Origin of the sequence: Acinetobacter sp. UBA3461, assembly GCF_002381195.1 — a bacterium.
GTDB lineage: Bacteria > Pseudomonadota > Gammaproteobacteria > Pseudomonadales > Moraxellaceae > Acinetobacter > Acinetobacter schindleri.
Map to the genome: position 1 here is coordinate 115343 of NZ_DFRO01000042.1, position 49461 is coordinate 164803.

The 49461-nt window shown below is 43.2% G+C and carries 39 protein-coding genes (1 of these 39 running past the window's edge); 17 read left to right on the plus strand and 22 right to left on the minus strand.

Features of this window, described 5'->3' with window-relative positions; genetic code table 11:
- Positions 1-1512, minus strand: the 5' portion of a protein-coding gene (locus B3D47_RS12095; RefSeq protein WP_004813196.1) for a fumarate hydratase. Its footprint begins 15 nt before the window's first position; 1512 of the gene's 1527 nt are visible here — the first part of the coding sequence; the start codon lies at positions 1510-1512; its stop codon lies beyond the left edge, outside the window.
- Positions 1513-2158: 646 nt separating this feature from the next.
- On the opposite strand from B3D47_RS12095, the gene B3D47_RS12100 reads away from it, so the two are divergent.
- Positions 2159-2398 (plus strand): DUF2171 domain-containing protein, encoded by a 240-nt coding sequence (locus B3D47_RS12100; RefSeq protein ID WP_004813194.1) that lies wholly within the window; start codon positions 2159-2161, stop codon positions 2396-2398.
- Between the two features lie 318 nt (positions 2399-2716).
- The gene (locus tag B3D47_RS12105; protein WP_103800308.1) at positions 2717-3469 is read left to right on the plus strand and encodes an IclR family transcriptional regulator; all 753 of its coding nucleotides are present in this window, start codon (positions 2717-2719) and stop codon (positions 3467-3469) included.
- Between the two features lie 53 nt (positions 3470-3522).
- Here the strand turns inward: B3D47_RS12105 and B3D47_RS12110 are convergent, their stop codons facing one another.
- The 6 genes from B3D47_RS12110 to B3D47_RS12135 form a co-directional block, all read right to left on the minus strand.
- On the minus strand, positions 3523-5019 hold the full coding sequence (locus tag B3D47_RS12110; RefSeq protein WP_163167200.1) for a CoA-acylating methylmalonate-semialdehyde dehydrogenase: 1497 nt from the start codon (positions 5017-5019) through the stop codon (positions 3523-3525).
- A 49-nt stretch (positions 5020-5068) separates the two neighbouring features.
- Positions 5069-6226, minus strand: a complete 1158-nt coding sequence (locus B3D47_RS12115; protein ID WP_004890145.1) for an iron-containing alcohol dehydrogenase — start codon at positions 6224-6226, stop codon at positions 5069-5071.
- A gap of 36 nt (positions 6227-6262) precedes the next feature.
- A complete protein-coding gene (locus B3D47_RS12120) occupies positions 6263-7651 on the minus strand; it encodes a GntP family permease (protein ID WP_103800311.1) in 1389 nt (462 codons plus the stop codon).
- Between the two features lie 248 nt (positions 7652-7899).
- Positions 7900-10038: a phosphate acetyltransferase gene (gene pta / locus B3D47_RS12125; RefSeq protein ID WP_286862220.1), complete on the minus strand. Its 2139-nt coding sequence runs from the start codon at positions 10036-10038 to the stop codon at positions 7900-7902.
- A 53-nt stretch (positions 10039-10091) separates the two neighbouring features.
- Positions 10092-11315, minus strand: coding sequence for an acetate/propionate family kinase (locus B3D47_RS12130; protein WP_004890138.1), 1224 nt, complete (start codon positions 11313-11315; stop codon positions 10092-10094).
- Positions 11316-11776: 461 nt separating this feature from the next.
- Positions 11777-13039, minus strand: a complete 1263-nt coding sequence (locus B3D47_RS12135; protein WP_004890133.1) for a glutamate-5-semialdehyde dehydrogenase — start codon at positions 13037-13039, stop codon at positions 11777-11779.
- A 325-nt stretch (positions 13040-13364) separates the two neighbouring features.
- On the opposite strand from B3D47_RS12135, the gene B3D47_RS12140 reads away from it, so the two are divergent.
- Positions 13365-14702: an alpha/beta fold hydrolase gene (locus B3D47_RS12140; protein WP_286862222.1), complete on the plus strand. Its 1338-nt coding sequence runs from the start codon at positions 13365-13367 to the stop codon at positions 14700-14702.
- 53 nt (positions 14703-14755) lie between these two features.
- Here the strand turns inward: B3D47_RS12140 and B3D47_RS12145 are convergent, their stop codons facing one another.
- Together B3D47_RS12145 and nagZ are read right to left on the minus strand one after the other, a co-directional pair.
- Positions 14756-15622, minus strand: a complete 867-nt coding sequence (locus tag B3D47_RS12145) for a class I SAM-dependent methyltransferase (protein ID WP_286862224.1) — start codon at positions 15620-15622, stop codon at positions 14756-14758.
- Positions 15623-15737: 115 nt separating this feature from the next.
- A complete protein-coding gene (gene nagZ, locus B3D47_RS12150; protein ID WP_004890126.1) occupies positions 15738-16763 on the minus strand; it encodes a beta-N-acetylhexosaminidase in 1026 nt (341 codons plus the stop codon).
- Between the two features lie 200 nt (positions 16764-16963).
- Between nagZ and B3D47_RS12155 the strand changes: the two genes are divergently transcribed.
- Entirely contained in the window at positions 16964-19153 is a 2190-nt protein-coding gene (locus B3D47_RS12155) for a carboxy terminal-processing peptidase (RefSeq protein ID WP_076753043.1), read from the plus strand.
- Between the two features lie 450 nt (positions 19154-19603).
- Positions 19604-21664 carry a bifunctional diguanylate cyclase/phosphodiesterase gene (locus B3D47_RS12160; protein ID WP_286862228.1) on the plus strand — a complete coding sequence of 687 codons (2061 nt, stop codon included), beginning with the start codon at positions 19604-19606 and terminating at the stop codon, positions 21662-21664.
- Between the two features lie 38 nt (positions 21665-21702).
- On the opposite strand, the gene B3D47_RS12165 is transcribed toward B3D47_RS12160, so the two are convergent.
- Positions 21703-22167, minus strand: coding sequence for a PaaI family thioesterase (locus tag B3D47_RS12165; protein WP_163172159.1), 465 nt, complete (start codon positions 22165-22167; stop codon positions 21703-21705).
- Positions 22168-22470: 303 nt separating this feature from the next.
- Here B3D47_RS12165 and B3D47_RS12170 point away from each other — a divergent pair, with 303 nt between their 5' ends.
- The 6 genes from B3D47_RS12170 (at position 22471) to B3D47_RS12195 (ending at position 28324) form a co-directional block, all read left to right on the plus strand.
- Positions 22471-24063: a peptide chain release factor 3 gene (locus tag B3D47_RS12170; RefSeq protein ID WP_180184574.1), complete on the plus strand. Its 1593-nt coding sequence runs from the start codon at positions 22471-22473 to the stop codon at positions 24061-24063.
- A 90-nt stretch (positions 24064-24153) separates the two neighbouring features.
- Complete coding sequence (locus tag B3D47_RS12175) at positions 24154-24990, plus strand: hypothetical protein (protein ID WP_286862231.1); 837 nt, start codon at positions 24154-24156, stop codon at positions 24988-24990.
- A 51-nt stretch (positions 24991-25041) separates the two neighbouring features.
- Complete coding sequence (locus B3D47_RS12180; RefSeq protein WP_286862233.1) at positions 25042-25995, plus strand: RsiV family protein; 954 nt, start codon at positions 25042-25044, stop codon at positions 25993-25995.
- On the plus strand, positions 25992-26813 hold the full coding sequence (locus B3D47_RS12185) for a TatD family hydrolase (protein WP_286862235.1): 822 nt from the start codon (positions 25992-25994) through the stop codon (positions 26811-26813). Before B3D47_RS12180 ends, B3D47_RS12185 begins: the two co-directional genes overlap by 4 nt.
- A 129-nt stretch (positions 26814-26942) precedes the next feature.
- A complete protein-coding gene (locus B3D47_RS12190; protein ID WP_163172153.1) occupies positions 26943-27749 on the plus strand; it encodes an enoyl-ACP reductase FabI in 807 nt (268 codons plus the stop codon).
- A gap of 179 nt (positions 27750-27928) precedes the next feature.
- Complete coding sequence (locus B3D47_RS12195) at positions 27929-28324, plus strand: cytochrome b562 (protein WP_004890041.1); 396 nt, start codon at positions 27929-27931, stop codon at positions 28322-28324.
- A gap of 60 nt (positions 28325-28384) precedes the next feature.
- Here the strand turns inward: B3D47_RS12195 and secB are convergent, their stop codons facing one another.
- From secB to rsgA, 4 genes are all read right to left on the minus strand, one after another.
- The gene (gene secB, locus B3D47_RS12200) at positions 28385-28843 is read right to left on the minus strand and encodes a protein-export chaperone SecB (protein WP_004813149.1); all 459 of its coding nucleotides are present in this window, start codon (positions 28841-28843) and stop codon (positions 28385-28387) included.
- 38 nt (positions 28844-28881) lie between these two features.
- Positions 28882-29136: a glutaredoxin 3 gene (gene grxC / locus B3D47_RS12205; RefSeq protein WP_004813145.1), complete on the minus strand. Its 255-nt coding sequence runs from the start codon at positions 29134-29136 to the stop codon at positions 28882-28884.
- A gap of 22 nt (positions 29137-29158) precedes the next feature.
- The gene (locus B3D47_RS12210; protein WP_004813143.1) at positions 29159-29566 is read right to left on the minus strand and encodes a rhodanese-like domain-containing protein; all 408 of its coding nucleotides are present in this window, start codon (positions 29564-29566) and stop codon (positions 29159-29161) included.
- 93 nt (positions 29567-29659) lie between these two features.
- A complete protein-coding gene (gene rsgA / locus B3D47_RS12215; protein ID WP_004813141.1) occupies positions 29660-30718 on the minus strand; it encodes a small ribosomal subunit biogenesis GTPase RsgA in 1059 nt (352 codons plus the stop codon).
- A gap of 124 nt (positions 30719-30842) precedes the next feature.
- Between rsgA and orn the strand changes: the two genes are divergently transcribed.
- Positions 30843-31397 (plus strand): oligoribonuclease, encoded by a 555-nt coding sequence (orn, locus tag B3D47_RS12220; RefSeq protein ID WP_004813140.1) that lies wholly within the window; start codon positions 30843-30845, stop codon positions 31395-31397.
- Between the two features lie 35 nt (positions 31398-31432).
- Here the strand turns inward: orn and B3D47_RS12225 are convergent, their stop codons facing one another.
- A complete protein-coding gene (locus B3D47_RS12225; protein WP_004813139.1) occupies positions 31433-31681 on the minus strand; it encodes a hypothetical protein in 249 nt (82 codons plus the stop codon).
- Between the two features lie 428 nt (positions 31682-32109).
- On the opposite strand from B3D47_RS12225, the gene B3D47_RS12230 reads away from it, so the two are divergent.
- Positions 32110-32880: a tRNA threonylcarbamoyladenosine dehydratase gene (locus B3D47_RS12230; RefSeq protein ID WP_286862238.1), complete on the plus strand. Its 771-nt coding sequence runs from the start codon at positions 32110-32112 to the stop codon at positions 32878-32880.
- Positions 32881-32979: 99 nt separating this feature from the next.
- A complete protein-coding gene (locus B3D47_RS12235; protein ID WP_286862240.1) occupies positions 32980-34812 on the plus strand; it encodes a tetratricopeptide repeat protein in 1833 nt (610 codons plus the stop codon).
- A 41-nt stretch (positions 34813-34853) separates the two neighbouring features.
- Here B3D47_RS12235 and B3D47_RS12240 read toward each other — a convergent pair whose 3' ends face one another.
- The 7 genes from B3D47_RS12240 to B3D47_RS12270 form a co-directional block, all read right to left on the minus strand.
- A complete protein-coding gene (locus B3D47_RS12240) occupies positions 34854-36272 on the minus strand; it encodes an efflux transporter outer membrane subunit (RefSeq protein ID WP_286862241.1) in 1419 nt (472 codons plus the stop codon).
- Positions 36273-36282: 10 nt separating this feature from the next.
- Positions 36283-38259 carry a MacB family efflux pump subunit gene (locus B3D47_RS12245; RefSeq protein ID WP_004813135.1) on the minus strand — a complete coding sequence of 659 codons (1977 nt, stop codon included), beginning with the start codon at positions 38257-38259 and terminating at the stop codon, positions 36283-36285.
- A 2-nt stretch (positions 38260-38261) separates the two neighbouring features.
- Positions 38262-39635, minus strand: a complete 1374-nt coding sequence (locus tag B3D47_RS12250; protein ID WP_286862244.1) for an efflux RND transporter periplasmic adaptor subunit — start codon at positions 39633-39635, stop codon at positions 38262-38264.
- A 118-nt stretch (positions 39636-39753) separates the two neighbouring features.
- Entirely contained in the window at positions 39754-40740 is a 987-nt protein-coding gene (gene holA, locus B3D47_RS12255; RefSeq protein WP_004813133.1) for a DNA polymerase III subunit delta, read from the minus strand.
- Between the two features lie 9 nt (positions 40741-40749).
- Positions 40750-41283, minus strand: a complete 534-nt coding sequence (locus B3D47_RS12260; RefSeq protein WP_286862246.1) for a hypothetical protein — start codon at positions 41281-41283, stop codon at positions 40750-40752.
- A gap of 308 nt (positions 41284-41591) precedes the next feature.
- Positions 41592-44213 carry a leucine--tRNA ligase gene (gene leuS, locus B3D47_RS12265; protein ID WP_286862248.1) on the minus strand — a complete coding sequence of 874 codons (2622 nt, stop codon included), beginning with the start codon at positions 44211-44213 and terminating at the stop codon, positions 41592-41594.
- 122 nt (positions 44214-44335) lie between these two features.
- Positions 44336-44662: a DUF4124 domain-containing protein gene (locus B3D47_RS12270; protein ID WP_227591025.1), complete on the minus strand. Its 327-nt coding sequence runs from the start codon at positions 44660-44662 to the stop codon at positions 44336-44338.
- A gap of 689 nt (positions 44663-45351) precedes the next feature.
- On the opposite strand from B3D47_RS12270, the gene B3D47_RS12275 reads away from it, so the two are divergent.
- The 3 genes from B3D47_RS12275 to ilvC all read left to right on the plus strand — a co-directional run bounded on the left by B3D47_RS12275 (position 45352) and on the right by ilvC (position 48689).
- Positions 45352-47079 (plus strand): acetolactate synthase 3 large subunit, encoded by a 1728-nt coding sequence (locus tag B3D47_RS12275; protein WP_004813127.1) that lies wholly within the window; start codon positions 45352-45354, stop codon positions 47077-47079.
- Positions 47076-47567, plus strand: coding sequence for an acetolactate synthase small subunit (gene ilvN, locus B3D47_RS12280; RefSeq protein ID WP_004813125.1), 492 nt, complete (start codon positions 47076-47078; stop codon positions 47565-47567). The genes B3D47_RS12275 and ilvN overlap by 4 nt, the downstream gene beginning before the upstream one ends.
- Positions 47568-47672: 105 nt before the next feature.
- On the plus strand, positions 47673-48689 hold the full coding sequence (gene ilvC, locus B3D47_RS12285; protein WP_004813124.1) for a ketol-acid reductoisomerase: 1017 nt from the start codon (positions 47673-47675) through the stop codon (positions 48687-48689).
- Positions 48690-49461 lie beyond the last annotated feature (772 nt).

Here is a 49461-nt window from a genome sequence, read left to right on the forward strand (position 1 = left end):
GTCAACTACTGGAATCTTGCCAATTTTAGCTTGCCAGATTTTTGGTGCAGTTGCGTGTACAGAAGTACCGTTTACGTCGACCGCAACAGATACAGGCATGTCTTTCACCACGAACTTGTAGATTGCTTCCATACCAAGGTCAGCAAATGCTACAACTTCAGCTTCACGAATGGCTTTAGATACCAAGTATGCAGCACCACCCACAGCCATGAGGTAAGTCGCTTTGTTGTCTTTGATGGCTTCAACAGCAGCAGGACCACGATCCGCTTTACCAATCATGCCAAACATGCCAGTTGCTTCAAGGACTTGACGTGTAAATTTATCCATACGTGTAGCCGTGGTTGGACCAGCAGGACCTACAACTTCGTCGCCTACTGGATCTACAGGACCTACGTAGTAGATGAACTTGCCTTTAAGATCGACAGGAAGCTCTTCACCGTTGTTCAACATGTCAACCATACGTTTGTGAGCCGCGTCGCGACCTGTATAGATTGTACCGTTAAGAAGTAGGGTATCGCCTGGTTTCCAAGCGTTCATTTCTTCTTGAGTAATCGTGTCTAGGTCAACACGTTTAGATGATGATGAATCCCAAGTTACTTCAGGATAGTCTTCAAGTTTCGGTGCAATAATGTTTGCAACACCTGAACCATCAAGCGTGAAGTGTGCATGACGCGTTGCAGCACAGTTCGGAATCATGCCGACTGGTTTGCCCGCAGCGTGACATGGGTAATCTTTGATTTTGATGTCGAGAACAGTGGTTAAACCGCCAAGACCTTGCGCACCGATACCCAGAGCGTTTACTTTTTCGAAGATTTCGATACGAAGTTCTTCAAGTTTATTTTGCGGACCACGACGAAGAAGTTCGTCCATGTTGATCTCTTCCATCAATGCTTCTTTTGCAAGCATCATAGCTTTTTCAGCAGTACCACCGATACCAATACCCAGCATACCTGGTGGACACCAGCCTGCACCCATTGTTGGAACAGTTTTCAGTACCCAATCCACGATTGAGTCAGATGGGTTAAGCATTGCCAGTTTAGATTTGTTTTCTGAACCGCCACCTTTCGCTGCAACAGTGATGTCAACTTTATTACCTGGAACAAGTTTGTGGTAGATCACAGCAGGGGTGTTGTCTTTCGTATTCTTACGACCGAATGCAGGGTCAGCAAGTACAGACGCACGCAAGACATTAGAATTTTCTAGGTAACCTTGACGTACACCTTCGTTGATCGCATCGTCCAAGCTCATCGTTAAATCGAATTTAACGTCCATGCCCACTTCAACGAATACGTTTACGATACCGGTATCCTGGCAGATTGGGCGGTGGCCTTCTGCACACATACGAGAGTTAATTAAGATTTGCGCGATCGCATCTTTAGCCGCTTTGTTTTCTTCACGGTCATACGCACGACTCATCGCCTGGATGAAATCTTGTGGATGGTAGTAAGAAATGAACTGAAGCGCATCTTTAACCGATGTGATCAAGTCATCTTGCTTGATAATAGTTGTCATACAAAAATCTCTTGAGCGGGCTGATAGCTAGCGGGCTAAATTATATGACAAAACATAAAAGTTGTGGGACGTTTTACAAGGCTTTTGGGCGAAAGTTTAATGCGCGCTTATCTGCTTAGAGATAAAGTCTATCGTGTCATAATTTAACTAAAAACTGCCATAATAACTGTCATATTTCATGTTACAAAACCCAAAAAATAGTATTTATTTTTTCAAATAATTGAAATTAATAATTATTTTAAAAATAAAATACTTTTTATATTGTCATATAACTGTCATAAAACTTTCGCATAATGCACACATCGAAACGAAGAGATCCTAAGACAATGGTTACAGGTATTTTGATGGCTAGCGGTTTTTGTGTATATATCGCGGCGACTTGGATGTACGGTCAAAAAGAAGATCAAGCCTAAGCTTAATCTTCTTTTTTTATGCTAAAAAAATTATTCCCATATTTCTTTAAACAGACAATCCCCTAAATCTTTCCATCAATTCGTTACGCTACTCACTTGTTGAAACACACTGTATTTTTATAATTACACTATTAACCCAGTAATACTTAAAGTCTGATAACCCTTACACACAGTCGAATTTTTATTGCCTAGACTGATTTCTCTCAACTTCTATTAATAATAGGGCAATTGTAATGACTACAGTAAATCCAAGTGACATCAAGGAACATGCATCAGTAATTGCTTCAGACGGAACACAAGTTGGAAAAGTGGACCATTTAGAAGGTCAAGATTCAATTAAATTAACAAGAAGTGATGACGAAAATAATGAGCATCATCTGATTCCGTTAAGTTGGGTCAGTGAAGTGAAAGGCGATCAGGTCATTTTGAATAAAGCGGCCGATGATGTCCGTAATGAATGGACCACGATGTAAGTCAAACTACTTTTCTTTAACTTATATCTCTTTGTATAAGTTGATAAGAAAAGCAAATGATTTATCAAAGAATGCCAGTCAAATCGACTGGCATTCTTATATATGCAATTTTTAAGAATTAAAAAAAACCATCCACTGCGTCCATTGAATGATGAAAGCACAGATAGAGAATGGGGTTGGCAGGTTAGTGAGTTGCTTTAATCATTAATATTTTATTAATAGATAGTAAATTCGATTTTCATAGATTAATTTAAAAGGTAACTCTAAAATAAAGAGCGCGAATGAAAATCATAAATTGTATAATCTTATGAGGGATGAATGAAAAAGGGATCATCGATTACACGAGTATTGGATATTGTAGAAGCAATTTCTACAGCAAAGCATCCTCCAACTCCCTTGGATTTGTCCATTCAACTTGATATCCCTAAGCCTAGTATTCATCGACTGTTGCAGACATTAGAACAGGAAGGTTTTGTTACCTATGATATGTATGGTGGTTATATTATTGCCGACCGTACCTATAAGATGCTGATATGCACATGGGAACAAGAGTCTCGAAAAGTTGAACGACTGGCGATTCTTCAGAAATTATCCAATCAGATTAATGAAACTTGTGGGATTGCTATTTTAAATAATAATCAGATGCTTTATACCGACCGTGTACAAACCAACTGGCCATTACAAATTTACTTACCTGTAGGCTCAGAAGTACCTTTATGGTGTACCTCGAGTGGAAAATTATTTTTAAGTTATCAGCCGAAAAATAAACGTAAAAATATTGTTGAGCATTTACCTATTACTCAACTTACTAAAAATACGATCACTAATCCTGAACTTTTAGAACAAAACTTGGAAGAAATTTTTAATAAAAAATTAGGAACAGATAATGAGGAGTTTGTTGCGGGTATGGTGGCTTGCTCTGTACCTATTCAAAAAAATGACAATATTGTAGCCTGCTTATACACTCATGCACCCACGATAAGAAAATCATTAGATGATTTGCTAGCATTTGAGCCATTATTAAGAAGTGCAGCACATGAACTGAGTAAACTTATTGAAGATAAAGAATAAAAATGAGCAAATCTTTAGAAGATTTGCTCATTCGTAGAGGTGAATAGTTGAAATTAATTTAAGGTTGGCATAGAGAATTGCGCACCTTCTCTAATATTGGCAGATGGCCAACGTTGCGTGATTGTCTTACGGCGGGTATAGAAACGAGCACCGTCCGGACCATAAGCGTGTAAATCACCAAATAATGATCTTTTCCATCCCCCGAAACTGTGTGATGCAACTGGTACTGGTAGTGGGATATTAATCCCTACCATCCCAACTTGAATGTGGTCTGAGAAATAACGTGCAGCTTCACCATCACGAGTATAGATACAGGTCCCATTCCCGTATTCATGTTGATCAATCAGGTCCATCGCTTCTTGCATGGTATTTACTCGCAAGATTTGTAACACGGGGCCAAAAATTTCTTCTTTATAGCTCACCATGTCTGAACGTACCTGATCAATGAGTGTAGGTCCTACATAGAAACCATTTTCATAGCCTTCAGGGGCTACCTGACGGCCATCTACTACAATAGTGGCACCTTGCTGTTCTGCACTATCGATATAGCCAATTACTTTAGCTTTATGTTGAGCGGTAATCACTGCACCAAAATCATTACTTTTGTCAGAAAAATGACCGAATTTTAATTTTTGAATCTCATTTTTTAATTTTTCAATAACTTGATCAGCAATTTCATCACCTACTGCGACAGCTACTGATAAAGCCATGCAGCGCTCACCAGATGAACCAAATGCAGCACCAAGCAAAGAGCTAACGACATTATCTATATCAGCATCAGGCATAATAATGGCATGATTTTTTGCTCCGCCTAGAGCCTGACAACGTTTGCCTTGTGAAGTAGCAGTTGTATAAATGTATTCAGCAATTGGGGTAGAACCTACAAAGCTGATCGCTTGTACACGAGGATCATATAATAAGGTATCTACCGCTTCTTTATCTCCATTTACAACATTTAATACGCCATCTGGTAAACCAGCCTCTTTTAAAAGTTGGGCAATAAATAGTGTAGAAGATGGATCTCGTTCTGAAGGTTTCAGTATAAAAGTGTTCCCACATACAATTGCCATTGGGAACATCCACAGTGGAACCATAACAGGGAAGTTAAATGGTGTAATGCCCGCAACCACACCCAAAGGCTGCATTTCACTCCAGGAATCAATATTAGGTCCTACGTTTTTACTGTATTCGCCTTTTAGGAATTCAGGAGCACCACATGCATATTCTACATTTTCAATACCACGTTGTAGTTCACCTGCTGCATCATGAACAATTTTACCGTGTTCACTACCGATCAGCTCGCAGATTTTATCTGCATTTTTCTCAAGTAATTCTTTAAATTTAAACATTACCCGAGCACGTTTGAGTACAGGTGTGTTACGCCATTCTGGAAAAGCGGCTTCTGCAGCGGCAATGGCCTGTTCGACTGTCTGCTTACTTGCAATCGCAACTTCATTTTCTGAAGTACCAGTTGATGGATTAAAAACTGGTTGAGTGCGATGAGCTTCTAAGCAAGTTTCACCATTAATAAAATGTCCGATAGTTGTCATAATCTAATTCCTTAAATAAATATGATTAGGTGATTTTTTGAATCCTGGATTACCAAAGCTTGTTATAAAGTTCGACCATTTCTGGAATAGAGGGTACACGTGGGTTATTACCTGGTGAGCCAGAAGCTAAAGCTTGTTCTGCCATAGTCTGAACGACTTCATCAAAATATGTCTTTTCAACTCCAAATTCCGCAAGAGTAGGAACTTGTAGTTCTTGATTGATTTGAATAAGTGCAGATACCAATTTCTGGTTGGCCACATCATCATGATCATCAATATGTGCGACCCCAATGGCACGGGCACAATTAGCATAGCGTTCAGATGCAGCTGCAATTGAATATTCAGTAATCATGGGTAATAACATGGCATTGGAAAGGCCATGGGGTACATGGAAAAAAGCACCTAATGGTCGACTCATACCGTGAACGAGAGCCACGGAGGCATTTGAAAAGGCGATACCGGCCAAGGTAGATCCAAGCATCATGCTTTCTCGCGCAAGTTCATTGCTTGGTTCCTGGTAGACACGTTGTAAGTTAGGACCGATCAAACGCATAGCAGCGATAGCCTGTGCATCACTATAAGGACTTGCTTTTTTACTCACATAAGCTTCTATGGCGTGGGTTAAAGCATCAATACCTGTGTCTGCTGTTGTCCGGGCAGGTAAAGACATAGTTAATTGATAGTCTACGATCGCAGCAATAGGGAGAAAGCCTATTCCTGCACAGAGCATTTTTTCACTTGTTGCATCATTGGTAATAATCGTAAAACGTGTACATTCAGAGCCGGTACCAGCTGTCGTTGGAATGGCAATAATAGGCAAACCTGTTTCATTGACCTGGCGAGGAAATTTATAGTCATGAATCTCACCACCGAACTTTCCCAAAATACTAATAGCTTTGGCACTATCAATTGGGCTACCACCGCCAACCGCGATAATTGAATCGTATTGACTTGATTTAATTTTGACTACACCTGCTTCAATAGAGCCCGATGTCGGTTCTGGTATAGTTTCATCAAAATATTCAGATGTGATATTTGCTTCATTGAGAATATTCTGGATTTCTGAAACATAACCCAGCGAGACCATCACTTTATCTGTGATAATAAGTGGCTTGCTGCATCCTATGGTTTTTAATATTTCTGGGAGTTTAAATCTTGAGTTTTTACCAATTTCCATAATTCTTGGCAAATTAATAGTATGGGTCATTCATATCTTCCTTTATTAATAACTTTCCAACTTGTTTTAGAAAGAACCAAACATTGTTCCAAGTGTAATAACACCAGTCAGTGCAATTAATGGAATAATGACTGCGACGACAAACATGTCGTAATAGGATTGTTTATGTGTCAGTCCACATAAAGTAATAATGGTAATCACCGCGCCGTTATGAGGAAGAGAGTCTAGTGCACCAGAAGCCATGGAGGCGACACGATGCATAAGTTCTGGATTGATTCCGAATTCAGTTGCCAAATTCATATAGGTTTCACCCATCGTATTTAAGGCAATACTCAAACCACCAGAAGCAGAACCTGTAATACCGGCTAAGACATTAATTACGATTGCTTCTGAGATTAGAGGGTTATGAGGTGCAAGCCCTACAAGGAAGTCTCTAAGAATGAGGAAGCCAGCTAAGGAAGCGATGACTGAGCCATAACCTACTTCTGATGCTGTGTTAAAAATAGGCAAGAAAGAAGAAGATACACCTTGTTGTAGTGACTCTTTAACATCAGCAATCCTGTTCCAGTTACAGAAAATAATAGTTAAACAGGCAAGTACTAAGGCGCAGATAATGGCCCATAAACCAACAACAGAGTTAAGAGAGGTATTACCGAATTTATCTGTGGCTAAATATGAAACGTCAAGCTGAGGTAAGATCAATTTAGTTAAAACAAGGTTTGCCACAATCACCACAATAATTGGGACAAATGCGATCATCAAGCTAGGACCTGCTTGGTGACGCGGGCCTTGATGATGTTCTATATGATTCCCATAGCCCTCATTATTTGCAGCAGCATGCGCAATTCTGCGATTAAGCCACCACATACCTGCAATTAGCATAAAGATTGAGGAAATTATTCCCAAACCAGGTGCTGCATAAAGATCTGTTCCAAAGAAAGGCATTGGAATAGCATTCTGAATCGCTGGTGTACCTGGTAATGCAGTCATTGTAAAGGTCAATGCACCTAACATGATTGCACCTGGAATCAACCGTTTAGGGATATTTAGTTCTCGAAATAATGCGGCTGCAATTGGAAATACGGCAAAACCAACAACAAACAGTGAAACCCCACCATATGTCAGTACTGCGCATGACAATACAATTGAAAGCATTGCACGGTGATGACCTAATTTATTTACAAAGAAGTTAGCAATAGTATTTGCTGAACCCGAGTCATCCATTAATTTCCCAAAAATGGCGCCAAGTAAAAATAACGGGAAATATTTGATGATGTAACCACCGAGGCCAGTCATAAAAACTTGCGAGTAAAACCCGAGTAATTCATGACTATACCCGCTCCAAAGCACGGCAAATAATGATAAAGCAGGTGCCAAAATAATTACGCTAAATCCTTTATATGCTAGATACATGAGCAATATTAAGGATAAGACAATTCCTATCAGTCCTATCATGGGCACACATCCTGTCTATTTTAAATATTCTTATAATTTCCATATAATGATACGATTCGTATCATTATTGATGTATATAATTTATGCAAAAGGAAGTCAAGCTCTTTTGGCAATGTATTTCTATTACTAAACAAAATTATTAATAGATGAATTTTTACATGAAAAATAAATATATGTTTTAAATATAAAATTATTTAAACAGAATAAAAAACCACCCTTATGGGTGGTTTTAAAAATTTAGAATATATCTATTGATCTTGCTGATCTGCCTGAATCGCAGTGAGTGCAATAGTAAATACGATATCATCCACCAAGGCACCACGTGACAAGTCATTTACTGGCTTATTCAGGCCTTGCAGCATTGGGCCAACACTCACCACATTTGCTGCACGTTGCACCGCTTTATAAGTAGTGTTACCCGTATTCAAATCCGGGAAGATAAAGACATTGGCACGACCAGCTACTTGGGAATCCGGTGCTTTTTGGCGCCCCACGCTTTCAACCGATGCAGCGTCATATTGCAATGGACCATCAATCAACAGGTCAGGGCGACGTTCCTTGGCAATACGGGTAGCTTCTGCCACTTTCTCTACATCAGCACCGGCACCAGAAGTTCCGGTAGAGTAAGAAATCATAGCAATACGTGGGTCAATACCAAAAGCTTTTGCCGAGTCAGCAGACTGGATGGCAATTTCTGCCAGTTGCGCAGCATCCGGATCCGGATTAATCGCGCAGTCACCATATACATATACTTCATCTGGTAACAGCATAAAGAACACCGAGGAAACCAGTGAATAATCTGGCGCAGTCTTAATCAGCTGGAAGGCTGGACGCACAGTATTTGCAGTAGTGTGAACTGCACCAGATACCAAGCCATCCACCTGATTAAGGGCTAGCATCATCGTGCCTAAAACAACAGTATCTTGCAGCTGCTCTTTGGCTTGCAGTTCATTCAGCTTGCCTTTACGCAGCGTTACCATTTTTTCGACATAGTTGTCTCGAATCAGGTCAGGATCGACAATTTCTAAACCTTCTGGCAATTCAATGCCACGTGCTTTGGCAACTTCCAGTACGGCTTCAGGTTTCGCCAGCAGAATACAATGCGCAATACCACGTGACTGACAGATAGCTGCGGCCTGAATGGTACGTGGCTCATCACCTTCAGGTAGCACAATGCGTTTTTTTGCTGCAATCGATTTTTGTACCAGCTCATGACGGAAAGCAGAAGGAGACAGGCGTGGCTTGTAGGTGCCATTTAGCATCTGAATCAGCCAGTCTGGATTGATATGGCTAGATACAAAACGGGTGACCTGATCAGCACGTTCTGTATCATCAACTGGAATTTCATTGCCAAGATTGGCCAGCTTCTGCGCAGTTTCGAATGTGCTTAATGGGGTATGTAAAATTGGCAGGCCATGTTTAATTGCAGACTGGCAGAAACCTAACACCTGTTCGTTTGGCTGATGTTGCTCAGTCAGGACTAACCCCGCCAATGGAATACCATTACAGCTCGCCAGGCTACTTGCCAGCAGCACATCGACCCGGTCAGAGGCAGTAATGATCAGTTCACCCGCGACAAATTTATGCAGTTCATGTTCAATGCTGGATGCAATCAGGCTGCTATGCTGAACACGGCGTTGAGCCGCTTCACCTTGATGGATCCATAGCGCAGAAATATGTACAGCCAGATCGGACATACGTGGCACGCTCAGGGTTTTACTAAACGGAACCAAGCCAATCACTGGTAGTTTGTCAGAGCCGATATATGGATGGGTTTTCTGAATAGCTTGTACAAACTGTTCAGTTTCAGCAGTCAGACGCAGTTCTGGATCAATGGTCACTGGAATCTGGGCAGATTCTTCAGGTAAGCCTTTGGTACGCATGAACAGGATACTAGACAGGCGTGTTGAGCTTGCACCACCAAAATTGCGAATCTGATTTTCAACTTTTTCTGCTGTTTGTACTGGATGACGGATATCGGCATTGCTGATAATAACGACTTTGGCATCGAGCGCCTGAGCCAGAGAAGCATTCAGTTCATCGACAAAGCTGTCACGACCATTTGGCACTACACCTTCTACAATAATCAGGTCGTGATTGCGGGCAATTTCACGATGCAGACGCACGGCATCCTCTAGAAGTTCATCCTGCTCGCCATGACTGAGACGTTGCATCATTGCGTTATAGCTGATGGGTTCCACAGTCTTTGCATTGGAGATATGACGATACAGGGCAGTGGTACGGTCTGCCGTATCCGTAATTTCCTGAGAAAATGGTTTGACAAAACCAGCCTTTACACCTTGGCATTCCAGTGCGTAAATCAGGCCTAAGCATGCTGACGTTAAACCAACGCCTTCCCCAGTCGGAACTAATAGAATGGTCTTCATAGCGTATTCAAATATCTAAAATCAAATAGAAGGTATAGGAATCCTACGCTTGCTTAAGCAAGCGTAGCCTCAGGTTCAGACTTTTTTGCAGTGGTGTTCTCCACTTCCTGCTCAACCACGCTGTGGGTTTCTTTGGCGATACGGCCTTCTTCATCGGTTGGTACGACCCAGATTTGTGGGCCTGTACCATTATCGATGCGACCTTCAGTACCACGCTTTAATACATTATTAGCATCTTTATCGAGGTTAAAGCCAAAATGTGGCAGGTAAGCCATGGTTTTTTCACGGATATAAGCGGAGTTTTCACCGATACCACCTGTGAAGAACAAACCATCAAGACGCGGTAGACCACAACTTAAAGCAGCCAGTGATTTCGCTAGACGGTAGCAGAATACTTCAATCGCAAGCGTTGCATCTTCATTGCCATTTTCTGAAGCTTCGATCAGCGTACGCATGTCATTAGACAGATTGTCTGATAAACCGAGCAAACCACTTTCTTTGTTTAGCATTCTGTCAATTTTATAGACGTCCCAGCCCAGATTCGCTGCCAGGAAGCTATGCAGACTTGGGTCAACATCACCACTACGGGTACCCATTACCAGACCTTCCAGTGGAGTCAGGCCCATAGAAGTATCGACACTTTGCCCATTCCATACGGCACAGGTCGAACTTCCATTACCCAGATGTGCTGTTAACCAGCCACCTTGTTTAAAGCTGCCAGCCAGTTCAGAACCGCGCTCAGATACATAAGCATGGCTGGTACCATGGAAACCGTAGCGACGAACGCCAAAGTCAGTGTAAAGGAATTTAGGTACGGCATAACGGTAAGCATGTGCTGGCATGGTTTGATGGAACGCGGTATCGAATACTGCAACCTGTGGCAGATCCGGGAACAGGCGTTGCGTTGCTTCAATTCCAATCAGGTGTGCTGGATTATGTAGCGGTGCAAGCGGGGTAGCTTCACGAATTTTTTCAATAATTTCATCATTGATCAGTTCGGCTTTAGTCAAGCTGCCGCCGTGTACCACACGGTGACCAATCGCATCTGGTTTATAATTGGCTAGACGCTCCAGACCAACTTCTAGTGCTTTTTTATGATCTGCAAATGGGATATGGATGTCTACCGGTTCATTACCTACAGTCACACCTTTAATACGGGCATTTTCTGTGCCTAAGTTCTCAGCTAAGCCGTGAATACGGAAATTCTGTTCTTCAAGTAATAAGGCAAACTTGATTGAAGAAGAGCCACAATTAATAACTAATACTGATTTAGACACGATTGTTTACCCGATTCTAATTAAAATTCTCATCCATTTGATTGATCTATTTTGTGCGCCTAGGCGATGCAATTTAGATCAGTGATGCAGTTGTAACATGCGATATTTTTCTGTCCTAGATAGACTTTAGGTGATTAGACTTAAGCACTATCGATCATTTTGTCAGTTATAATTAAAATTTATCAGTTCATCGTTTTCATTTATCAATGAAATAGTAGTAAAAGCAGACCTCATTCAAAATAGCGTTGAGCCAATAAACCTTATAAAGCATGCTAAACAGATTCACTTTTTATAGTTTATACATTGAATTGCTGGAAATTTAAACAAGCTACAAATTTCCAAAGATAATCTTCATAAAAGGTGACCTAAAGGTTCACTGAGCTGGATTTTTATTTTCTTCATTTAGTTCTATAAAAAATCAGCCCTGCGAACAGAGCTGAAAATGATTTTTTACCGCATTGTTATTGACGAATCTGACCGTCACCAAATACGATCCATTTCTGTGAAGTCAGACCTTCAAGACCAACCGGACCACGGGCATGAATCTTGTCAGTTGAAATACCGATTTCTGCACCGAGACCATATTCAAAGCCATCAGCAAAGCGGGTAGAGGCGTTAATCATTACCGAACTTGAATCCACACCAGCTAAAAATTCGCGCGCAATACTGTAGTTTTCAGTGATGATTGAATCGGTATGATGTGAGCCATATTTATTAATATGTTCAATCGCTTCCTCAACGCCAGAAACCACCTTGACTGCCAGGATCGGACCAAGATATTCCGTATACCAGTCTTCTTCTGAAGCAGGTACTGCATTTTCCAGAATACGGCGAGTTGCAGGACAACCACGCAGTTCTACCTGTTTTTCTTCATACAGTTCGGCAATACGTGGCAGGAACTCTTCCGCAACTTTTTCATCGACCAGCAAAGTTTCCATGGCATTACATACGCCGTAGCGATGAGTTTTAGCATTCAGGGCAATAGGTAAGGCTTTGAGCAAGTCTGCCTGTGCTTCTACATAAACATGACAATTACCGTCAAGATGCTTAATTACTGGTACACGCGCATCATTGGTAATGCGTTCAATCAGGCCCTTACCACCACGAGGCACAATCACATCGACATATTCAGACATGGTAATCAGCTGACCCACTGCTGCACGGTCTGTGGTATTGATCACTTGCACGGCTGCTTCTGGTAGGCCTGAAACCTGCAAGCCGTGCTGAATCGCTTTGGCAATGGCCTGGTTAGATTCAAGTGCTTCCGAACCGCCACGTAAAATAATGGCATTACCAGATTTCAGTGCTAAAGATGCTGCTTCTAGGGTCACGTTTGGACGTGATTCATAGATCATGCCGACTACGCCAAGAGGTACGCGCATTTTGCCCAGCTGAATACCAGATGGACGATAGGCCATATCGGTAATTTCACCAATCGGATCGACCAGGCTAATCACATCATTTAAGCCCTGTAGCATGCCTTTGAAGCGTGCGGGAGTCAGTTCTAAGCGATCGAGGAGAGCACTGTCCAGATTATTGCTATGAGCTTTAGTCATATCAATCTGATTGGCAGCCAAAATCGCAGCTTCACTGTTTTTTAAAGCAGTATAAATTGCTGACAATGCATCATTTTTTGTTTGGGTGGACGCACGCGCCAAGATGCGTGAAGCCTGACGAGCCTGCTGTCCTACCGTTTGCATATATTGTTCAATAGACTCTTGCATAGCGGTTCGATCACTTAGAAATATCCTTCTGATATTAACAGCCTGAGCCGATACAATGAAGTCTGCTGGCTAAATTTCATGTGCTTTTACAATCGTTAAACATTTTGAAATCGTTTTATCTTTAAAAGCAGACAAGCGGTTGCAAGATTAGTTGCTTGTAAAAAGAACCTCTGTATAGAATGAATGACAGCGACATTGATGTCGAATTCAATAATAAATAAAGAGTAGGACGCGTATTCAGGTCTTTCACATTTGATCTTGAAGCATGAAATCTCTCAATAATTGCTTGCACAATAAAAATAAGGCAAGGATGGAGGAAAGGAAGATGAATTTCATTATCCAGATGGACCACCACCGCATTGAGCAACACAGCCACTATGCGTTTTTTGATCTATACGATAAAAACAGTTTTAAACAGCCACCACGTACGACCTGGATGGATGGCTGGAAAATTGAATATATGGCAATCGCCCGCCCTGAAACCCTGCATATGACACCGATGGTTATTATTGGTGGGGCATTTCAGAACTTTAATTCCTATAAATACTGTGTAGAGCAGCTGTTCGCTGCAGGTCCAATCATCCTGATTGACTTGCCTTCAATGGGCGCTAACCAGCAGATCACCAATGTGGATACTGGCATCTCTGCTGGCTCTCTGGAATTGGAAGATCTGGCAGGCATGCTAGGGCGCTGGCTAGAGCAAATGTGTTTGCCTAAGGTTGCAGTGTTGGGCATGTCATTAGGGTCTGTCGTCGCTTCCTGTCTGGCGGATCAGCGTCCTGAGCTGGTGGATCGCATGATCCTGATGGGGGTGATGCAAAAAACCCGCAAGAGCTGGCGGATGTTGCTGGAAGAATCCCTGCACCTGATGAAAGAAGGGCGTATGGACGAGTTTGGTCAAGCTGTCATTTTGTATCTGGTCAATCATGCCCGTTTAAAAGAAACCCGCATGTCGCCGACGGCCAAACGTCTGTTCTTCAGACAGATGGCAGAGTTTACCGCAACTGAGCAGGATCGTTATGATGTTAACTGCAACCGTCTATTACGCCTGAAACATGTGCCCATTCCACAATGTAAAGTACTCGTTGCTTGCGGCCAATATGACAGTTTTACCCTGCCGCATGAAAATGCTGGCTTTGCCCTACAGTGCCCAGACATGCAGTATGTACAGATTGCCAGTGCCGACCATGTACCACAGCTGCAGCGCCGTAAAGAAACCATGCATCTGTTCGCCACTTTCCTGCGTAATGAACCTGTAGATCAGCTGGAAGGGATTATTCCCTTTACTCGGGAACAGATGCTGAAACTTGAACGTCGTGGTGAAGACCGTATTCCGGTACAAGAGCCAGAACGTTTCCTGAGTCATCGACACTCGGATCTGCGTTTGCCTATCACTATTGTGGATTTAAGTTTCTTTGGTGTCTTATTTGAAATGGAAGAAGCGCAGGTGCAGCAGGCCATCCAGTATCCAAGGGATTTGGCTTTGCATCTGGAAGATGAAGAAGGTGAGTTCAAAATTGAATGCCTGATTTTCCAGCATGATGAAACGCAGATTCGTGCCTTGTTTAAGCACGGTAGTTTTGAAGTGGCGGAACGTTTGCTAGGTTTTGTGCAGACTCAAAAAGCTCTACTTGAAGCACAAGTGCTGGATGCAGTCGTTTAGAATGCTCCCGACCTGAATTTGAAAGTTAAATAGATACTTTGAAAAAAACAGCGTTATTCAACGCTGTTTTTTTTGGTCGCATGAATCATCCAGACTAGATCACCTAAATGCTCATCTTGCTCAGATGCTGGATTGGACTGCTGAGGTTGGGCAAAATAGCGCTGCGGCTGTTTTACTTCTACCGCTATAAAACCGGTCTGCTGACAAAACTGCTGTAATTCTTGGGGGGACTTAAAGTGGAAAGTAAAAGCACTACGTGACATAAACTTCAGTAAACGGCTGCATGTCCAGATAAAGCTGGCTAATCGGTTCTTCACCGGTTCAGGGTAAATATCGCTGAGGTAATGAATTTCCGGAAAGCGTTGTCCATACTCGGTAATACCTTTTAATAAGGTGTGCAGCATGTCCTTGTCAAAGTAGTTGATCAGTCCTTCGCTAATGACCACTAGTGGTCGTTCAGAATCAAAAACCTGAAAAATATTGGCCAGCTCTGCACTAAAAATATCAGCAGTCAAGACTTCTGGTGCATCCTGATCCAGAATTTTCAGCGCCTGAGTTTTGATCTTGGCCATATCTGGCAGATCAAGTTCGCGGTAATTGATTTCAGGAAATTTTTGTCTGAAATTCCAGCTACGCGGAGATAGTCCGCAAGCAATTTCCAGTACTTGTAGCTGTGGGTGCTGAGTAATGAGCTGACAGAGATGTTCATCAATCATCTGGTGGCGCTGTTTCAAGGTAGTACGCATACTGCCGCCCACGTGCTTTTCAGCCCAGGTTTCCAAGGGATGGACCAATGCAGCGAGAAATTTACCTCGCCCAGTCGCAAACACTGGATGAGAAATTCCCATTTGGTACCAGATATAGCCGGTATAGTGCGCAGTAAAAGAGATATGTCGATGTTGCGAGAGTGGTTGTGTCATGTCTTCCTGACCTTATTGTTATTGTATAAGTTTTTGTATTTTTACATCATAAACAAAAAGGAACACTTGTGGTGTTCCTTTTATCGTATTCCTGAATCGTACTAGCTAAATATGCTTATGAAGCCACCTGATTTCTAAATCCTGTAATTTCATCACGAACCTGACGCCATTCTTCGCCAAGATCTAAAACGTCATCAATCTGAATCTGAGGAATACGACCGCGCATGCGTTGCAGACGTTCCTGATTCGGCAATGGTAAATCTACAATTCCCTCAAGGGCCAGGCATTGTGCTGCCCGGTCATTACAGACCAGCCCCATATCACAACCTGCCTTCAGCGCTGCCTGAATACGGGCATCAGCGCCACCTGCGACACAGGCAGCTTGCATACTCAAATCATCCGAGAACAATACACCGTTAAAACCAAGTTCCTGACGTAAGATTTTCTGAATCCAGAATTCTGAAAAACCGGCTGGATTGGGATCAACCTGACTGTAGATCACATGCGCTGGCATCAAGGCATCCAGTTGTGGCTGTAGCTGAATAAAGGTCTGCATGTCTTTTTGCTGGATTTCTTCATAGCTGCGTGGATCTACAGCCGCTGCCACATGAGAATCGGCTTTTACAGAACCATGACCCGGGAAGTGTTTACCGGTCGATGCCATGCCAGCACGTTTCATACCTTTCAGGAAAGCGCTTGCCAGTGGAATGATGTCCTGAATATTTGTGGCAAAACTACGGTCACCAATAACATCGCTGATATCATTCAGATCCAGCACAGGAGCAAAGCTAAAATCAATGCCGACTGCCAGCACTTCAATCGCCATTAACCAGCCACATTTCTCTGACAATTCTAACGCACGTTCAGGTTTACTTTGGTAAAGTTCTCCAAAATGACCCATGGCCGGGAGTAGAGTAAAGCCCTGTTTCAAGCGCTGAACGCGACCACCTTCCTGATCGACTGCAATCAGAATATCCGGGCGAATCTGACGCATATGATCTGTCAGGGCGCGAACCTGTGCAGGTGATTCAATATTACGGCCAAACAGAATGACCCCGCCAACCTGCGGAGCCTGTAGCAGTTCAATATCTTCCTGGGTAAGGTGAGTGCCAGCGATGTCGAGCATCAATGCGCCAATCATATGCGGTGTCCATATTAGAATTTTTCAGCGAAAACAATACCTGATTTCTGCAATCTTTTGCTACACTTTGACTGCACAGAATATGATAAAACTACACAACATAAACTTATTAAGTTGTTTAAGATCCCGGATACGTTTATTTCAGATCGGAAAACGACACGGTTAAATTGGTCAAAAGGCCAAGGAAGTACGAATTATTTATGAAACTTCAAACAGTAGCTTGCGCAGTTGCAGTTGCGACAGGCGGATTCTTTTTTACCCATGTGGTGAGCGACGCGATTGCTGCTGAAAAATCAGAAGTCGTAAGCAAAGCCCTTCAACCATCTCAAGAACAAGCGCTCGTATCTAGACAGCTGGCTACTTTAGTGGATCGTCAGCACTATTTGAATATGCGTCTGGATGCTCAAACCTCACAGCGCATTTTTGATTTTTATATTGATAGCCTGGATCCGGAGCATAGCCTGTTCCTGGCACCTGAAATTGATAACTATAAAAAACGTTATGGTGCCAATTTTGGTGCCAACTTGAAATCAGGCAATCTGGCTGGTCCATTTGAGATTCATGCACACTATAGTGAACGCCTCAAGCAGTTCTATACCTTTATGCTGGATGAACTGAAAAAGCCTCAAAACCTGAATCAAAGTAATGTTTATATTGAGACTGACCGTGAGAAAGCCCCATTCTTCAAGACACCTGAAGAACAACGCGCTTACTGGTCAAAAATGCTGGTTTCTCAGCTGATTAATCTGACCATCAGTAAAGAAGAAGAGCAGGCCAAACAAAAAGCATTAAAAGACAACCCAGAACTGGCCAATGGTCAGGATCTGAGTGGTCCAGAGGATTTGACACCGGCACAGACCTTAACCAAGCGTTATACCCGTCAGCTTGAACGTTTAAGTCGCATCAAGAGCGATGATGTGCTGGATAAAACGCTGAATGCCATGATGCTGACCTATGATCCACATAGCAATTATTTCCCGCCTGTGGATGCGATGGAGCTGAACCGCCAAACGACTTTACAGCTTGAAGGTGTGGGTGTTTCAATTCGCCCAGAACGTGGCAATGAAGACTACACCAAGATTGAAACTATTGTGGAAGGTGGTCCGGCGAGTAAATCAGGTCAGGTGAAATCCGGTGACCGTATTATTGGGGTCGCTCAGGATGGCGGACCAATGGTCGATGTAATTGGTTGGCCGAGTAATGAAATTGTCGGTCTGATTCGTGGTAAACGTGGTACTAAAGTTACTTTGAAATTGCTGGGCGCTGGTGCAACACTGGGACAAGCGCGTAATGTCACCATTACCCGTGATGTGATCCAGGAAGAAGATGCTGGCGTACGTACCCGTGTGGTCGAGATTCAACGAGATGGTAAAAAGTATCAATATGGTGTGATAGAAATTCCATCTTTCTACTTAAACTATCGTGCACGACGTGCGGGTACAGATTATCGTTCTGTATCTGAAGATACCAACAATGCCCTGAAAGAACTTTCAGCCAAGAATGTGGAAGGGATTATTGTTGATTTGCGCAATAATCCAGGTGGTTCATTAGAAGAAGTTGCACGTATGCTGGGGCAAGTGATCAAGTCTGGTCCAGTAGTACAGATTCGTGATGGCAATGGCAATGTCAGTGTCTTTGAAGATGATGATGGCGGTGCACAGACCTATGCTGGTCCACTGGCGGTCATGGTCAACCTCGCTTCTGCATCGGCAAGTGAAATCTACTCTGCTGCAATTCAGGATTATGAACGTGGTATTGTCATTGGTAGCACCACGACAGGTAAAGGTACTGCACAAGTACAGCTGGATACCTTGGCACATGGACAGGCTACACTGACGCAACGTAAGTTCTATCGTATCACTGGTGGTAGTACCCAGAACAAGGGTGTGGTCCCCGATATCAAACTGGTCGATATTTACAATGAAGAGTTTGGTGAGCGTAAGGCTAAAAATGCCTTGCAGTGGGATACCATTCCGACGGCACCCTTTAAACGTGAAGGTGAAGTACAGAAATATGTACCTGATCTGATCAAGAGCTCACAGGTTCGTGTCAATCTGGATCCACAATTCAAGTATCTTGAGCAACGTACAGCGATTGCCAAGAAAACTGACGAGAAAAAGCGTCTAGTATTGGATCTGAATCAGCGTAAAGCGGAATTGCTGGAACTTGAACGTAAGACCTTGGAATCTGAAAATGCACGTCGTGCAGCAACGGGTCAGAAACCTTATCCAAACTGGGAAAGCTATCAGGCCTCAATGGATGCATTGATTGAAGCACGTGCCAAGATGAAAGCTAAAGATCGTCCGCAGCTCCCTGAAGAGGAAGTATTTGTTGTAGAAGCTGCCAATGTTTTGCATGACTATGCCCGTTTACAAGGAAAAGCGAAATAGTTATTCAGAATTGAAGAATTTAATTTGACTAACAGCCTGCATATGCAGGCTGTTTTTCTATTTTTTGTTGAAAAATAGTAAACAAGATAAAAGTTGATAAGTGTTAAAAATGCTATCTGTTTTGTTGAAATTCATAATGTTGTGATCTAGATCTGCTAAATTCTAGTCAATGAATGAATTTAACCATTTGCTAAAACTTGAAACACTTTTAATATATGTCACATATTTCTTATTTTTGTCAGATTTGGATTTAAGTCAGTAAAATTATAGTTTTTGTTGTGCTTTAAATATTGCGGTTCAAGTATCGATAAATTAAAAAATTTTTATGGGTCAAATATGACCAAGGGTGTATGGGTTGAGCAATGTTCTTGGGTGCCCTCGAGTTAGGCAGGTAAAGATGCAATGTGGGCTTAAGCAGTTCGGGAAAGCAAGCTTCTACAGGACTCTTATATGATTCATGTTCATTATGACATTAATCTGGTTATAGGCTCGCTCATTGTAGCTTTGGTGGTTTGTTTTCTCGCCATTTCAATTGAACAGCTGTTATTTGATAAAGCTCCTCCCAAATATGAAAAGCTGATTCTGGTTACAAGTGGTGCGATTTTAGGATTCTCTATCTGGTGTATGCACTTTGTCGGCATGACCGCCAGTCATTTGCCAGACAATACCTATTTTGATTCCGGACTGACTGTTACCTCTTACATTATTGCTTTTATCGCCTCGACCTTTGCCATATGGCTGACGACACGACAAACCCTACCTTTTCCTCGTCTGGTACTCGGCGCGGTATTAATGGGGCTGGGAATTTCCGGCATGCACTACACCGGCATGATGAGTATGGTGGTGCAGGGTTATGTGATCCGCTATGATCCGGTACTGGTGATCTGTTCGGTACTCATTGCGATTAGCGGGGCTGGTTTAGGCTTCTGGATGCTGTTTAAGAATCGCAGTATTGCTCGCCGTAGCTTCTGGCTGAAAGCCGGTGTGGCATTGATGCTAACTTTCTCCATTGTTGGGATGCACTATACCGGGATGGCAGCGACCAGTTTTCATTCCATAGTGGGTGAAGGCTTGGCCGAAATGTCCACGCTTGAGCGCGAATTACTGATTACTGTAGTTTTCATTACCTGTCTGGTTCTTGTTGCCGGTTTCTGTGTAGCCATGCTGGAACAGCGTCTTGAGCATCGCAATCGTCAACTGGCTGAGGCCAATAAAGAGCTGGCCAATCTGGCTGTGCAGGATAATCTAACCAAGTTACCCAATCGTTTTTATCTGGCAGAGTATTCTCACTTTCTGTTTAATGATCATCATTACCGTAATGCACAGTTTGCCTTTCTGTATATTGATCTTGACCGCTTCAAAGCAGTAAATGATGTCTTTGGACATCATGTGGGGGACCAGCTCCTGATCCAGCTGGCTAACCGGATTCATAGTTTACTCAATGAGCACTCGAGATTGCTGCGAATTGGGGGTGACGAATTCTTGTTGATTCTAGAAAATGCAGAACCGCAACAGGCCGCTGAAGTCGCTGAAAAAATTTTAAGCATGATTCAGGAAAGCTTTACGATTGCTGGCAAGGTGATTAATGTTTCAGGGAGTATTGGTATTTCAATGTACCCGGAACATGGTCAAAATGTTCAGGATCTTCTGATCAATGCCGATTCAGCCATGCTGACTTCCAAAAATCAGGGGCGTAATACCTATTCATTGTTCAATTTCAGTAATGATGAAAAGGAATCCAGAAGTCAGAGCAAGCTGATTAATGACCTGTATAAAGCGGTCGAAGAACACCAGTTTGAGCTGTATTACCAGCCTAAATATCGTACCGAAGATTTGCAGATTTGTGGGGTTGAAGCCTTGATCCGCTGGCGGCACCCGGCACTGGGCTTGTTATCACCAGTAATGTTTATCCGGGGGGCGGAAAAAACCGGCCTGATTATTCAGATGGGGTATTGGGCACTGGAGCAGGCCTGTAAACAGATTCATCAATGGGAAACGGAAGGAACGAATTTCTTCCCGATTGCTGTTAATTTGTCTGCTGTGCAGTTTGAACATAAGAACCTATTTAAAAATCTGGAAGAGCTGTTAGCACGTTACCAGATTAATCCGAATCACTTGATGATTGAGATTACTGAATCTACAGCCATGCATCATATTGATAGCAGTGTGCGTACCCTGGAATGCTTGCGTGATATGGGGATTCAGCTAGCAATTGATGACTTTGGTACAGGACATTCCAGTTTCTTGTATCTGAAGAACCTGCCAGTGAATGAGCTGAAAATCGATAAAGAATTTATTGCAGACCTGACCGCAGGTTCCAAGGAAGAGATGATTCTGGAAAGTATTATCCATCTTGCAATTAAGCTGGGTTTGCAGGTTACTGCTGAAGGGGTAGAAACTCAGTTACAGGCAGACATCCTAACCCGTTTGGGTTGCCAGCAGTTACAAGGATTCCTATTCAGTAGACCAGTTAGTGTGAAGGATTTACCCGAAGCCGCTATCGTTTCTTAATCTGTTTAATTTTATCAATCAGCCCCTCAATTCAGGAGCTACTTAATTTGAATAGCGAGCATTTCAGCTTTTGCACATTCAATCTGATGGGCAGACAGAGAAAGTACAATCTGGATTTTTCGGCCTTCAATTTTCAGTAATCGACCCGTCAACACCAATTCAGTATTCACAGGTACCGGTCGAATAAACTGAATATTCAGACTACCAGTGACACATCGAATTAAGGCTTCACCACCGTCAAAGGCGATGCCAGCTGCATGGCTTTTAAATGCTGCCGCAGAGGCGGTCCCATGACAGTCTAGAAGAGATGCAATCAAGCCACCATACAGATGATCGGGTACACCGCCGGTATAATGAGAGGCGGGGCAAATATGTGCAATAGTCTGTACAAAAGGGACATCCCAATAACTTTTCAGTTGATGACCATGTGGATTGTCACGTCCACAGCCATAACAGTGGGTGTAGGGTTCAGCATACAGATCCTGAAAGGCAATCCTTGTCATTTTTTATCCTTATTTAAATGTGATCAGTCGCTTCAATAAATTTATAAAGGCTAAATGATCTCTTAAAATATAAATCTATTTAAATAGGTTTCACCATGAGATAAAAGTCGATATTTCTCCCGAAATTTCAACCTGAAGACGGTATTCTTCTAAAAAACTGTCCATTCTATAAAGGAAAAGTGCAGGAGAGGGTGGGCATTGAGGAATGAGTACTGCATTTAGAAATTCTGCTACAATATCGTCAATTTTTCATATTGATCGTGCTTGATCTTTTGCACTGCGGATCTGCAGTAGGTATTTTCCATGAGTTTTAAACAAGAGTTAGCGGCGCAGGTCGCTCAGCGACGTACTTTCGCGATTATTTCCCACCCCGATGCCGGTAAAACGACCATGACAGAAAAACTGCTGTTATGGGGGCAGGCAATCCAGGTTGCCGGTATGGTAAAAAGCCGTAAGTCTGACCGTGCGGCGACTTCGGACTGGATGGAAATGGAAAAGGAACGTGGTATTTCGATCACGACCTCGGTCATGCAGTTCCCGTTTAAAGACAAGATGATCAACCTGCTTGATACCCCGGGGCATGAAGACTTCTCGGAAGATACCTACCGTACCCTGACTGCTGTGGACTCGGCGCTGATGGTAATTGATGGTGCAAAAGGTGTCGAGGACCGTACCATTAAATTGATGGAAGTGTGTCGTATGCGCGATACACCAATTATCTCTTTCGTCAACAAAATGGACCGTGAAATCCGTGAGCCGCTTGAGCTTCTGGACGAGATCGAAAACGTCCTGAAAATTAAATGTGTGCCAATCACCTGGCCGCTGGGTACTGGTCGTGACTTCGCTGGCGTATACAATCTGATTGAAGAAAAATTCTATGTCTATAAGGCGGGTTTCGGTTCAGTGATTACTGACATCGAAGTACGGGATGGTTATGACCATACAGACCTGCGTGAAAAAGTAGGTGAGCTGGCATGGGCAGCATTTGAAGAATCTCTTGAACTGGTTCAAATGGCCAATGAGCCATTAGACCGTGAAGAATTCCTGGCAGGTCGCCAAACACCAGTGTTGTTCGGTACGGCATTGGGTAACTTTGGTGTAGACCATGTCCTGAATGCATTTAGTGAATATGCACCAGAGCCGAAAGCGCATCCAACACAAAACCGTAAAGTTGAAGCAACTGAAGAAGGTTTTAGTGGTTTCGTCTTCAAGATCCAGGCCAATATGGATCCGAAACACCGTGACCGTATTGCCTTCATGCGGATCTGTTCAGGTAAGTATGAAAAAGGCCTGAAAATGAAGCATGTGCGTCTGGGTAAAGATGTACGTATTAGTGATGCATTGACCTTCCTGGCGGGTGACCGTCAGCATCTGGAAGAAGCATGGCCAGGCGATATTATTGGCCTGCATAACCACGGCACTATTCAGATTGGTGATACTTTTACTTCAGGTGAAGATCTGCAGTTCACAGGTATTCCACACTTTGCGCCGGAAATGTTCCGCCGTGTACGTCTGAAAGATCCATTGAAATCTAAGCAGTTACAAAAAGGTCTTAAAGAGCTTTCTGAAGAAGGCGCAACCCAGGTCTTCATGCCGCAACATAATAATGACCTGATCGTTGGTGCGGTGGGTGTGCTGCAATTTGAAGTGGTGGCGTATCGTCTGAAAGAAGAATACAAAGTAGACTGCGTGTACGAGCCAGTGAGTATTAATACTGTGCGTTGGGTTTCTTGTGATGATGAAAAGAAATTTAATGAATTCAAGAAAAAAGCCCATGACCAGTTGTCTGTGGATGGTGGCGGTCATCTGACTTATCTGGCACCAAGCCGTGTCAATTTGCAACTGATGCAGGAACGTTACCCTGACATCGTGTTCCGTAATACCCGTGAACACTAAGTAATAAAATGATTTAAAAATAAAACAGCTTCTCAGGAAGCTGTTTTATTTTGTGCTACATTCACTTATCTTTTCAAATCTGCTTGGAATATGAAACTTAGCAATGCAGTCATGCTGAGTTCAGCAATCAGTTTAGGACTATTGCTGGGCGCCTGCGATCAAAAAAAATCAGAACCAGAAACAAAAACTCAGGATAGGGTAGTCGAAATTGAGCAAGTAGAAAAGGCAGATGTATTGCCTTATCTGAATATTCAGGAACAGCTGGCCAAGATTGCACTCCCATTTTGTGAAACCAAAAACTGTATCGAACTCGATATTCAGACTCTGGATACGGTAGATCCATGGCTGAACCAGTGGATGGAACGTAAACAGGCACTGGTGATTCAGGATCAGATTCGGGATAAAGATCAGCAGCAGGACATGAGCTTACAGCAGGCCGTCAATGCCTATGTAAAAAAGTCAGATGCTTGGCAGGAACAGATTAAAATCAACAAAGCCTATCAACTCTCCATGTATACCCGCATCCCTTATCAGCATAATCAGTATGTGCTAATGCAGATTGGGGTGGATACAGAGCAGGAAAATGTTACGGTGAAGGAACGCTATTATTTTTATGTGGCAGACCGCCGCAGTCAAAAAAATCTGACGGCCTTAGAAATTATTGATCCACAAAAACGGGTCACGATGGACAAGATCGTGCAAGATGCTTATGTAAAATGGCTAAAAGAAAATAGTAAAGAAGTCCGACAATCTGCCCCGAAAAAATTGTATTGGGGGCAAGCTGACTGGTTCTTTGATCAGGAGGGGATTGGGCTGCATTATCGTGGTGGGGAAATTGTCAAGGATGCTAAACAACTTGATATTTATCTTAGTCAAGAACAAACACAACAGGTCTTGAAAGCTGAAGTGTATCAGCATATGTTTTAGGATTGATGCCCGAGAACGGGTGGAATGTGATGTAACACAAAAGGGTATTGAATGCCAAAATATAACAAGATATTCGGCCTGTCTGTACTGGCGACAGCGATTCTGTTGACTGCCTGTCAACCTCGAGAAAAGGAAGCCAAAGAGGTTAATCCACCGGAAGTCACTCAGGCAGAGCCTGAAATCGTCCAGCTCAAGGGTGAAACCGAAAAGCTTAACCTGGATCTCCCGGAATGTGATGGTAAAAGCTGTCCTGAAATCACCATTGAACGTCTGAACAGTAATCAGCGTTTTATTGATGAATTTATTGATCAACAGATTTTAACCCGACTGAAGGGTATGCTTGATGTTGATGCGATTACGTCAGCGAAAGTACAAGCTGCCAGTGAGCCAACACCTGTTCAATCCGCAGCTTCAGAGGCAGCTGTAACTCAACCCCAGCTCAGTGCACGTCAGCAGCTGGAAAAGCAGACTATTCCTTATATGCAGACTTTCCTGAATCTGGACAAGGAGCTGAAAGCACTCAGTGCCAATCACAGTATTAGCCTGATGATCAAGCCGAAGATCCTGAATCCTGGAAATCCGCTGGCAACAGTAGTATTAAATAGTACACATTATCTGGGTGGGGCACATGGTTCTACTGCACAGAACTATTATAACTTTGACCTGGACAGTAAAAAGCTGGTCAAACTGGAGGATATTGTCCTGCCAAAACAAAAGGCTCAGCTGGAAGCTAAAGCGCATGAAGCCTTTAAAACCTGGGTAATTGATTCAGAGCTGGCAACTGATGTTGCAGAATACGAGCAGGCCTGGAAATTCAAGTTAACGGATAATTTCTTCCTGACCAAACAAGGTCTGGCACTGCAATATGCAGAATATGAAATTGGACCTTATGTGGTCGGCTTGCCGCGTTTAAATATTCCTTATAGTGATTTACAGGGAATCTTAGAACCAGAGTATCTGCCGAAAACTGAACAGGCTGCTTCAGAAGCCCAAGTTGCAAAATGAGCCTAAAACTGTTTGATACGCATACCCACTTCGATGTTCCTGATTTTGAGCATGATCGGGAACAGTTAGCTTATGTCGCTAAAAAGGCAGGCGTGGAAGGGCTAATCCTGATCGGTTTTTTACAGCAGCGTTTTCAGGACCTGATTCAAACCCAGCATTTTTTAAATGATCTTGCCGATGCACCAAGGAGCTATTTAGCTCCCGGCTTACATCCTTTTTATATCGAGCAACATCAGCAGGATCATTTGCAGGATTTAGAGCAGATCCTGCAAACTGAAGACTGTATTGCCATTGGTGAAATCGGTCTGGATACGTTTCTGAAACAGCATAAGCAAGAAGAAATTTTCCAGAAGCAGAAAGACTTTTTTGCTGCTCAGATTGAACTGGCACAGCAATATGACAAACCGATTTTACTGCATATCCGTAAATCCCATGCAGAAGTACTCAAAATATTGAAAGAGCATCAATTTCAACAAGGCGGTATTGCGCATGCCTTTGGTGGTGGGATTGAAGAAGCCAAGGCTTTTGTCAAACTGGGTTTCAAGATTGGGGTGACAGGACAAATTACCAATCCCAATGCCAGAAAACTGCATCAGGTGGTACAGCAGATGGGCCCGGAACATCTGGTCCTTGAAACCGATTGTCCAGACATGGCGCCCTTATGTTGTCAGCATTCTACTGAACAGCGTACCCGCAATACGCCTGCAAATCTGCCCTATGTGCTGCAAGGACTGGCTAAAAGTTTGCACATGGATCAAGATGAACTGGCAGAACAGCTCTGGAAAAATACCCATCAGGCTTTGCTTCTGGATATCTAATATAAAATCCTTGCATCAGTTGAAAACTGTATTTCAATGTATGATCCAATGAAAAAAGGCGCATTATGCAATTTCTAAAATGCTTTAGACTTGGCATCATGCATATAAATTATTTTGAGTGAGATTCACATGGCACAAGGACTATTGGCGGGTAAGCGCTTCCTGATCGCAGGTATTGCAAGTAAATTATCAATTGCTTTTGGTATTGCTCAAGCATTACACCGTGAAGGTGCAGAACTTGCTTTTACCTATCCAAATGAAAAGCTGAAAAAACGTGTAGATGATTTTGCTGCACAATTCGGTTCTGAATTGGTATTTCCTTGTGATGTGGCGGTAGATGCAGAAATTGACCATACATTTGCAGAACTGGCAAAACACTGGGATGGTCTGGATGGAGTCGTGCATTCAATCGGTTTTGCACCTGCACATACCTTAGACGGTGACTTTACTGATGTGACGGATCGTGAAGGTTTCAAGATTGCACATGACATCAGTGCTTATAGCTTTATCGCGATGGCACGTGCTGCAAAGCCACTTTTAGCTGCACGCCAAGGTTGTCTACTCACTCTGACTTATCAAGGTTCTGAGCGCGTGATGCCGAACTACAACGTGATGGGTCTGGCGAAAGCATCTCTAGAAGCGGGTGTACGTTACCTGGCATCTAGCTTGGGCGCAGACGGTATCCGCGTTAATGCCATCTCAGCTGGTCCAATCCGTACCCTTGCAGCGTCTGGTATTAAATCTTTCCGTAAAATGCTGGATTTGAATGAAAAAGTGGCTCCGCTTAAACGTAATGTCACTATTGAAGATGTTGGTAATGCTGCATTATTCCTGTGCTCACCATGGGCGAATGGCATTACTGGCGAAATCATGTATGTTGATGCCGGTTATAATACGGTTGGCATGAGCGCAGAGCTGATGCTGGATGCAGAATAAGATTTTTAATACTTATTTCAAGCAAAGAAAACCCCTCAATTGAGGGGTTTTTATTTTTTATGCTAATGGACAATGATGTAAATCTGATGACATCAAGTCTAAAAAATAGGATGAAGATAATCTATCTTTTAATACTTTGCCATTAAGATGCTTAAAACAAAAAAACCAGGAAAATAAACATGTTTAAATCACTGTGGATTAGCATCATTTTCATCATAGGCTTAGGTCTGGGAACTTCGGCTATGGCAGTAGAAGAGCACCAGCATTACAGCATGCGTGACCTGGATAAAAATTTGAAAAAATTTAAAGCTGCAGAGGATTCTAAAGAGGCACAAGCAGCATTACAGATCATGCAGCAAACTGTAAAAAGCTACCAGAAACATTTACCATCCAAGCTGCAAAAACTGAAAGCCGAAGATGCACATGTAGTGGCCTATCAGGGATTGCTAAAGGATTTACTAATAGAGATTAAAAAGGCAGAACAGCTGCTTGCTGCTAAGCAGTTGCAGGAAGCCCAAAATTTGTCCGTGAAAATGGATGAGATTAAAAAGCAGGGGCATCAAGCCTTTAAATAACTTATAAACAGACCATAAAAAAGACCGCAATTGCGGTCTTTTTGATTCAGGATCAAACGATTAAGCTTGACCTTCAACAGCAGTAGCTTGCGCACGTTGCATGTTGGCTTCGAATTCAGCATCAAAGTTGATTGGTGTAAGCAATAGCTGTGGGAAGCTGCCTTTAGTGACCAGATCATTCACTGCTTCACGAAGGAATGGGAACAGGATGTTCGGGCAGTACGCACCAAGAATATAAGGCAGACGCTCTTCTTCAACGCTATCAATCAGGAAGATACCTGCTTGAGTGACATCAACGATAAATGCTGTATCACCTTCGTTATTTGCCTGTACTACCACTTTTAAAGCGACTTCAAAGTGAGTTGGATCAATCTTTTCTGCAGAAGAAGAAAGGTTGATGTTCAGCTCGGGTTGCCATTGCTTGGTAAAAACTTGTGCCCCAGGTACTTCAAAAGAAATGTCTTTGGTATAAATACGCTCTAATGCCAATTGTGGTTGAGCTTGTTGTTCTTCACTCATTCTTTAATCCTTAATATGAGGTGATAATTAAAAGGCAATTAAGCCAGTAATTCGTCGAGTTTGCCTTCACGCTCTAAAGCGTAAAGCTGGTCAAAACCGCCGATAAATTGTTCATTAATAAAAATCTGTGGCACGGTACGGTGATTGGTGCGTTGCATCAAATCAAGACGAACCTGCGGATCTTCTTTAGACAGATTGATTTCTTTATATTCTACGCCCTTACGCTCAAGGAGCTGTTTTGCACGGACACAGTATGGACACACAGTCGTTGAATAGATAATGACTTCAGCCATGAATGAATCTCCTGATCGTAAATTATTTACTTTTCACCAGAGGTAAGCCTTGGGCTTTCCAGTTGCTGATGCCGCCATCAAGACGGTAAGCATCTGCATGACCGACCTGTTGTAGCGCAGTACCTGCAACTTGCCCAAGATTACAAATGAACACCAATGGGCGATCTGCTGTTTTTAACTCTTCGACATGTTTGGTAATTTGGCTGTATGGAATATTACGGCTACCGCTGATATGACCTTCACGGAAATCTTTGGCATCACGCAGGTCGATCAGCATGGCATTTTTTGCCTTAACCAAAATTCCCAGCGATTGCGGAGAAATTTTACGACCGTTACGTTGACCTTCGATAATGAAGAACAAAACCACCAATGCTGCAAGTGCACCAAACAAAAAGGGGTGATTCCCCATAAACTCGAACCAACGTTCCACAATTCACCTAATTACAATTTCAAAATTGCCAAGAGTATAGCTCATAAATATGGTGATCAAAATCACCGCTTCAAGGGCTAAAGCTTAAGAATATCAATTTTTTTGTTGAGCTTCCGTGATTTCATCAATTAATCGCAGATAGCTGTCCAAACGACGCGGCAAAATTTCACCTGAATCTGCTGCCTGACGTAAAGCACATTGCTTTTCATGTTTATGCGTGCAGTTACGGAACTGACAGTGCCCTAGCAGATTTTCAATCTCTGGAAAACCGGTTTGTACCTTGTCTAAAGTCAAATGCCACAGGCCAAATTCACGAATCCCCGGAGAGTCAATCAGCGCTGCGCCATCACCAAAGGAAATCAGGCGTGTTGAAGTTGTTGTATGCTGACCCAATGCCGAGTTTTCAGAAATAACATTCGTTTTTTGAGCTGCATCCGGCACGATGGCATTGATCAGGGTGCTTTTGCCTACACCTGATTGCCCCACAAATGCGACTGTTTCATCATTGAGACGCGCAGAAAGTTCAGTCAGATCTCCATCAGACTGGGTCTGCATGACTTCATAACCCAGATTTTCATATTCTTTGAGCAGTTCCAGAATTGGATCATTTTCCTTGAGCAAGTCTGATTTATTCAGGACTAGTAGTGCGGGAATCTCTGCATCGGCACAAGCCACCAGATAACGATCAATCAGGCCTGGCGCTGGCTCAGGCAATGGTGCAAATACAATCACAATCAGGGAAATATTGGCTGCGACCGGTTTAACCTTGTGATAACGGTCAGGTCGGGTCAGCAGTGATTTACGCGGATGAATCGCAGTGATAATTCCCAAGCCAGTATTTGGATCAGCCTGCCATTTGACCCGGTCACCTGTGACCAGCAATTCAAGGTTAGTACGGGTATGACAGCGCCACACGCTGCCCATTTCAATTTCTTTCCAGAAGGGTTCAGGTTCACCTTCAGCCACCACCGGTTTTTCAGGATGCAGTTCAGGAACCGAAAGCGCCTGGACTTCTAGCTGTCGACCATAATGCTGCACGACCAGTCCTTCCAGGTCTTGGGAGGTATCCGCCTCTTCCTGACGCGTTTTGTGCTGTTTTTGAATACGACGTTGTTGTTGTTCAGTTAAACGACGTTTACGTATTAAAGCCATTCAAATCCTAAAAAACCATGGGAGCGAGATGGCAAAAATAGCATGAAGCAGGGTGTCAGTTACAGCATCGACGTAATAAATTTGCTACTATAAATGTTTTATAGCCTAATAAGATTGCACATTTATGAGCAGCACCCCGGATAGCCGCCTGATTTGGATCGACCTGGAAATGACAGGTCTGGATACAGACAATGACCAGATTATTGAAGTTGCAACGATTGTAACCGATGACAATTTAAATATTCTTGCCGAAGGTCCTGTCCTTGCAGTTCATCAGTCGGATCGTGTGCTCAATGCCATGGATGAATGGAATACCCGTCAACATGGACAATCGGGTCTGGTGGAGCGTGTGCGTCGCAGCAAACTTACTGCACAAGATGCTGAACAACAAACCATTGAATTCCTGAAAAAATGGGTCAATCCAAAAGTATCACCCATGTGTGGTAATTCGATCTGTCAGGATCGTCGCTTCTTGCACCGTCTGATGCCAGAACTGGAGCAATATTTCCATTACCGTAACCTGGATGTGTCTTCAGTGAAAGAGTTGGCAAAACGCTGGCGTCCGGAAATCATGAGTGGTCTTAAGAAAAATGCTTCACATCTGGCGATGGATGATATTCGTGATTCAATTGCTGAACTGAAATACTATCGTGAATATTTTTTCATTATGAACAAATAATCCGGACATTGAAAAAGAGGCGTAAAGCCTCTTTTTTATTTACTTGAAGAGAGTCTTTTATTATAAAAATTGTCGCTGCTTTCAAACAGTACCCAGGTGAGCAGGACCAAAGCCAGATGGATCTGGGTTTCATGTTGATCAAAGACAATTAAAGCAAATAATCCCAAAGTCAGTAAGCGAATCATGATACTGATATAATAATTTTTCTGCTTTTTGAAAACTAAGCCATAAAGATAAAGCAGGAACAGAACAACCATGAGTGCATAAAGAGCGTTAAATAGCATACTGACCTGACTCCCTATAAGCTGAGAAGGATTAAAATATTCTGGTTATTAGGCTTCTTTCATAAATCATTTTTTAATCATTAAAATGAAATTCTCCTCTTTGTAGGAGATGAGTAGCACTACTGCGCAAGGAAAAGGTTATATCTAAGAAATCTCCCTTCTCCTCTTGCGAAGTAATACTTCTCATTCTAGAGGGAGAAGGAACTTTCAATATCTATTTAAATATGAATATAACGATCATTTTTTGATTTTTGAAAAAGATCTATTGTGATGATTTTAATGGCGAATAGAATTTGATCGATTTTAAGCTTTTTATGGATGGTTAAAGAATAGTTTTTTGACTGATTTTGTGTCTGAATTTTAGTGGCAGTCAACCGGCTGCGAATTTGCTAAAATGCCCCCGATGTTTTTCTTGCTATTGATGACCTATGACTGATCTGCTTCAAGATGATGAATATGACCGCCGCTTTGCCGGTGTAGCCAAAATTTATGGCGATGACAGCTTTAATCATTATGAAAACAGTCATGTGATGGTGATTGGAATTGGCGGTGTCGGTTCATGGGCAGTCGAAGCACTGGCACGTACCGGAATCGGTGAACTGACTATTGTTGATATGGATGTAGTGGCGGCATCGAATATCAATCGCCAGTTACCCGCGATGACGACCACCTTAGGCCGTGAAAAGATTGAAATCATGGCTGAACGCTGCCGTGCGATTAACCCACGTATTAAAGTAAACTTGATTGATGACTATCTCACGCCTGAAAATGTCAAAGAAATCCTGGCAGGTAATCCTGACATCATTCTGGACTGTATTGATGATGTAAAAGCTAAATTTGCTTTGATGCTGCATTGTCGTTTCAATAAAATTCCTCTGATTGTCTCGGGTGGAGCAGGCGGTAAACTGGACCCATTAAAAATCCGGGTGGCTGATTTATCCAAAACTGAACAGGACCCGATGCTGGCAAAATTACGTACGCAATTACGTGCAAAAGGTATCTGTAAAAAACCGAAAGAAAAATTTGGCATTACCTGTGTTTATTCAATCGACAATCCCTTCTCCAGTGCCGATGTCTGTCCAAGCGCGGGCTTACGTTGCGGTGGCTATGGTTCAGCGGTAGTGGTGACTTCCAGTTTTGCCATGGTTGCAGTATCAGAAGTGTTGAAAAAGTTGGATATGAAGCGAGCAAAAGACTGATATACAAAATAAAAAAGCACAGTTACTGTGCTTTTTTTGTGCCTGCGTTTAGAATGAAGACTATATTCATATAACAAAAAACAATATCAGGGAGCAGCTATGTGGTTCTTACTGGTGCTGATTTTGGGAATCGTGGCGTTGGGGATCTGGATGTGGAAGCGTCCTGACCCGGTAACACGAGATCAAGCCAGGGCAGTGCAACATGACCTATGGATTGAACAGATTGAGGCCCAGCTCAAGCATGCTGCTCGTCTCAGTACTGAAGGGCAGCAGTCGAATTATGCGCGTGCCTATCAGATCTATCAGGATCTGGCTCAGCAGCAGGAAATCCCTCAGGCCTATGTTGGTATGGGGCTGATGCAACTCAAAGGTTTGGGGCGTCCGCTAAGTACCGAAAATGCGATTAATCTGTTTGAAAATGCATTCCGTCTTGGCAGTGATGAAGCTGCTTACCATCTGGGTCAGGTCTTTGAGGATGACCGCTATCAGCATCGAGATCGCGAAAAAGCACTGTATTGGTATCGTCATGCCGTGGCACGCGGTAATCTGGAAGCCCAGTATCGAATCACCGAATTGTCCGAACCCACTCAGGATGCAGCAGAACAGCATCGTCTACAACTGTTGATTCAAAATGCAGATCAGGGACACTCTGGTTCACAGTACCAGTTGGCACAACATTATTTGGCAGAGGGTACCACCCAAGATTTAAGCTTGGGAATCCATTATCTATTTCTGGCCGCGCAGCAAGATCATCTCGAAGCAACCCAACAGATTGCACAACTGTATGTACGCGGTGAGCTATTACCACAGGATCAGTCAAAAGCCTTACGCTTCATTAAACAAAGCGTTAATTTGGGTGATCAGAATGGTGCGTATGAATATTATGCTGGTGTATTACTAGGTACGATTGATGCTGATCAGCGACAGCGGATCTTGCAGCATTTGCAACAGCTGTCTTATGAGCATAAAGATGCTCAAGCCAAAACTTTACTTGGTTTAGCCTATTTTCATGGCTGGTTTGTCGATAAGAATGAAACCATGGCTTTTCGCTATTGGAGTGAGGCTGCGAATACTCAGTTTCCTCAAGCATTGTGCATGATTGCAGCGTTATATTATGAGTCTTATCTGGTCGCAAATGAGCCTGAAAAAGCGTTTAGCCTGTATCAGGCTGCTGCCAAGATTGATCCAGATTATTTCTATAGCCAGATGGGTCTCGCACTGTGCTATCTGCATGGTATTGGTACAGTTAAAGATACCGCTAAAGCCACGCAAATCATTCAGCAGATCGCGCAGCAACGCTGGAATATCAGTACACAATCTGAAGCTGATTTGATTTATATCGTTGGGCGTTTCTATAGCCTGCCCGAGTATCCATTGCCCAACCGTGATAAGGCCATTCAATATCTGAATCAGGCCGTAAGCAAAGGTTCGGCTGATGCCGCCTGGTATTTGTATCAGGCACTGTCAGGTCAATATCCGGTATTTATTATTGACGAAGATCAGGCTAAACGCTATTTGCATCAAGCGGCTCAGTTCGGTCATGCACATGCACAGGCACAGCTTGGGGTGATGTATCTTAAAGGTGAAGGCGTAGAGCAGGAGATTGCTTTAGGTCTGAATTATTTAAAGCAGGCTGCTGCCCAGCAAAATGCCATGGCCTTGAATGCGCTCGGGGAAGTGATGGAACACGGTATTGGTGTTGAAACTAATATGGATCAAGCAATCCAGTTCTATTATAAAGCTGCTGCACAGGTCAATGCTGACGCTTATGGTCATCTGGGACGTGTATACACCAAGGGTATTGGTGTAAATCGTGATGTAACGCTTGCCCGAGCATGGCTAGAGAAGGGAAGTTTGCTAGGACATGCAGCTTCACAGGAGCAGCTCAACAATTTAAATGCCTATCTGCAAATGAAAAATAGACTGGCATAAAAAAACCGCTGCCTCGGCAGCGGTTTTTTTATTTGAAGATATCATGGTAATTGCTTGATTGGACTACCACCCAGCGCCTGCAGCAAAGTGACATAAGCGTTGTATTGATTTTGACGCGTTTGTACCAGACTGAGGCGCGCATTACGTGTGGTTTCCTGCGCATCAAGTAAGTTCTTCAAGGCAACTGCACCATTACGATAACGCACTTCAGTCAAACGTTCTGTTTTCTCTGCCAGCTCGACATTACGACGCTGTAGCTCGACCTGTTTTGTCAGCTCAGTACGATTTGACAGGGCATTTTCTACATCGGCAAAAGCTTCATAAATGGTTTGGCGATATTGCAGAATTGCTTTTTCATATTCCAGTTCATTCACTTGTAGATCACGTTTCATGTCATTCCATTGCAGGAAGGGCAAGGTGAGACCTGCGCCCAATGTTGCAACCGGATTTTTTAGCGCATCTGACAAAGACGTGCTGGTACCAATACCCGTACTTAAGCTACCGGTCAGACTAATTGATGGATAATAGCTAGCCTTGTTAGCATCTTTATTGGCAAGCGCTTTACGTAAACGCAATTCAGCAGCATTTAAGTCTGGACGACGTGACAGCAGACTTGCAGGCAAACCCGCTTCAATCGCAGGCAAGGCAATATTCGGCAGACGTTGTGGTTCCTGAATAGAAAGCTGCTGCACCGGCATATTCATAAGGACTGCAAATGCGGTACGTGTTTCAACGCGTTGTTGCTCGATCTGACTTAAAGTAGCTTGCTGGCTCTGGATTGCCTGTTCAGCCTGGGTCAGATCTAGTCCGGAAACTGCACCAGCACGATACTGTACCCGTACCAGGTCATAAGTCTTCTGTGCCGTTGCCAGGTTCTGCTGTACGACACTATAGCGCTCATTTAAATAAGCCAATTGCCAGTAAAGCTGTGCAGTCGTTCCAATCAGGCTTTGCGCCGTTGCCTGCAAGTCTTGTTCAGTAGCACGAGCTTCCCAACGGGCTGCTTCAGTCTGATTGGCAAGCTTGCCAAATAGATCCAGCTCATAACTAAGACCAGGATAACCTAGTGAAATTCCAGTAGAACGGTCACCGTCGCCATCCAGACTAAACTGACGACCAGTTGAAACACGTGCATCACCAATGCGTATACCTTGCTGGCTTTGTGTTTGTCTGGTCTGAATACGTGCCTGTTGCAGATTAATCCCGGCTACTGCAAGGTTGCTATTGCGTGATAATACATCCTCGACAAGCGTATTTAGCTGTGGGTCTCTAAATAAGGTCCACCACTGGTCAGCCAGGACATCATCATAAATCTGCTTACTTAGCGCAGTATTATTCTGAAAACTGCCAGGCACAGCTATGCTTGGCTGTTCATAGGGTGTTTTTACCACAGCTGCACACCCCACCAGTGAACTCCCGAGAAGCAGGGCACTGGCAAGTTTGGTTAAATTCATTTGCATATCAGATTCCTTATTCTCGAGAGAGAGCATCGACAGGATTTAGTCGTGCTGCATTACGCGCCGGGATAAAGCCGAACACAATACCGATCAGGCTAGAGCAGACAAAGGCTGCCACAATGGAAGTGGTCGAATATGCCATCTGGAAAGTACCTCCAGCAAAATGGGTAATGAGTTGACCAATCCCGAGGGATAGCAGCACACCCAAAATGCCGCCCAGAATACACACCAGTACTGCTTCAATCAGGAACTGCTGCAGAATATCACTTTGACGGGCACCGACCGCCATACGTACCCCAATTTCCTGGGTACGTTCTGTTACCGACACCAGCATGATGTTCATCACACCAATACCGCCGACGACCAGAGAAATGACTGCAATCGCAGAAATCAGCAAGGTCATGGTCTGGGTCGTCTGCTGAATGGTTTCACGAATACTGTCCGCATTCTGAGTGAATACATCCTGCGCACCGTGGCGCTGTACCAGTAAGTTCAGGATCGCATTTTCAGCCGCGGCACTTGGGTACTCATCTTTAATACGTACAATGATCTGACGCACATTTGACTGTCCCAGCATACGGCTCATGACAGTTGAATAAGGCAGGTATACATTCAGCGTATCATTGTTGCCCATCATGCCTTTTTGCGCATCAATGACTCCAATCACTCGGGTTGGTACACTACCCAGCAAAATCACCTGTCCAACCGGATTGGTACCATCTTTGAAGAAAGTGTTTTGGGTATTGGTATCAATGACCACATCTTGAGCCTGTTCAGTCACACTTTCCTTATCAAAAGGCTGACCGGACTTAAAAGTCATGCCTCTGACATAGAAGAAGTCTTCACTGACGCCGTTGACGGTGGTTGAAGCTTCAATCTCTTTATACCGTCCAGTGACACTGCTGTTGACCGATGGACTGACACCATCAACATACGGCTGTTCTGCCAGAGCATCCGCATCGGCAGGAATCAGGGTTTTGGCTTGCGAGGACCGTGAATTATCCCCGAAGCCGCGGCCCTGGAATACAGTAATGGTATTGGTCCCGAGACTGCTAATATTTTCCAGAATCTGTTTTTGCGAGCCGTTACCCAGCGCAACCACGGAAACCACGGAGGCAATCCCGATAATAATCCCAAGCATGGTCAGAAAGGTTCGCATGCGGTGGGCATTCATGGCCAGTAGCGCCATACGGAATGCTTCACCAAGACGATCTACTGCTGAACGCCAGCTGGAGATTTTCTTCTGTTCACTGCGTTCTAGTGTTTGCTTTGTAAAACCATCATCGACTTCAGGTACATTCTGCTGGTCAGAAATAATATTACCGTCTGAAATCTCAATAATACGGGTCGCATTCTTGGCCACATTATGATCATGTGTGACCAGAATAATGGTATGACCTTTGGCATTCAGCTCGCGCAGAATGCGCATTACTTCAATACCGCTATTCTTGTCCAATGCCCCTGTTGGTTCATCGGCAAGAATAACGTCACCACCATTCATTAAGGCCCGAGCAATTGAAACACGCTGCTGCTGACCACCAGATAACTGACTTGGACGGTTTTCGGTTTTTTCACCTAGCCCCAAATCTGTCAGCAATTTGACAGCGCGTTCATGACGTTCAGTTGAGTCTGCACCCGCGTAAATGGCAGGCACTTCAACGTTGCCTGCAGCATTCAAGTCACCAAGAAGATGATAACGCTGGAAAATAAAGCCGAAGTATTCACGGCGTAGCTGGGCCAGTTCATCCGCTTCCAGTTCGCGGGTTTCACGCCCTTTGACTTTATAGCTACCAGCAGTGGGTTTATCCAGACAGCCCAGAATATTCATCAAGGTGGATTTACCTGAACCGGACTGACCAACAATGGCAACCAGCTCGCCGGGATAGATTTCGAGGTTAACACCCTTGAGAATCTGAACCGTACTTTCACCCGCTGGGAATTCACGAATCAGATTCTTGACCTCTAACAGAGGCTGTTGTTGTTGATTCATGCTTACATTCTCATTGGGCCGGCGCCACTACGACCACCACCGCTTCGTTTAGCACCGTCATTTGAAGTGTCTGAACCATCGGCAATGATCACCTGATCACCACGTTTCAGACCTTTAATTACTTGCGCTGTCACACGGTTATTCAAGCCGATCAGCACTGGTGTTGGTTTTGCAGTACCGTCTGCTTGTAATACGCGAACCATGGCACGTTGAGCTTTGCCTTGTTCAACCAGAGCACGTTCTACATCAGAAAGTTCCAGACGGGCAGGGCGCTCACCTTTTGCATTGTCAGCACGGCTTTCATCACGAGCAGCAGACTCTTCGCTGCGTGGACGACCCTCGCCACGTGTTTCTTGAGTGCCTTCACCACGATTTGGACGTTGTGGACGGTTAGAGGTTTGAATCGCAGCGGCTGGAATGGTCAATACATTTCGTGCTTCATCCAGCACAATATAGACTTGCGCCGTCATATCAATACGCAGTTTGCCATCTTCATTCGGTACATCGAACAAGGCGTTGTAATACACTGCAGAACTAGAAGATGAACTTGAAGTATTGGTATCGGTATTAATTGAATTTGGTGCTGGTTCTACCTGACGTAGTTTCGCGTAGATTTTCTTTTCACTGTTGCCTAGGGTGGTGAAATAAACCGTTTGACCTTCTTCAACTTTCATGACATCTGCTTCAGAAATCTCGGCTTTGATGGTCATGGTGTCGAGTTTTGCCAGCTTCACAATGGTCGGTGCACTCTGGTTTGCGTTTACGGTCTGGCCTTCTTCAGTCACAATCGCCACAATGGTGCCATCCATCGGTGCCACGATTTGGGTATAGCCCAGATCTTCTTTTGCAGTGGCCAAAGTTAAACGTGACTGTTCAATCTGAGCATTAATTGCAGTAATCTCCGCTTGTGCTGTCTTATAACTTGCCAAGGCTGATTCCAGCTCTGAACGGGAAGTCGCATCCTGTGCATACATGGCTTTCTGACGGTTATATTCTGCTTCAACTTTGGCCTGATTTGCTTGTCGCACAGCAAGTTGTGCCATCTGGTTTTTAATACTGGCTTCAGCAGTTTTTAAATCATTTTCCTGACGTACAGAATCAATTTGAGCAATCAACTGACCCTGTTTAACCTGATCGCCCAGTTGCACATACATTCTTTTCACCTGACCAGAAACCTGCGCACCGACGCTGACCATTTTGGTGGCTTCCAGTACACCTGTTGCCAGTACCGAGTTTTCAATATCTCCCTGAGTCACCTCAGCAGTAATGTATTGTGTTGGCTGTTCTTCAGGTTTGAGGAAATACCACCCGGTGGCTATAAGTGCAATGGCAATGACTACTGCCATGATCAGTTTGGACGGTTTTATTTTTGGCATAGTGAACAGATTTAAGTCAGAGATATGTGAGTGATTATAAAAGCGAATTAAGGATAAATCGTGAATTTTTTTAACAAATAAGAATGATTATTATTTTATTTATCTGATGATTAAGCTATTAATGAAATAAAGTTTTGCCACACATGCTGGCAATGGCTTGCTGCACCAAATGTTCAGGGTTTTCATGCCCCAACCCTTTGATAGAAGCATCAATTCTTAATAACAGGGCCGGCCAAGCTAAAAAGGTTTGTGGGCTAAGTCGACGTAAAGCCTGTTGATATAGGCTAACTTTGGTTTTCCAGATACCGATCTGTAGCGCATTTTGTGGCTGTTCAAACAGCTGCATTAACAAACGCATTTCCTTGCTGATACTCCAAAGAATTAAGCTCAATGGCTCACCAGAAGCAATCAAATACTGAAAAATTTTAATCGATTGTGCCAGATTACCATTTAGCAGGGCATCACTCAGGTCATAGGTACTATAACGCGACTGATCTTGCAGGCAGGCATACAGATGATCCACTTGGATTACATCGATCTCAGCAAAGGTATCACTGACACGCATCAGACTATTTTTGGCTGCCAGCAGGTTATGCTCATGGTGTTGTTCCAGCCAAGCCCAGGCATCATTGGCAAGCTTAATGCCGAGCTTTTCTGCCTCAACTGACAAAATTTGCTGACGGTCGCGCGGATAATTGGCTGTAAGAGAGACATTGACGCCATTGGCATCCATGACCTGGAAAAAGCTGGATTTCAGGCTGCTACTATCCTGTTTAGGCATGATGATCAGCAATAAATTGTCACTGTCCTGCTGCAAATAGCTTTTTAATAGCTTGATGCCACTAGCGTCCGGCTTGATGTTGCCATGTACTTCAACCGCTAATTGAGTCGAAAACAGAGACAAACTATTTAATGCATTAAAGACATTTTTCCAGTCACTGACCGAACTGACATCATAGCGCTGACGTTCAACTTCCCGCTGTTGCCAGCTAGCACGAAAAGCATCCATCAGGTTCTGCTCAAGCAGAGGTTCCTGACCATGTAACACCCAGGCACCGCGAGCATCGGAGACACGTTTTAATGCCTGAAGGTAATCAAGTTTCATGGTTCAGTCTTATTGTGTCGGTTGAGTAGTAGTTTCAGGTTTTGCCAATGGTAGGCGATTTGATGATATCTGACGCGCAATCTGTTGTGCTACATCATCAATGAGAACCTGTTTCAGGAAAACCTGTTCCTGGTCATCAGTATTTACTGTCTCGATATCATATTGATAGGTGCGGGTCGCGACGATTGTACGCGGTTCAGTCACAGGATTACCTTGTGCATCTTCAATACGGAAGGTCACATTGAGACGTAATAATGTTTCTACCAGTTTACCGTTTAATTCCAAACGACGCGGAGTATAATCCAGTACACGCAATACATAGGCATTTGGTGAATTTGACAATTGTACGCCGGCCGCACCCAGATAAATTGCTAGTTTTTCCTGAAGTTCCTCGGTATTGGCAGGTAAAGCCAGACTCATTACTGAATAAGCCACAGGTACTGAGCTTGGATTATTACCTTTAAGATGGAAGCCACAGCCGACTAGGCCTGCACTCAGGCCACAAGTTAAAACAATTACTGCTAAACGTTTGCCCAAATGCATGCGCTGTCCTCTGTTTTTCCAAAATGGGAAAATATTGAAATTCTGTAGGGGATTGTAAAGTCAAAGCCCGTTGACTGGCAACGGGCTTTGTTTGGGAATTGTTTTTTAATCTCTACCTTTTATGTGAGGAGGGATTATTCCTTAAAGTCCCTTCTCCCTCTGGGAGAAGGTTAGGATGAGGAGCTTTTTAAACTTTCTTTTTCGGGATGAGGAATATACTCCGCAAGAGGATGAGGTTAATAGATTTAATTGCCCACATCCCCCCTTGCGGAATTGTTTAAAGCAGTGCTTAAACAATTCCTCAGGATTTAAACCACCAAATTCACTAACTTATTCGGCACCAAAATTTCTTTCTTGGTTGGACCCGTCAAGAATTGTTGAACTTCTGGCAATGCTTTCGCTTGCGCCAAGATGTCATCTTTAGACGCATCGACAGATACTTCTAATTTGCCACGAAGTTTACCGTTCACTTGAACCACGATGGTTTGGGTATTACGGGTTAATGCAGACTCATCAACGCTTGGGAACTGAGCAGAAGTTAACTCAATACCAAACTGCGCCAATAGAGTCTGGCTTAAGTGTGGTGCAAATGGTGCAAGCAACGTTAAAAGCGTAATGATCGATTCACGTGCAACCGCCACGTCATTGTCATCTTTCGCTTCAAACTTGTTGTTTGCGTTCAGAAGTTCCATCATTGCTGCAATCGCAGTGTTAAATGCATGACGACGTTCGATGTCATCACCCACTTTTTGGATGGTTTCATGCGTTTTACGGCGTAAGTCTTGCGCAGCAGTTGAAAGCGATGCTTTGTCGATAGTTGCAGCAGCATTACCTTGTTCAAGGAAGCCGGTTGCCAGACGCCATACACGTTTCAAGAAGCGGTTTGCACCTTCAACACCTGCATCAGACCATTCTAACGATTGGTCAGGTGGTGCAGCGAACATCATGAATACACGTGCAGTGTCTGCGCCGTATTGGTCAATAATCGCTTGCGGGTCGATCCCGTTGTTTTTCGATTTCGACATCTTCTCTTGACCGCCAACGACAACGTCTTGACCATCTTCTTTGTATTTCGCAGAAGTGATACGACCTTTTTCGTCTTTTTCAAGCTCGATGTCCGCAGGGTTGAACCATGTTTTCTTACCTGATTCCGCTTCGCGGTAATACGTATCAGCAAGCACCATACCTTGGGTTAACAAGTTAGTGAACGGTTCGTTACCTTGTACCACACCTTCATCACGCATCAATTTGTGGAAGAAACGTGCATAAAGCAAATGTAGAATCGCGTGTTCAACACCACCGATGTATTGATTGACAGGAAGCCAGGTTTGACCCGCGTCAGGTTTCACCATGCCATCGGTAAAGTCTGGAGATGCATAACGTGCATAGTACCAAGATGATTCTACGAAAGTATCCAAGGTATCTGTTTCACGACGCGCGTCGCCACCACAGCAAGGACATTTGGTTTCGTAGAACTCAGGCATTTTGTTCAATGGGTTGCCTGAACCGTCTGGCACCACATCAGTTGGAAGTACAACAGGAAGTTGATCTTCTGGCACTGGCACTTGACCACAAGTGTCACAGTTAATCATTGGAATTGGACAACCCCAATAACGCTGACGAGAAACACCCCAGTCACGTAAACGGAATTGAACTTTAACGTTTGCAAGGCCTTGTGGCTCAAGTTTCGCTAAGAATGCATCAAATGCGCCTTGGAAGTCTAAACCGTCAAATTCACCTGAATTGACCAGTTTACCTTCTTTCGAACCGTACCATTCTTGCCATTGAGTCGCATCAAAGTCTGCATCATCTGCGCCTTTTGCATCAATCACTTGCTTGATGGTCAAGCCATATTTATTGGCAAATTCGAAGTCACGTTCATCGTGTGAAGGCACCGCCATCACCGCACCTGAACCGTAAGACATAAGAACGTAGTTGGCGATCCAAACTGGAACTTCTTCACCAGTTACAGGGTGCTTAACTGACAAACCTGTTGCCATGCCTTTCTTCTCGGCAGTCGCTAGATCCGCTTCTGCCACAGAACCCATACGGCATTTTTCAATGAATGCTTGAAGCTCAGGATTGTTTTCAGCTGCTTTTAACGCCATTGGGTGTTCTGCTGCAACTGCAACATAAGTCACACCCATTAAAGTGTCGGCACGTGTGGTGAATACGGTTAAACCATCTGCATACACGTTAGGATTTGCTGAAGGGAAGGTGATTTCCATACCTTGTGAGCGACCAATCCAGTTACGTTGCATGGTCAACACTTGTTGTGGCCAACCGTCTTTGAGTGTGTCTAAATCGTCTAATAATTCTTGCGCATAGTCAGTAATGCGGAAGTAGTACATTGGAATATCACGTTTTTCTACCAATGCACCTGAACGCCAGCCACGACCATTTTCAACCTGTTCGTTTGCAAGAACCGTTTGATCCACTGGATCCCAGTTCACGGTTGAAAGCTTACGGTAGATCAGACCTTTTTTATAAAGCTGAACGAATAACCATTGTTCCCAGCGGTAGTATTCAGGTGTGCAGGTTGCGAATTCGCGATCCCAGTCCACTGCAAGACCTAACTTTTTCAACTGATTACGCATGTAATCAATGTTTTCAAAGGTCCATTTTGCAGGTGCAACCTGATGCGCAATTGCTGCGTTTTCAGCAGGTAGGCCAAAAGCGTCCCACCCCATTGGTTGAAGCACAGTTTCACCTTTTAAACGGTGGAAACGGCTGATCACGTCACCAATCGTATAGTTACGCACATGACCCATATGCAGTTTGCCACTTGGGTAAGGGAACATCGAGAGGATATAACGACGTGGACCTTCTACAGTGTCGGCAACTTTAAAGGCTTTCTGCGATTCCCAGTCCTGTTGGACTTGAGGCTCAATCGCACTGGCTTGGTATTCTGAGTCAATGTGAGTAGTCATATACGTAATACAAGAGAACGGTTAAAAAATTATGAGGCACAGCATAGCGCAAAATGCACTTATAGTGAATTTTGCACTCACATTTCCCGAAGAAAAAACGACTGTCCTATTAGAGGGATGCCTTATAAAGCGACTGCACGCTTTTTAGATTGTTGCAAGGCTTCGTTCGCTTCGCGTTGCTGCTGGTCTTGATTCGCTGGAGCTTGAGGCGATTGTTGCAGCTGTTCTTGAGATGCGTGCTCAGTTTGTTCAGCAGGTTCAGTATTTCTAGGAGGGGTTGGGGCTGAATTTTTCCAGCCATAAGTTTCTACTTTACCTGCTTTTTTTGCATTTTTTGGCGGTGGTGTTTTGGTGTAATGCGTTACTCCCTTGGCATCGACCCATTTATAGTATTGATTTGCCATGGTATTTCCACTCATAAAACAGAGTAGAAGGGTGTTTGTTAACATGGCAAACAGTGAACGTCTCATGGTCATCAATCCTTTGCAGTTTCAGCATTCAGGTTGTGCATATTGTAGTCAGTTTAAATAATTAAAGGAGTATTTTTATCGACTTTTCGTAATAAATGCAGAGAAAGCTAATTGAAGAAAATATAAACAGACCAATAAGTAAATTTATTTATAAACATTAAAGTCAAAAAATAGAAAAATTCATTCATTTTTTTTATATAAGGCATACTAAAATTTTATAGAAATAAATATTTATCATAATGATTTTATTAAATATTTTTGTTGAATAAAGAAGGTGTGTAAAGCTATATCTTTAATAAAAGTTTAGAAAAACAGCAAAAAACCTATAAGCTAGATGAAACAGAGTGTTTTTTGAACTTGACTTTACAGACTGAAAACACAAGAATGCTGCAATAGTTTTATATGCCTTAGATCGATCACCCTTCGAATAAGTGTCATTTCATGCAGTGGGCGATTTCTCTAGCCGAGAAATTGAACAAAGCTAAGCAAAATATGTTTATCCCAACATGTTTTAGGTCTTGTATTGCTCGAACAGTAAAGAGACCAGATTTTTTTCCTATTGCTATGAAAACTATGAAATTTATGTGCTATAACAGTGCAGACAGTTAATGAATGAACACTGCAAATGCCTCCCATTTGTGCAGTGAATAATATTAGGGTGAATCACGTTGGAACTTTTATCTGGTGGTGAAATGCTCGTTCGCGCATTAGCGGATGAAGGCGTTGAACATGTTTTTGGATATCCAGGCGGCGCAGTTCTACATATCTACGACGCGCTATTTCAACAAGACAAAATTAATCATTACCTCGTACGTCACGAACAAGCTGCCGGCCATATGGCAGATGCATACTCGCGCGTAACAGGTAAAACTGGTGTCGTGCTTGTGACATCAGGTCCGGGCGCAACCAATACTGTAACCCCAATAGCAACAGCTTATATGGATTCCATTCCAATGGTGATCCTGTCTGGTCAGGTTGCAAGTCACTTAATTGGTGAGGATGCGTTCCAGGAAACGGACATGGTCGGTATTTCCCGTCCGATTGTGAAGCACAGCTTCCAGGTTCGTCATGCCAGTGAAATTCCGGCAATTATCAAAAAAGCATTCTATATCGCTGCTTCTGGTCGTCCAGGTCCAGTCGTTGTTGATATTCCGAAAGATGCGACCAATCCAGCAGAGAAATTTGCTTACGAATATCCTGAAAAAGTGAAAATGCGTTCGTATCAGCCACCATACCGTGGTCATTCAGGTCAAATCCGTAAAGCGATTGACGAACTGATTCATGCTAAACGCCCGGTGATTTATTCTGGCGGTGGTGTGGTTCAAGGCAATGCTTCAGCACAATTGACTGAACTTGCACATCTGTTGGGCTTCCCAGTAACCAATACCTTGATGGGTCTTGGTGCATTCCCGGGCGATGATCCACAGTTCCTGGGCATGCTCGGTATGCACGGTACTTATGAAGCCAACATGAGCATGCACAATGCAGACGTGATTCTGTGTATCGGTGCGCGTTTCGATGACCGTGTAACCAATAATCCTGCGAAATTCTGTCCAAATGCCAAAGTCATTCACATTGATATTGACCCAGCGACAATTTCTAAAACCATCATGGCGCACATTCCAATCGTGGGTGCAGTAGAACCTGTATTAAACGAAATGCTGAACCAGCTGAAACAGATGAATGTGTCCAAGCCAAATCCTGAAGCGATCGCGGCATGGTGGAAGCAAATTGATGAATGGCGTCAAGTGAACTGCTTGAAGTTTGATCTACCGACTGATGGTTCGATGAAGCCTCAACAAGTAGTTCGTGCGCTCGACAAAGTGACCAATGGCGAAGCGATCATCACCTCTGACGTGGGTCAGCACCAGATGTTCGGTGCATTGCACTACCGCTACAAGCGTCCACGTCAATGGATCAATTCAGGTGGTTTAGGGACGATGGGTGTAGGTCTGCCATATGCAATGGCGGCTAAGCTTGCATTCCCGGATCAGCAAGTGGTGTGTATCACTGGTGAAGCATCGATCCAGATGTGTATCCAGGAGCTTTCAACCTGTAAGCAATACGGCTTGAATGTGAAAATTCTGTGCCTGAACAACCGTGCATTGGGTATGGTAAAACAGTGGCAGGATATGAACTATGAAGGTCGTCACTCTAGCTCTTATGTAGAGTCATTGCCAGACTTTGCAAAATTGATGGAAGCGTATGGTCATGTTGGTATTCAGATTGATCATGCAGATGAGCTTGAGTCTAAGCTTGAAGAGGCGATGGCCATCAATGATAAGTGCGTATTTATTAACGTAATGGTTGATCGCTCTGAGCACGTTTATCCGATGCTTATTGCAGGTCAGTCAATGCAGGATATGTGGTTGGCAAAAGGGGAGCGCACAGCATGAGACATATCATCTCTGTACTTGTTGAAAACGAAGCAGGCGCGCTTTCCCGTTTAGTGGGTTTATTCTCACAACGTGGCTACAATATCGAAACATTGAACGTTGCGCCAACTGAAGATCCAACACTTTCTCGTTTGACATTGACCACTTATGGCGATGATCACAAGATCGAACAAATTACTAAACAGCTGAATAAATTAGTTGAAGTGGTAAAAGTAGTGGATCTGTCAGAAGGTGCGCATATTGAACGTGAACTGATGCTCATTAAAGTCAAAGCACTCGGTTCATCGCGTGATGAAATCAAACGTACTGCCGATATTTTCCGTGGTCAGATTGTTGATGTAACACCAACGACTTATACCATTCAAATTGCAGGTACAACTGAAAAGGTGGATGCGTTTATTGATGCACTTGCAGAACATACCATTTTAGAAGTGGTTCGTTCAGGTGTTTCGGGTATCGCACGCGGCGAAAAAGTACTGACAATCTAATTTTAAAGTATTTCCTCATCCTAAAAAGAAGGGGGTATCAGGCAGTGTAAATACAAGATTCACTGCCTGGTTAAACAGACAAACAAGCATTAAGCGGAGACAGCAATGCAAATTTTTTACGATAAAGACTGCGACTTATCTATCATCCAATCTAAGAAAGTAGCGATCATTGGTTATGGTTCACAAGGTCACGCGCACGCGCTTAACCTTAAAGATTCTGGTGTAGACGTAACTGTAGGTCTTCGCGCTGGTTCTACTTCTTGGAAAAAAGCTGAAAACGCTGGTCTTAAAGTTGCTGAAGTTCCTGCTGCTGTTGCTCAAGCTGACGTAGTGATGATCTTGACTCCAGACGAGTTCCAAGCACAACTTTATCGTGACGTAATCGAGCCAAACATCAAAGAAGGCGCGACTCTTGCATTTGCTCACGGTTTCTCTGTTCTTTACAACCAGGTTGTTCCACGTGCTGATCTTGACGTAATCATGGTTGCGCCTAAAGCGCCTGGTCACACTGTGCGTTCTGAATATCAACGTGGTTCAGGTGTTCCTGACCTAATCGCTATTCATCAAGATGCTTCTGGTAACGCTCGTAACGTTGCGCTTTCTTATGCATCAGGTGTTGGTGGCGGCCGTACAGGTATCATCGAAACTTCTTTCCGTGAAGAAACTGAAACTGACTTATTTGGTGAGCAAGCAGTTCTTTGTGGTGGTGCTGTTGAATTGGTTAAAATGGGCTTCGAAACTTTGGTTGAAGCTGGTTATGCGCCTGAAATGGCATACTTCGAATGTCTACACGAACTTAAATTGATCGTTGACTTAATGTTCGAAGGCGGTATCGCAGACATGAACTACTCAGTATCTAACAACGCTGAATACGGCGAATATGTAACTGGTACTGAAGTTATTAACGAACAGTCTCGTGAAGCAATGCGCAATGCGCTTAAACGTATTCAATCAGGCGAATACGCGAAGATGTTCATCCAAGAAGGCGCGTTGAACTACCCATCTATGACTGCACGTCGTCGTCAAAATGCTGCTCACGGTATCGAAGTAACGGGTAACAAACTTCGTGCGATGATGCCTTGGATTCAAGCAAACAAAATCGTAGACAAAGAAAAGAACTAAGTTCTAATTTCTAAGTCGAAAAGCCCTTGTTTTTAACAGGGGCTTTTTTGATGTCTTGTAAAAAACAAAACTGATTTATTTGAGTTGAACTTCATGCCTCAAATAGATGAAAACAGTGTGCTTTCACTTCTTATACTTCATTCAAAGCAGTACTTTGTCTCCTTACACTTCGTACAAAACAGTATTTTGTACTCTTTCATACCTTGGACTCAAGCAAACAAGATCATTATAAAGCGTAAAACTAATTTCTCAGATTATTTGATTTGAAGGAAAAAATCCCTCAAATTGAATGGTGTTTTCATATTTTTATTTTTAGAAATGTAAATTATTGGGTTTAAAAATAATTAATTATTTATTGATTATTAATTTTCTTTGATAAGTTGGAAATGTGGATAATTAGATCTAAGGGTGGATTATACTAAGTTAATAAATAAAATTAAGATAAAATAAGTTATAGAAAGATAATGGTTTATATGATTAATTGAAAATTATTCTTAAGTATTAACAGGTCTTAAAAAATCAGGAGCAATTAAATTTTTTATATTTAAAATGAAAAATAATTTAATTATTTTAATATAAAGTTAATTGAATTATTATTTGAAATGAATTTATATCCAGTAAAATTATCGTAAAATTTAAGGTTGAATAAATTTGTATAGAAAAAGAAATAAAAGTCATTAATTATGATACAAGTATTAAAATAGTGAAAAATAATTTATTAAGTTATTGATTGTAAAAATTTAATTATTTATATTGAATGGTTTTTTGATGA

What these genes read in the sequence shown, in the direction of transcription:
- B3D47_RS12250 (WP_286862244.1), bottom strand. Translation starts at nt 39,635, where the DNA reads ATGCCAAAAATAAAACCGTCCAAACTGATCATGGCAGTAGTCATTGCC.
- nagZ (WP_004890126.1), bottom strand. Translation starts at nt 16,763, where the DNA reads ATGATTGGCGCATTGATGCTCGACATCGCTGGCACTCACCTTACCCAG.
- B3D47_RS12235 (WP_286862240.1), top strand. Translation starts at nt 32,980, where the DNA reads ATGTGGTTCTTACTGGTGCTGATTTTGGGAATCGTGGCGTTGGGGATC.
- B3D47_RS12245 (WP_004813135.1), bottom strand. Translation starts at nt 38,259, where the DNA reads ATGAATCAACAACAACAGCCTCTGTTAGAGGTCAAGAATCTGATTCGT.
- B3D47_RS12140 (WP_286862222.1), top strand. Translation starts at nt 13,365, where the DNA reads ATGAATTTCATTATCCAGATGGACCACCACCGCATTGAGCAACACAGC.
- B3D47_RS12145 (WP_286862224.1), bottom strand. Translation starts at nt 15,622, where the DNA reads ATGACACAACCACTCTCGCAACATCGACATATCTCTTTTACTGCGCAC.
- pta (WP_286862220.1), bottom strand. Translation starts at nt 10,038, where the DNA reads ATGAAGACCATTCTATTAGTTCCGACTGGGGAAGGCGTTGGTTTAACG.
- B3D47_RS12240 (WP_286862241.1), bottom strand. Translation starts at nt 36,272, where the DNA reads ATGCAAATGAATTTAACCAAACTTGCCAGTGCCCTGCTTCTCGGGAGT.
- secB (WP_004813149.1), bottom strand. Translation starts at nt 28,843, where the DNA reads ATGAGTGAAGAACAACAAGCTCAACCACAATTGGCATTAGAGCGTATT.
- B3D47_RS12230 (WP_286862238.1), top strand. Translation starts at nt 32,110, where the DNA reads ATGACTGATCTGCTTCAAGATGATGAATATGACCGCCGCTTTGCCGGT.
- B3D47_RS12185 (WP_286862235.1), top strand. Translation starts at nt 25,992, where the DNA reads ATGAGCCTAAAACTGTTTGATACGCATACCCACTTCGATGTTCCTGAT.
- B3D47_RS12100 (WP_004813194.1), top strand. Translation starts at nt 2,159, where the DNA reads ATGACTACAGTAAATCCAAGTGACATCAAGGAACATGCATCAGTAATT.
- ilvN (WP_004813125.1), top strand. Translation starts at nt 47,076, where the DNA reads ATGAGACATATCATCTCTGTACTTGTTGAAAACGAAGCAGGCGCGCTT.
- B3D47_RS12165 (WP_163172159.1), bottom strand. Translation starts at nt 22,167, where the DNA reads ATGACAAGGATTGCCTTTCAGGATCTGTATGCTGAACCCTACACCCAC.
- B3D47_RS12110 (WP_163167200.1), bottom strand. Translation starts at nt 5,019, where the DNA reads ATGACAACTATCGGACATTTTATTAATGGTGAAACTTGCTTAGAAGCT.
- B3D47_RS12155 (WP_076753043.1), top strand. Translation starts at nt 16,964, where the DNA reads ATGAAACTTCAAACAGTAGCTTGCGCAGTTGCAGTTGCGACAGGCGGA.
- B3D47_RS12190 (WP_163172153.1), top strand. Translation starts at nt 26,943, where the DNA reads ATGGCACAAGGACTATTGGCGGGTAAGCGCTTCCTGATCGCAGGTATT.
- B3D47_RS12270 (WP_227591025.1), bottom strand. Translation starts at nt 44,662, where the DNA reads ATGTTAACAAACACCCTTCTACTCTGTTTTATGAGTGGAAATACCATG.
- ilvC (WP_004813124.1), top strand. Translation starts at nt 47,673, where the DNA reads ATGCAAATTTTTTACGATAAAGACTGCGACTTATCTATCATCCAATCT.
- B3D47_RS12195 (WP_004890041.1), top strand. Translation starts at nt 27,929, where the DNA reads ATGTTTAAATCACTGTGGATTAGCATCATTTTCATCATAGGCTTAGGT.
- B3D47_RS12170 (WP_180184574.1), top strand. Translation starts at nt 22,471, where the DNA reads ATGAGTTTTAAACAAGAGTTAGCGGCGCAGGTCGCTCAGCGACGTACT.
- grxC (WP_004813145.1), bottom strand. Translation starts at nt 29,136, where the DNA reads ATGGCTGAAGTCATTATCTATTCAACGACTGTGTGTCCATACTGTGTC.
- orn (WP_004813140.1), top strand. Translation starts at nt 30,843, where the DNA reads ATGAGCAGCACCCCGGATAGCCGCCTGATTTGGATCGACCTGGAAATG.
- rsgA (WP_004813141.1), bottom strand. Translation starts at nt 30,718, where the DNA reads ATGGCTTTAATACGTAAACGTCGTTTAACTGAACAACAACAACGTCGT.
- B3D47_RS12105 (WP_103800308.1), top strand. Translation starts at nt 2,717, where the DNA reads ATGAAAAAGGGATCATCGATTACACGAGTATTGGATATTGTAGAAGCA.
- B3D47_RS12225 (WP_004813139.1), bottom strand. Translation starts at nt 31,681, where the DNA reads ATGCTATTTAACGCTCTTTATGCACTCATGGTTGTTCTGTTCCTGCTT.
- B3D47_RS12180 (WP_286862233.1), top strand. Translation starts at nt 25,042, where the DNA reads ATGCCAAAATATAACAAGATATTCGGCCTGTCTGTACTGGCGACAGCG.
- B3D47_RS12120 (WP_103800311.1), bottom strand. Translation starts at nt 7,651, where the DNA reads ATGATAGGACTGATAGGAATTGTCTTATCCTTAATATTGCTCATGTAT.
- leuS (WP_286862248.1), bottom strand. Translation starts at nt 44,213, where the DNA reads ATGACTACTCACATTGACTCAGAATACCAAGCCAGTGCGATTGAGCCT.
- B3D47_RS12175 (WP_286862231.1), top strand. Translation starts at nt 24,154, where the DNA reads ATGAAACTTAGCAATGCAGTCATGCTGAGTTCAGCAATCAGTTTAGGA.
- B3D47_RS12115 (WP_004890145.1), bottom strand. Translation starts at nt 6,226, where the DNA reads ATGACCCATACTATTAATTTGCCAAGAATTATGGAAATTGGTAAAAAC.
- B3D47_RS12135 (WP_004890133.1), bottom strand. Translation starts at nt 13,039, where the DNA reads ATGCAAGAGTCTATTGAACAATATATGCAAACGGTAGGACAGCAGGCT.
- B3D47_RS12260 (WP_286862246.1), bottom strand. Translation starts at nt 41,283, where the DNA reads ATGCATTTGGGCAAACGTTTAGCAGTAATTGTTTTAACTTGTGGCCTG.
- B3D47_RS12160 (WP_286862228.1), top strand. Translation starts at nt 19,604, where the DNA reads ATGATTCATGTTCATTATGACATTAATCTGGTTATAGGCTCGCTCATT.
- holA (WP_004813133.1), bottom strand. Translation starts at nt 40,740, where the DNA reads ATGAAACTTGATTACCTTCAGGCATTAAAACGTGTCTCCGATGCTCGC.